We start from the raw sequence: 56,215 nt of genomic DNA, 5'->3' as shown, positions 1-56,215 counted from the left end.
TCGCGCCTGCGCGGACCGGGCCGCGTACCGAATCCGTGGCCGCCCGGCGGGGCCGGCGACTCCGCCGACGGCAGGCGGACGACGGCGTCCAGACCGCCCGTGGCCGCCTCGTGGAGCGCGACCGCGCCGCCGCTGGCGTGCGCGAGGCGCTGGACGAGGGAGAGACCGAGCCCGGTGCCGCCCTTGGGGGCGCCGGGTGCGCGCCAGAAGCGGTCGAAGGCACGGGCCCGCTGCTCGGCCGTCATCCCCGGCCCCTCGTCGGTGACATGGAGGTCGACCCAGGCGGGGCGGGCGTCGCGCAGGCCCCGCCGGGCGGGGGCGAGGAGCCGCAGCTCCATGGTGACCGTGCTGCCGGACGGCGAGGCGCGCAGCGCGTTGGAGATCAGGTTGTCGAGGATCTGCTCGACGGCTCCGGGCAGCGCCGTCACCGGGCCCACGCTGCCCGCGAAGAGGACCAGCGAGACCCCCTCGCGCGCGAACAACGGGCTCCAGGTGCGGTGGCGTTCCGCGCAGATCGCGCCCACGTCGACCTGGACCGGGATGGCCGCCTCCTCCTCCAGCCGGGCCATCGCGAGCAGTCCCTCGACCATCCGGGCCAGCCGGTCGGTCTCGGTGACGGCGGCGTCGAGGCTCGGCCGGGCGCGCCGGGCGATGTCCGGCTCCAGGTTTTCCAGGCGCAGCCGCAGCGCCGCGAGCGGTGTCTTCAGCTGGTGCGAGGCCTCGCCGGCGAAGGCGCGCTGGGAGGCCAGCAGGTGTTCCAGCCGGGCGGCCGTCGTGTTGAAGGCCGCCGCCAGGCTGAGCACCTCGGGCGGGCCCGAGGTGACCTTCACGGAGGCGGCCGCCCCGCCCTCCGCGAGACGGTGGGTGGCCTCCTCCAACTGGCGGATGGGCCGCCCCGCCCAGCGTGCGAACGCGAACGCCACCACGGCGACACCGGCGAGCACCGCGAGCCCGGCGAGTACCAGCAGCAGCCACACCGCGGACACCCGGGCGTGCACCATGGTCGTGGGCAGGGTGATGCGGACGGCGCCCTGGGTCGCCTCGGCGGAGGCCGCACCGACGACCGCGCCCGGGTCCGTGCCGGTGCGCGGGACCGGGCCCGCGTCGGTGGCCCGGCCTCCGCCCCCGGGCGCGGCGGCGTTCGTCGCGGGGCCGGAGTTCGTCGCGGGGCCGGTGTTCGGGATCGTCGAGGTTGCTGTCGTGGTGTGGCCCACGGGGGCCGCCACGGACAGGTAGTGCACCCCGCCGGCCGTCGTCGTGCGTACGTCGGTGGTGGCCCGGCCCTTGAGCGCGGCGGAGATCTCGGGCAGGGAGGCCAGGTCCCGTTCCTCGTCCTCGGACAGGCCGTGCGAGGTCGCCAGCAGGTTCCCCCGGGCATCGACGATGACCACCTGGCCGCCGATGCGCTCGGCGCAGTGCTCGGCCCGTTCGGCGAGTTCGTCCGGACGCCGGGCGGCGAGGGACAGCGCGGCGAACGCGGCGACCGACTCGGCCTCGTCGTTCGCGGAGTTGACGATCCGCTCGCGTTCGGCCCGCGAGTAGACGAAGCCCAGCGGGATCTCCAGGCCCAGCAGGACGAGGGCGGCGAGGCTGAGGTAACTCAGCAGCAGGCGGCGGGTCATGGCGCCGCCGTCTCTGCTGTGTGCTGCCTGCCCGGACCCGGCGCCGGTCCACGGCCCTGCCCCGGCCCGGGAGCGCGGACGGCGAGCCGGAAGCCCACACCCCGCAGGGTCTGGATCCACGCCGGGTCGCCCAGCTTGCGGCGCAGGGTGGCGACATGCACGTCCAGGGTCTTGGTGGGGCCCTGGTAGTGGTCGTCCCAGACGCGGTTGAGGATCTGCTGCCGGGAGTAGACCGCCCCCGGGTCCTCGGTGAGCAGCGCCAGCAGCTCGAACTCCTTCGGCGTCAGCGCGACCGGCACGTCCCCCACCCACACCTGCCGCGTCCGCCGGTCCACGACCAGCGGCCCGGGCGGCGGCACGGAACGTTCGCCCACGGCAGCCGGGCCGGAGGCGTCACGGGGCTCGGCCGGGGCCTGTTCGTACGCCGGGGGCTCGTAGACGGGGGGTTCGTGGACGGCAGGCTCGGGGACGGGGGTGCCGTGCGGGGGAGTACCGAAGGGCGGGCCAGCGAAGGGGCCGCCTCCCGGGGCCGGTGTGCCGAAGGCGGGCGTGCCGTAGCCGGGGGTGCCGTGGGGCGGGGTGCCGAAGCCGGGTGTGCCGTAGCCGGGTGTGCCGTGGGGCGGGGTGCCGAAGCCGGGTGTGCCGTAGCCGGGTGTGCCGTGGGGCGGGGTGCCGAACGCCTGGGGACGTTTCGCCGGGGCAGCCCGCGCCGACATCCCATGTGCCGACGCCTCCCGCGCCGACATCCCATGTGCCGACGCCTCCCGCGCCGACATCCCATGTGCCGACGGAACCGGTGACGGTGTCCCGTGCGCGGGTGTCTCGTACGCCGTCCCCCAGTCGTACTCGGGCGAGGTGCCGAGCCCGTGCCGGGCGTCGGCTCCCGCGCCGGGACGGCTCCCCGCCCCCGCCCCCTCCCCCGGCTCGGCCCCGGTTCCCGGTACGGTCGCGCTCCCGGACAGTACCTCTCCCCGTACGGTGAACTCCCCTGCTGCGAAACCGGGTTGGCCGAGCGGGTCGGCCGGTGCCCCCCGGCCCGGTCCCGGCCCCGGCCGCCGATGCCGCCGGGACACCGCCCGTATCCGGGCCACCAGCTCACGGATGCTGAATGGTTTCGCCAGGTAGTCGTCGGCGCCCAGCTCCAGGCCCAGGACTCGGTCGGCCTCCTCGCCCCGGGCGCTGAGGATGATGATGGGGACGTCCGAGGACCGGCGGATGCCACGGCAGACGTCGATGCCGTCCATGTCGGGCAGGCCGAGGTCCAGCAGGACTACATCGCCGTGCGGACCTCTCAGTCCGTCCGCGCCGGTGGCCACGTGGTGGACCGCCAGGCCGAAGTGGCGCAGCCCGTCGGCGAGCGGTTCGGCGATCGTCTCGTCGTCCTCGATGAGCAGCACTCGTACGCCCATGGCGTCCTGTCACTCCAAAGGGTCCGTACAACACGGTTCCCGTGCTGTGGGGGCGACCACGCTACAAGAGACCGAACAGTGATGTGCAGGGAATCCGGAGCATTGTGAAATGACCCTCAGAAACAGCTTGTATTCAGCCGGTCGACCTGCGGCGAAGGGCTGCCTGGCTGAAATCTGTGGAAACCCTGGCGGCGTTTTAGTGTTCGCTTAACCTTCCTCTGGTCATCGCCCCCCTACGGTCGTAGCACCTGGTCGGAAGCATCGAGGAGGGCAAGATGAAGGCGTTGCTGGATCGCGCCCGGTCGTTCAGGCGCCGGGTCGGCTTCGAGAGCGACGAATACCGGAAACTCGCCGTCGGGCAATTCCCCGAGGCGCTGTTCATTACCTGCTCGGACTCGCGGGTGATTCCCGCGCTGATCACCGGAGCACGCCCCGGTGAGATATTCGAGCTACGGAATGCGGGCAACATCGTGCCGCCGCACGACGCGTACGGAGCGGCCTCCGGCGAGGCCGCCACCATCGAGTACGCACTGGAGGCGCTCGGCGTTCAGGACATCGTCGTCTGCGGTCACTCCCACTGCGGGGCGATGGGCGCGCTGAAGTACCGCGCCGACCTGTCCGGCCTGCCCAGGGTGGACGCCTGGCTCGACTACGCCCGCCCCGCGCTCGAACCCGTCCTGCGCGACGGAGCCGTGGCGGGCGGCGAGTGCGGCGGACCCGCGACGCGGATCGCCGCCGCGTCCGACGACCCCACTCTGCGCGAGGTCGTTCAGCTCAACATCCGCAACCAGCTCGCCGTGCTCCGTGAGTATCCCGTCGCCCGGCAGCAACTGGACGCCGGCCGGCTCCGGTTGCACGGCTGGTACTACGAGATCGACACCGGCACGATCCACGAACTCGACGAGGACGGCGGCTTCAAGGTGCACGGCTCATGAGCGGCGCACACGGCCGCCACGCGGCGGGCGCCCGGAGGGCAGCCCCGGCCGGCCCGGGCGGTGGTCCGGGGGAAGCGGAGTGGGGGCCCGAGGCGCCCGCGCCGGAGGCTTCCGGCAGGGGGTCCGGTTCCCGCCGGCGGGCGGGTGGCTCCGGGTGGGCCGGGGTCCTGGGGCGGGCGGGTGGTTCCGGCCGGGCCCGGGGTGCCGGGCGGATCGACGTCGGCACGGAGGTCACCGCCTCCCTCGTCGTGTTCCTCGTCGCGCTGCCGCTCTGCATCGGCGTGGCCGTCGCCTCCGGGGTGCCCGCCGAGCTGGGCATCATCTCCGGGGTGATCGGCGGTCTGGTGGTCGGGGCGGCGCGCGGCAGCACCCTCCAGGTCAGCGGGCCGGCGGCGGGGCTCGCCGCGCTGGTCGCCGAGACGGTGATGGAGTTCGGCGTCGCCATGCTGGGCGTGATCGTGCTCTTCTCCGGCATCCTCCAGATCGTGCTGGGCCTGGTGAAGCTGGGCCGGATGTTCCAGGCGATCTCCCTAGCCGTCGTGCAGGGCATGCTCGCCGGCATCGGACTGCCGCTGATGTTCAGCCAGCTGTACCCGATGACCGACGCCAGGGCGCCGGGCACCCCCTTCGAGAACATGGCCGGGGTCCCCGGGCTGATCGCCGGCACCGTGACCGACCCGCAGGCGCTCATCGCCGCCGGGCTCGGGATCGTCACCGTCGTGCTGAGCTTCGTGTGGAAGGGGCTGCCGGGGCCGGCAGCCGTCAAGAAGATCCCGGCCGCGCTCGTGGCCGTCGGGATCGGTATCGCCGTCGCCTCCCTGCCGGGCGTCGAGGTGAAGACGCTTCAGGTGGGCAACCTGCTGGCCTCCGTGGACGTGCCCGGGCCCGGGCAGCTCGCCGGGCTCGCCGACGCGGGGATCATCACGGCGATCCTCACGTTCACGGTGATCGCCTCGGCGGAGAGCCTGTTCACGGCCGCCGCCGTGGACCGGATGCACAACGGGCCGCGCACCCGCTACAACACCGAGCTCCTCGCACAGGGCGCGGGCAACACCGTCGCCGGCCTCCTCGGCGCGCTGCCCATCACGGCGGTCGTCGCGCGCAGCTCCGCGAACGTGCAGGCCGGGGCGAAGACCCGGATCTCCCGTACGCTCCACGGGCTCTGGCTGCTCGCGTTCGCGCTGCTGCTGCCGCAGGTACTGGCCCTGATCCCGATCTCCGTGCTCGCGGGCGTGCTGGTGCACAGCGGGTGGAAGCTGTTCGCGCCGGAGGAGTTCCCGAAGATGTGGCGGCAGGACCGCGGGGAGTTCGCCGTCATGACACTCACGACGCTCGTCATCACGGCGACGGCGCTGCTCGAAGGGGTGCTGTTCGGGCTCGCGGCGGGCGTCGTGCTGGCCGCGCTGCGGATGTCGCAGACCGTGGTGCGCCAGCACTTGGAGGACGACACGGCGAAGGTCGTCATGGCGGGCAACGCGACGTTCCTGCGGTTGCCGCGGCTGATCGACGCGCTGGAGAACGCGGCGGCCTCCGGGAAGCCGCGGATCCGCCTCGACCTGCTGGGGGTCACCCACCTCGACCATGCGTGCCGCAGCCAGGTCGAGGAGTTCGTGACGCAGCAGCGGGGGGCCGGGGTGCGCGTCGAGCTGCTGATGCCGGAACTCACGGAGACGGGGACGAAGGCGGTTCCCGAGGGACGGGGGGCGGGGCGGCCCGTGCCGCCGCTGCCGGAGACCTCGCCGATGCCGGTGGTGCCGGCCGGGCCCGGGGCGGGCTGGGGGCAGGCGCAGGACTGGGATCTCGCGGCGGTGGGTGCGGGGGCCGTGCGTGGTTCGGAGGGCACGGGTGCGGCGGGTGCGCCGCCCTGGCCGACCGGGGCGGACTCCGGGGCCGGCTCGGGGGCGGACTCCGGGAACGGGCCCGGGCCCGACGCCGAGTGGTTCTATCTCGACACGAGGCCGATGCCGGGGCGCGAGGAGGAGTCCCGGTCGCCTTGGTAGAGCACCGTCCGACGCGGGGCGCGGGGAACCGCGCGAACCGCGCCCGCGCACCCGCAGACAACGGCTCCGCCCCCTCATACGCTGGGGGCGTCGGGAACGCTTTCGAAGGGGTGGCGGCATGGCGGGTTGGAACGTGGACGACATCCCGGACCAGCGCGGCCGCACCGCCGTCGTGACCGGTGCCAACAGCGGCATCGGCTACGTCACCGCACGTGAACTCGCCCGCCGGGGCGCCCATGTGGTGCTCGCCTGCCGGAGCGAGGAGCGGGGCGCCGCGGCCCTGGAGCGGATGAGAGCCGAGACGCCCGGCGGCCACGTCGAGCTGCTCCGGCTGGACCTCGGGGACCTCTCGTCGGTACGGCGGTTCGCCGTCGCGTACGAGAGGACGTACGAGCGGCTCGATCTGCTGATCAACAACGCGGGTGTGATGGCCGTGGCGGAGGGCCGCACCGCCGACGGCTTCGAGACGCAGTTCGGGACCAACCACCTCGGGCACTTCGCGCTCACGGGCCTGCTGGCGCCCCTGCTGCTCGGCACCGCCGGCGCGCGGGTCGTGACCCTCTCCAGCGGGATGCACCTGCGCGCGAACATCGACCTCGACGACCTCGACACCACGCGCAGATACGGGCGTTGGCTGGCCTACGGCCGTTCCAAGACGGCCAATCTGCTGTTCACCCACGAGCTGGCCCGGCGGCTTGCGGCGGCCGGCTCCGACGTCGTCGCCGCGGCCGCCCACCCCGGGTACGCGGCGACGAACCTGCAGACCGCCGGGGCCAGGGCGGAGGGCCGCAAGGCGACCGAGCGGTTGATGCGGGTCGGCAACCGCTTCTTCGCCCAGTCCGCGGAGGCGGGCGCCCTGCCCACGCTGTACGCGGCCACCGCGCCCGGCGTCGCGCCCGACTCCTTCATCGGACCCGGGTTCCTGATGTGGCGCGGCGCGCCCGCCAGGTCGCCGCGCGCCCCCTGGACCCTCGACGACCGGGCGGGCCGACTCCTCTGGGAACGCTCGGAGCGGCTGACCGGGGTGACGTACGACCAGCTGAAGTCCTGAGCCCGGGCCACGACGATCCGCACCACCTCTCGACGGACACCGCCCACCTCCCGCCGCCCGCCGCCTCGGCCGCGAACGCCGCGGCGCCGGAACGGGCGTGCCCGTTCCGGCGCCGATGACGGGAGTTACGAGGCCCGTACCTCGTACGTCCTGATCCGCACGGTCTCGTCGTCCAGGCACTGCCCGTTCTCCAGGTCGAAGCGCTGCTTCAGGAGGGGGGAGGCGACGAACGGCCGGCCCTGGTGCGAGCCGGTCAGGCCGCGGGAGAGGACCGCCGCGCCGCCGAACGGGTCGCGGTTGTCGATGGCGTACAGGGTGCCCGCGCGGTCGCGGAAGACGGCCACCTGCTCGCCGTCGGGCAGCAGGGCCGCCACACCGCGGCCCGGCAGCAGGGCGCTCAGGTCGCAGACCGTGAGCCAGCCGTCGGCGAGGCGCAGTCGGACCTTCAGGTCGGTCGTCTCGGGTGCCAGGGTCATCGCTGGGCGGTTCCTTCCAGGACGTCTTCGGCGGGGCGCAGGCCGATGGACAGAAGCGGCAGGTCGGGCTTGATCTGGTCGCGCTCGGGCACGAAGCCCACGACCGGGTCGGGGGTGTCCGGCGCGTTCACGAAGGACACGAACCGGGCGAGCTTCTCGGGGTCGTTGATGGTGTCGGCCCACTCGTCGCGGTAGTGGGAGACGTGCGCCGCCATCAGCGACTCCAGCTCCTCGCAGATACCGAGGGAGTCCTCCACCACCACGTCGCGTACGTGGTCCAGCCCGCCGGGGATGCGCTCCAGCCAGGTCGACGTGCGCTCCAGGCGGTCCGCCGTGCGGATGTAGAACATCAGGAAGCGGTCGATCAGCCGGATCAGCCCGGCGTCGGAGAGGTCCTGCGCCAGCAGGTCGGCGTGGCGCGGGGTGGCGCCGCCGTTGCCGCCGACGTACAGGTTCCAGCCGTTGGTGGTGGCGATGACGCCGAAGTCCTTCGACTGGGCCTCGGCGCACTCGCGGGCGCACCCGGAGACCGCCGACTTGAGCTTGTGCGGGGAGCGCAGGCCCCGGTAGCGCAGTTCCAGGTCGATGGCCATGCGGACGGAGTCCTGGACGCCGTAGCGGCACCAGGTCTGCCCGACACAGGACTTCACCGTGCGCAGGGACTTGCCGTACGCGTGGCCCGACTCGAAACCGGCGTCCACCAACCGGGTCCAGATCAGTGGCAGTTGCTCGACACGCGCGCCGAACATGTCGATCCGCTGACCACCGGTGATCTTGGTGTAGAGGCCGAAGTCGCGGGCGATCTCCCCGATGACGATCAGGCCCTCGGGGGTGATCTCACCGCCGGGGATGCGCGGGACGACCGAGTACGAGCCGTTCTTCTGGAGGTTGGCCAGGAAGTGGTCGTTGGTGTCCTGCAACGCGGCCTGCTCGCCGTCCAGGACGTAGACGTCGGCGCCGATCGTCGGGGCGAGGGAGGCGATGATCGAGCCGACGGTCGGCTTGCAGATCTCGCAGCCGTCGCCGCCCCGGGCCTCCTCACGGCCGTAACGGTCCAGCAGGTCCTGGTACTTGTTGATGCGCAGTGCCAGGACGATCTCGTACAGCTCCTCGCGGGTCTGCGAGAAGCAGCCGCACAGGCCCTTGTCGACGACGACGCCGCCGGCCTCCAGCTCGGCGTTGACCAGCTGGCCCAGGACCTTGACGCAGGAGCCGCAGGTCGTACCGGCCTTGGTGCACTTCTTGACCTCGGGCACGGTGGTGCACCTGTGCTCGGTGACCGCCGCGCGGATCGTGCCCTTGCGGACGTTGTTGCAGGAGCAGATGATCGCGTCGTCCGGCAGGGCGGTCGGGCCGAGCTGGGCGGAATCCCCGGCACCGGCGGGCAGCACCAGCGACTCGGGGGAGACCGGCGGGACCGATCCGGTGAACGCCTTCAGCGTGCCGTACGCCTCCGCGTCGCCGACCAGGATGCCGCCGAGGAGCGTGCCGTCCCGGCCGATGACCAGCTTCTTGTACAGGCCCGAGCGGGAGTCGGAGTAGACGACGTCCAGGCAGTCCTCGGTGGCGCCGTGCGCGTCACCGAAGGACGCCACGTCCACGCCGAGGAGCTTCAGCTTGGTGGACAGGTCGGCGCCGGTGAACGACAACTGCTCGGCCTCGTCGGCGGCGATGGCCGCGGCGGCCGTCTCGGCCTGCTCGTAACCGGGGGCCACCAGGCCGTACACCCGGCCGTCGGCGGCCAGCGCGCACTCGCCGATCGCGAAGACGTGCGGGTCGCCGACCGTACGGCACTGCTCGTCGACGGTGATGCCGCCGCGCTCGCCGACCGTCAGCCCGCAGTCGCGGGCGAGCTGGTCGCGGGGGCGGACACCGGCGGAGAACACCACCATGTCGGTGGCGAGTTCGGAGCCGTCGGACAGCTTCATACCGGTGACCGCGCCGTCCTCGCCGACGACGATCTCCTGCGTGCCCACACCGGTGTGCACGGACAGGCCCATCTCCTCGATGGTCCGCAGCAGCGCCGCGCCACCGCCCTCGTCGACCTGCACCGGCATCAGCCGCGGCGCGAACTCCACGATGTGGGACTCGATCCCGAGGCCCTTGAGCGCGCCGGCGGCCTCCAGACCGAGCAGACCGCCGCCGACCACGGCACCCACCCGGGCCCTGCTCTTCGCGTACTCCTCGATGGCGAGCAGGTCCTCGATGGTGCGGTAGACGAAGCAGCCCTCGGCGTCCTTGTTCGGGACGGGCGGCACGAACGGGTACGAGCCGGTGGCGAGGACGAGGACGTCGTAGTCGAAGACCTGCCCGGACCGCGCGGTGACCCTGCGGGCCTCGCGGTCCACGGTCTCCGCGGGGTCGCCGACGTACAGCTCGATGCCGTGGCTCTCGATGAACGCCATGTCCGTCATCGACAGGTCCTCGGGCGTCTTCCCCGAGAAGTACGAGGTCAGTGCCACACGGTCATAGGCGGGGCGCGGCTCCTCGCACAGCACGACCACGCGGTGCGTGGCGGTCAGGCCGCGCTCGGCGAGCGCTTCGAGGAAGCGCTGGCCGACCATGCCGTGGCCGACGAGCACGATCGTGGGGTTCGCCCCAGTGGCGGTCATCAGGAGCCTCCATCGTTGGTGAGCAGGTGGAGCAGAGGGCCGTTGTCGGGGAGCGGCTCTGCTCCCTCCCAGGCGCGGGCGAGCGCGCCGACGGTGCCGAGTTCGCCGACGAGGACCCCGCCGACCAGGCGGTCGTCGCGGACGACGACCTTGCGGTAGGTGCCGCGGGTGGCGTCGGCGAGCTGGATGACGTCGTCACCGGGCCGGGGGTCGGGCTCGCCGAACGCGGCGAGATCGAGGAAGTCCTGCCCGGCGAGCGTCAGCCGGGTCAGGGCGCGGGTGCCGGTGTAGCGGGAGCCCGTGTCCCCCGCCAGCAACTCGGCCAGTACGTCGGCCTGTTCGAGCGCGGGGGTGGCGAGCCCGTAGACCGTGCCCTCGAACTGGGCGCAGTCGCCGATCGCGTGGATGTGCGGGTCGGAGGTGCGCAGCTCCTCGTCGACGATGACGCCCTTGTGTACCGCGAGGCCCGCGTCCTGCGCGAGACCCACCCGGGGGTGGACTCCGCAGGCGATGACCACGAGGTCCGCGTCGAGCGCGTACCCGTCGGCCAGCGACACGGACCGCACGCTCCCGCCGACGCTGCGCACCGCGCGCACCCGGGTCTCGGTGTGCACCTCGACGCCGAGTTCGACCAGATGCCGCCGGACCAGCCTGGACGCCGACGGGTCGAGCTGGCGCTCCATCAGCCGCTCGCCCTGCTGGGCGAGGACCACCTGGGCGCCGCGCTGGGCGAGCGCCCGCGAGGCGGAGACACCGAGCAGCCCGCCGCCGATGACGACGGCCCGTACGCCCGGCCGCACCGCCTTCGACAGCCCCAGGCAGTCGTCCATGGTCCGGAAGGCGTGCACCCCCTCGGGGAACTCGTGCCGCTCGGGGTCCCACAGGCCGCGCAGCGGCGGCAGCACGGGGTTCGAACCGGTCGCGAGGACGAGGGTGTCGTAGGCGATGTCCGTACCGTCCGCGAGATGTACGGCTCTCATCTCGCGGTCGACACGGACGACCCGGCCGCGGGTCAGCCGAGGTGGCGCGGGCAGCGCGATGACCTCGGGGGCGTACCGCCCGGCCAGGACATCGGCGAGGAGCACCCGGTTGTACGGTGTGTGCTCCTCCTCGCCCACCAGGGTGGCGGGCACACCGAGCTCTCCGAGCCGCCGGGCGAGACGTACGCCCGCGAGGCCGGAGCCGATCACCACCACACGCTCGTTCGAGGTCATGTCCTTGAGCGTGCGGTGCCGGTGTTACCCGGCCGCATCACCTCTGTTTCCCGTGAGGAACGCTGCCCTCCCCCCGGCCCGCACAGGAGTGTGAGGGGTTTCCGAGAGGCCGGGGTGGGGTGTGAGAACAGCACCCGGACCGCCGCTGACCAGGAGAGACGACCGGCATACGGGCGTATACGGGAGACGGGGGCCCGGCGGCCCCCCCGTCGGCGGCGAGCCCTCGGGGAACCTCAGAAATCCCTCAGGTCGATGGACGGCACACCTATGTCCCCCCGTAGGGTCCGATCATGCCCGACATATCGCTGACCATGGTCGTCGTCCTGTGCCTCGCGGCCCTCGCGGCCGGCTGGATCGACGCCGTGGTGGGCGGGGGCGGGCTGTTGCTCCTGCCCGCCCTCCTCCTCGGCCTCCCGAACGGCTCCGCCGCTGCCCAGTACGCCCTCGGCACCAACAAGGCGGTCGCGATCGTCGGCACCACCGGCGCGGCGGTGACCTACGCCCGCCGCACCCCGGTGGACGTGCGGATCGCCGTCCGCATCGGTCTCGCGGCGCTCGCCGGCTCGACGGCCGGTGCCTTCGTCGCCGCCGGGATGAGCACCGAGATCCTGAAGCCGGTGGTCATGGTGGTCCTGCTGGGTGTGGGCGCCTTCGTGATCCTGCGCCCCTCCTTCGGCACGGCACCGGCCACCGGCCCGGTCTCGGCCCGCCGCGTCCTCGCCGCGATCGGCCTCGCGGGCGTCGGCATCGGCTTCTACGACGGTCTCATCGGACCCGGCACCGGTACGTTCCTCGTCCTCACCCTCACCGCGGTCCTCCATCTCGACCTCGTCACCGCCTCCGCCACCGCCAAGATCGTCAACTGCTGCACCAACGCGGGCGCCCTCGCCACGTTCGCCTGGAAGGGCACGGTGTACTGGCAGCTGGCCGCGCTGATGGCCGTGTTCAACCTCGTCGGGGGGACGGTCGGCGCGCACACGGCGCTGAAGAAGGGCAGCGGCTTCGTACGGGTCGTGCTGCTGACGGTGGTGTTCACGCTGGTGGCGAAGATGGCGTACGAGCAGTGGGTGGCGTGAGCGGAGGGCCCACCGGGCGCGGCGGCGGTGAGGCGGGCGACGACGCCGGCGTTCCCCCGGTAGCCGGTCGGGTCGCCCGCGCGGCCCGGTGCGGCGACGTGGCCCGCGCGGTCCTGTGTCCTGCCCTCCGGCCCTCCCCCTGTTCCTCCCCTCCGGGCCGAAGGGGCGGGGCCCGGAGGGGAGGAGGGGACGGCGGTACCGGCGGACGGACGGCGGAGGGTGTCCGTCAGGTCCCGTCGCCTCTCGCCCGGCGACGCAGGAGCCAGGTACCGCCCACGGCGGCGACGGCCAGAGCGGCCATGCCCGCCGCGGTCCGCAGGGGGTCGGGGGCGGATGCGCCGCCGGCCCCCGCCTTCACACTCCCCCTCGGCCGCGCCGGCCGCGCACTGTGGGCGCCGGTCAGCGAGACCACGAGGTCCCCGGCGACCCGGCGCCCGCCCTTCGCGCACGTCACGGCGATCTCGTACGTCGCCGGCTCGGCGCTCGGCGGCACCTCGAACCGGCCGCTGGGCCACGGTCGCCCGGCACCGGGAGCGACCGGGAAGGAGCCGGCCCCGACCGCACTGGCGTCGCCCGTACCCGTACCGTCCGCACCGCAGGCCGCCGTGGCGGCGGTCACCTCGTCACCGGGGACGACGGCGGCGGGGGACAGCTCCAGCCGTCCGCCCTCCTCGCCGCCGTGGGCCGGGGCTGCGGCGGGAGCGGCGGCAAGGGCGGCGGCGCAGGCCGCGGTGAGGACGGCGAGCGCGGTGCCGGTCAGCGTCCGGGCTATGTGTCCCATCGAGCCTGCTCCTCCCGGGAGTCGCCTTGCCCTTCCGAGCAAAGGGGCACCTGGACGGAAGCGCTCCCTGAAGGGCCGTCAGAAAGAGGGTGAACGGGTGTCGGGGGAGGGCGGACAAGGGCGGGGCGGGCGGTGTTCGGGCAGGTCATCGATGTGATGTGCGGAGGGGGTGCGACGGACGGGGCGGGGGAGGTGTGAACGGGTGACCCGGGGGTCGCGGTGTGGTGTGGGGGCGAGGGGAGGGCGCGGGAGGGGAGCCGGGCGGAGGAGGGGAGGGCGCGGCAGGGGAGCCGGGCGGAGGAGGCGGGGTGGGGGAGGGCGGACGCTGCGGCTTGACCTCAAGTTGAGTCGAGGTAGGAGGGTGGGCGCCATGACGACCTCGACAGCAGAGCAAGCCGTTCCCCACGCCGCTCCCACCCCCTCTTCCGCCCCCTCGTCCTCCGCCCCGGTCCGGGTGACGGTGGTCGTCGGGAGCAACCGCACGGGGCGGTTCGGACCGGTGGTGGCCGCATGGCTCCTGGGCCGGGTACGGGAGCACGACGACTTCGAGGCGGACGTCGTGGATGTCGCCGGGATCGACCTTCCGACGACGTTCGCGCCGACCCCCGAGGTGACGGCGCAGCTGGCGGAGGTCACGCCGAAGCTGGCGTCCGCCGAGGCGTTCGTGGTGCTGACGCCCGAGTACAACCACTCCTACCCGGCGGCCCTGAAGAACCTCATCGACTGGCACTTCCACGAGTGGCGCGCCAAACCGGTCGCCCTCGTCTCCTACGGCGGCGTCTCGGGCGGCCTCCGCGCGACCGAGCATCTCCGCCAGGTCTTCGCCGAGCTCCACGCCACCACGGTCCGCGACACCGTCTCCTTCCACAACGCCCACGGGTCCTTCGACGACACCGGCCACCTCAAGGACCCGTCCGGCCCCGACGCCGCCGCGAAGGCGATGCTCGACCAGCTGGCGTGGTGGGGGAGGGCGCTGCGGGAGGCGAAGGAGAAGCGACCGTACGGGTGACGGCGTCGGCCGGCCGTTCGCGCGGGTCCCCGTGCGCCTGAAGGGGGCCGCAGGCCCGCCCCCGCCAGGGAGTCCCCGCAACCCCCGCGACAATGAGCCACTGCGGCGACGCCCTCACCCCCCGCCCGGACCACCGAACCGCCCGCCGTACGGGGTCACGCCATGCCCGGGCCCCCATGATGCCGAAGCGCCCGCTATGTTCGATCCGATCATCCGACATTCGGAGCTGGCATGCAGAAGACAGACGGATCGGCCGAGGAGACGGCGGCGGTGAAGGCGACCCGCTCGAAGGCGGCCGACCCGGGCCCGCCCACCACGACGACCGACCCCGAGGACGCAGCCGAGAGCGGCCCGATACCCGGCCCCACCCCGGGCGCCCCCGACCTCGACGACACCGCCCCCGGGCACTCCTGGCCGCGTCACTGGCCCCTGCTGCTCCTCGGTGCGGCCGTGGTCCCCGGAGCCGTCCTGTTCCTCGTCGGCCGGGGGCTGGAGGAACCGGCCGTGCAGACGTGGCGGACGGTGTGTCTGTCCATCGCCGTGCAGGCGCTGCCGTTCCTGCTGCTCGGTACGGCCCTGTCGGGGGCCATCAACGCGTTCGTGCCGGCGAGGGTGTTCAACCGGGTGCTGCCCCGCAACCCCGCCCTGGCGGTCCCGGTGGCGGGCGCCGCCGGAGTCGTACTGCCCGGCTGTGAGTGCGCGTCCGTACCGGTCGCGAGCAGCCTGATACGGCGCGGGGTGGACCCGGCCGCCGCGTTCGCGTTCCTGCTGTCCGCCCCCGCCGTCAACCCGATCGTCCTGGTCGCCACGGCCGTCGCCTTCCCCGGCAGCCCCGAGATGGTGCTGGCCCGGCTCCTCGCCTCGCTCCTCACCGCCGCCGCGATGGGCTGGCTGTGGCTCTGGCTGGGCCGGACCGAGTGGCTGAAGCCGGCCGCACGGCACACGGGCCACCGGCCGGGGCGGAGCCGCTGGACGGAGTTCCGGCTCGGGTTCCAGCACGACTTCCTGCACGCGGGCGGCTTCCTGGTCGTCGGCGCGATGGCGGCGGCCACCTTCAACGTGCTGGTTCCGCGTTCCGTACTCGACACGTTCGCCGAGTCGCCGTGGCTCTCGGTGCTCTTCCTCGCCGGGCTCGCCATCCTGCTGTCCGTCTGCTCCGAGGCCGACGCCTTCGTCGCCGCCTCCCTCTCCGGCTTCTCGCCCCTCGCGCGACTGACGTTCATGGTGGTCGGACCGATGGTCGACCTGAAGCTGATCGCCCTCCAGACGGGCACCTTCGGCCGGGCCTTCGCGATCCGCTTCTCCGCCGCGACCGTCGTCGTGGCGATCCTCGCCAGTGCCCTGATCGGAGGCGTTCTGCTGTGAAACGACCGCTCCAGGCCCTCCTGCTCCTCCTCAGCGGCCTCGGCCTGCTCCACGCGACGGTGTTCACCGACCTCTATCTCAGGTATGTGAAGGAGGGCATGCGCCCCCTGCTCATCGCCTCAGGAGCCCTGCTGCTCCTGCTGGGCGCGGCGGAGGCGTGGTCGCTCCGGAAACCGACCGCCCCCAACCCGGGCCGACCGGAAACCGGCCCCGCGGCGAGCCCCGCGGCGAGCGGTGCGGCCGGTACAGCCGCTCCCGACGCCGGCCACGACGGTGCCCACGCCCACGGCCACGACGGCTCCCATGCCCACGGCCACGATCACTCCACTCCGCCCCGCATAGCCTGGCTCCTCCTGTTCCCCGCCCTGAGCCTGCTCTTCTACGCGCCCCCGGCGATCGGCGCGTACAGCGCGTCCCGTGAGGCGCCGAAAGCCGTGGCCGTCAAGGACCAGGACGCGTTCGACCCGCTCCCCGCCACGTCACCGCTCCCGATGACCCTCACGGACTTCACCACCCGCGTGCAGCAGGACCGCAGGAAGGCCATCGAGGGCCGAGTGGTCCGGATGACCGGCTTCGCGACGCCCGACGAGAGCGGCGACGGCTGGTACCTGACCCGTTCGATCTTCAGCTGCTGCGCGGCGGACACCCAGTTCGTGAAGGTCCGCGCCCACGGCACCCCGGCCCCGCCCGCGGACACCTGGGTCACGGTCACCGGCACCTGGCACCCCGGCGGCACCCTCGGCACGAGCTCCGCGGACGCCGCCCTCGACGTCCGCAGCATCGAGAAGGTCGCCCGCCCGACGAACGGCTACACGGACGCCCTCCCGCCCCTGGCCTCCTGACAGCCCTTCCGTAAAGGCCCGCACCACACAGTTGGAGAGGAGAACGGTGCTCCCCTTCTTCGTCTACGGCACGCTGCGCCCCGGCGAGCACAACCACGCCCGCTTCCTCCGGGGCCGTACCGGCTCCGAGGAACCGGCGACGATGCGGGGCCTGACCCTGTACGACGGCCCCGGCTACCCGTACGCCGTCGAGTCACCCGGCGGGGCGGCAGTGGTGACGGGCGACCTGATCACGGCCCGCCCCGAGGAGTACGAGGCGCTCCTGCGGTCGCTGGACCACCTGGAGGAGTACAGCCCCGGGGCCGCCGGCAACGTCTACGAACGGGTCCGGCGTGCCGCCGTGCTCGCCGACGGCACGTCCGCGCAGGCCTGGGTCTATGTCGCCGCGCCGGCTGTCGCGGCGCGGCTGCGGACGCGGGGCAGGCTGATCAGGAGCGGCGACTGGTGGCGTGCGGGCCGGTCCGCGTGAGAACTCGGGGGCGCGGGGCGGTGACACCTGCGGCTCCGCCGCGTGGGCGCGCACAACCCCCGCCCACCCGCACCCGCCGAACGAACCCGCAGCCCCGAGCCCTCGCGCGCCCCGACAACAGCCGAGGGCACCCGGCCCCCTACCGCCCCACCGCCTCCACCCGCACCGCACACGTCTTGAACTCCGGCATCCGGGACGTCGGGTCGAGCGCCGGATTCGTCAACGTGTTCGCACGTCCTTCCCCTGGCCAGTGGAACGGCATGAACACGGTGTCGGGCCGGATCGCCGTGGTGATCCGCGCGGGCGCCACCGCCCGCCCCCGCCGCGACACCACCGCCACCGGATCCCCCTCCGCCGCGCCCAGCCGCTCGGCCAGCCGCGGGTGCAGTTCCACGAACGGCCCCGGCGCCGCCGCGTTCAGCTCGTCCACCCGTCGCGTCTGCGCCCCCGACTGGTACTGGGCCACGACCCGCCCGGTGGTGAGCAGTACCGGGTACTCGTCGTCCGGCTCCTCGGCCGCCGCCCGGTGCGATACGGGCACGAACCGCGCCCGCCCGTCCTCCGTGGCGAACCGCTCCAGGAAGAGCCGCGGCGTACCGGGATGCGCACCGGCGGACGGGCCGGAGCCGGCACCGGTGCCCGCGGCGAAGCCCGCACCGCCGCCAGTCGCGGGGTCCGCGTCGCCGCCCGGCGCGGGACAGGGCCAGAACACCCCGTTCTCCTCCGCCAGCCTCCGGTAGGTGATGCCCGAGTAGTCGGCCACCCCGCCCGCGCTGGCCCGCCGCAGCTCCTCGAAGACCTCCTCGGGATCGGTCGGGAAGCCCTTCTCGACGCCCAGCCGGTCGGCCAGCTCGCGCATGACCTCCAGATCGCTGCGGACACCCTCGGGCGGAGTGATCGCCCGCCTCCGCAGCAGCACCCGCCCCTCCAGATTGGTCGTCGTCCCCGTCTCCTCGGCCCACTGCGTCACCGGCAGCACGACATCCGCCAGCGCCGCCGTCTCCGACAGCACCACGTCGCACACCGCGAGGAACTCCAGCGACCTGATCCGCTCCTCGACGTGCGCGGCCCGCGGCGCCGACACCACCGGGTTGGACCCCATCAGCAGCAGCGCCCGGATGTCGGTGCCCAGCGCGTCCAGCAGCTCGTACGCGCTCCGCCCGGGGCCGGGCAGACTGTCCGGGTCGACGCCCCACACCTCGGCGACATGCCGCCGCGCCTCGGGGTCGACCAGTTTGCGGTAGCCGGGCAACTGGTCCGCCTTCTGGCCGTGTTCACGCCCGCCCTGTCCGTTGCCCTGCCCGGTGAGGCACCCGTACCCGGACAGCGGCCGCCCGGCGCGCCCCGTCGCCAGCGTCAGGTTGATCCACGCGCCCACGGTGTCCGTGCCCTTGGACTGCTGCTCGGGGCCGCGCGCGGTGAGCACCATGGCGTGCTCCGGCTCGCAGAACAGCCGGACCGCCTCGCGGAGTTCGGGAACGGACACCCCCGTGATCCGCTCCACGTACTCCGGCCAGTGCGCCATGGCCGCGGCCCGCGCCTCCTCCCAGCCGCTCGTCCGCTCGCGGATGTACTCCTCGTCGGTGCGCCCCTCGGCGACGATCAGATGCAACAGTCCGAGCGCGAGCGCGAGATCGGTGCCGGGCCGCGGCGCGAGATGCAGGTCTGCCTGTTCGGCGGTCCGGGTGCGGCGCGGGTCGATGACGACGAGCTTGCCGCCGTTCTCCCGCAGTTCCGTGAAGTAGCGCAGTGCCGGTGGCATGGTCTCGGCGAGGTTCGACCCCACGAGGACGACGCACCCGGTCCTCGGGATGTCCTCCAGCGGGAACGGCAGCCCCCGGTCGAGCCCGAACGCCTTGATCCCGGCGGCCGCGGCCGAGGACATGCAGAACCGCCCGTTGTAGTCGATCTGCGAGGTCCCCAGCACGATCCGCGCGAACTTGCCGAGCGCGTACGCCTTCTCGTTGGTCAGTCCGCCGCCGCCGAACACACCGCACGCGTCCGGGCCATGCTCCGTACGCGTGCGGGTGAGCTCCCCGGCGATCCGGTCGAGTGCCTCGTCCCAGGAGGCGGGCTCCAGGACGCCCGCCCTTCTGACCAGAGGAGTGGTCAGCCGCACCCGGGACGAGAGCACCGCCGGCGCCGTACGGCCCTTGCCGCACAGCGCGCCCCGGTTCACCGGGAAGTCCGCGCGCTCCGAGACCACAACGACACCGTCGGTCCCGTCCGCAGCGGGCGTCAGGTTCATCCCGCACTGCAGGGCGCAGTACGGGCAGTGGGTCGGCGTCGCGGAGTTCGGCATACCACTCAGCGTGCGTCGGACGTGTTACGCGCCGGGACGCCCTCCGTTACGCGACCGGCACGGGGACCTCCCGTCGGGCTCCGGCCGGGAGTGAGGAGCGGACGGCGGGGACGGTGAACGAACGGTTCGGGCGATGTCGCAGTTCTGTCACCGTGTGCGCCCGCGCGGGCGCACACCGTCCAGACGTTCGGCCGTGCGTGCTAAGAACTACGGGCGCACCGACACGGGGGTCGTGCCCTGAGCCCCGTGCGGCGCACGTCCTGTCACGTGGCCCGTGAGGGCCGTAGGGGGAAGAAGGATCATCACCGTGAACCGCATGCGCACCACCGTCGCCGTGCTGGGCGCCGTCGGGGCCCTGACCGCCGCTCAGCTGGGCCTCGCCGGGACCGCCGCCGCGGCCGGCGCCGACGCCCGGGCCGGCGGCTGCCCGATCAAGATCTCCACCCCGAAGCGCTTCTACGTCGACGCCAACGGCTGGGTGACCAACGGCGGCCTGTACTTCGGCCTGAAGAACACCAGCAAGACCAAGAGCTTCTCCAGCGTCAGCCTCACCATCAACAAGCCGGTGAACCTGAAGTTCGGCTACGCGACGCCGACCAAGGGAAGCAAGATCACCAAGCGGACCACCAAGACCGTCACCGTCTTCACGAAGAAGCTGAAGGCCAAGGGCACGACCGGCTTCCGCGTCAAGACGCGCATGGGCAACGTCAACAGGGACTACGAGGTCAAGCTCGCCGTCCGGGGCAAGGGCTGGGACTGCGCCGTGGACCAGGGCTGGTGGGGAACGATCGACCACAAGTAGTCCCACCGTGCGCCGGGACCCTGATCGGGCGGTCCCGGTGCACCGAGTTCGTGCCTGCCCGTCGGCATGCTGCCGGGGCCCGCGAGGGCCCCGGCAGACGCATGTGACGACCTCTGGCCCGGCCGGAGTCGACGGCATGGTGGATGTCCCCGGCAGCCACCATTGGGGCGCAACACTCCCGCCGGCACCGCGTGGCGTCCTGCTCCCCGAGGCCGCGCGGGCGAGCATGTGCGGATCCGGCCCCCCTCCCGTACCGAGGCGATGCGATGCCCGACAGCCCCGGCCACATCCGCACCGAGAGCGCCGCACCGGGGCGGATCCGACGGCACCGGCCGCCGGAGCAGTCCCTGTTCAGCGGCATCTACGGGCTGGTGCTGGCCAGTGCCCTGGTGGCCGCGCTCGACGCGGCGGGCGAGAAGGCCGACCCCGGCCCGGACGCCCTGTGGGTACTGCTCACCGCGCTGGCGTCGGGCGCAGCCCACGGCTACGCGCACGTCATCGCGCAGCGTGCGTCCGTGGCCGGGGCGGTCAGGACGAGCAGACTGCGGTTGGCGCTCGCCGAGTGGCCGCTGGTGGCCGCCGTCCTGCCCACGGTGGCGCTCCTGCTCGCGGCGGTGGCCGGGTGGTGGACCGAGGCCGTCGCGGTGGACGTGGCCCTGCTGTTCAACACCGTCGCCCTGTTCGCCTGGGGCGTCGCGGCGGCCCGCACCGCCGGGTACGGATGGCCGTCCTCGTGCCGCGCGGGCGGCCTGGACATGCTGATCGGCCTGGCGATCATCATCGCGAACGCGCTGATCAAGTAGCCCGTCGACGCGTCACCGATCTGCCCGGACAGCCCCTGAGGGTTGTCCCGTAATTCCCGGCGGGCGTGCGACGCCGGCTACGGCACCTCGCCGCGTTGTCGGAACGTCCGCGTACATCCAGTATGCGGACGCTCCTCCGCCTTGCGATGCACCGCATCCGACGCCGCGCGCTGATCCACCGGAAATTACGGGACAACCCTTAGCGGGCTGACGCGAGCGCCTTCGCGACGCCCGGCTCCTGCGGCCCGAGGAACCGGGGGTCCGGCTCGAAGAGGGCGTCGAGGGAGGCCTTGCCGGCGGCGAACAGCTCGCGGGTGGCGCCGTAGTACCAGGTCTCGTCATGCCGGTCCTGCACCCCGACGCCGTACGACTCGACGCCCGCCTCCTGGCACAGCGCGACCGCCCGGCGTATGTGGAAGCCCTGGCTGATCAGCACCGCACGGTCCACGCCGAAGATCTTCCTGGCGCGGACGCAGGAGTCCCAGGTGTCGAAGCCGGCGTAGTCGCTGACGATGTGCCGGTCGGGCACCCCGTGGTCGGTGAGATAGGCGCGCATCGCGTCCGGCTCGTCGTACTCCTCACGGCTGTTGTCCCCGGTGACCAGCACGACCTCTATCCGGCCCGAGCGGTACAGCTCGGCCGCCGCGTCCAGCCGCCGCGCCAGATACGGCGACGGCTCGCCCCGCCACAGACCCGCACCGAACACCATCGCGACATCCGTGCGCGGGACGTCGGCCGTGGTCCGCAGCCGGCCGTCGGCCGCGGTGAACATCCAGGTCGAGGGCAGCAGCGCCAGCACGCACAGCCCCATCGCCACCTGCACGGCCCGCCGCCGCCCCGCACGGGTTCGCGGCAGCCGGAGCACCCGCCTCACACGCCTCACCGCAGCCCCCGTCCGTCGCACGCACCCGATGTGTCGTGCTTGTTTCCGACGGACCCGAGCGCGCCCGCCATTCCGACCAACGAAGACGTCGTCCGCGGTGATCCGGTTCACCGCCCCGCGTGACAAGTTTCACCCGATCGTGTTGAAATCCCAGGTCAATGAGGTTCACACCCCCGCACGGCGCACCGTGAACCGCCGGAAAACACCCGTCACCACGGTGCAACGGGGAGGCAACCTCCCCCCGGCACCATCGACGCATGACGGCGACGACGAGCAGGACGAGCAGGACGACGTGCAAGCCGAACGCGGACCTCGCCAGTACGGCGCACCTCATGAACCGGATCGGTGACCAGTTGGCCAGCCAGCTCAGCCTCGTCTCGCTCAACGGGACCCGGCGCCCCACCCCGCCCGCCCCCGCCCTGGTCCTGGTGGCGCACGGCAGCCGCGACCCCCGCGCGCCGGCCACCGTACGCACCCTCATGGACCGCGTACGCGAGCAGCGCCCCGGCCTGTCCGTGCACCTCGGCCACATCGAGCTGAACGAGCCCCTGCTGCCCGACACCCTCGCTGCCCTCGGCGACCGGGAGGCCGTCCTCGTCCCCCTCCTCCTCAGCCGCGGCTACCACGTCAAGCGGGACATCCCCGAGATGGCCGCCGAGACCCCGGTACGCGCCCGCGTGGCCGCCCCGCTCGGCCCGCACCCGCTCCTCGTGGAGACCCTGTACGCCCGCCTCGTCGAGGCCGGCTGGCGCACCCCGGCCGACGCCGAGACCCGCCACAGCAGTGCCGTCGTCCTCGCCGCGGCAGGCTCCCGCGACCCCGAGTCGAAGGTCGACACCGGCCGCACCGCCCACCTCCTCGCCGAACGCCTGGGCGTCCCCGTCGTCCCCGCCTACGCGACCACCGCCGCGCCCACCGTGCCCGACGCCCTGCGCGCCCTCGCCGCCCGAGGCCGCACCCGGGTGGCGATCGCCTCCTGCTTCACGGCACCCGGCCGCTTCGCCACGGAGTGCGCCGAGGCGGCCCCCTGGATCGCCTCGGCCCCGCTGGGCACCCACCCGGCGATGGCGAGCCTGGTCCTCCACCGCTACGACCAGGTCATGGCCACCCCGGACGCGACGGCCCTACGGTCGCTGGCGACCGCGTAAGGCGCCGCACCACCAGAGGGAACGTGTTCAAGGGGCGTTCAAGGGGCGTTCAAGGGGGGCGCGGGGCCGTATCGAATGTGCGGCTCCGCCGCGTGGGCGCGACAAGCCGCGACGCACCCGCACCCGTCCGACAACCCCACTCGGCAGACGAGTAGCCCCCGATCGTCACACCCTCCCCGTACTGTCGAATCATGGAAGGCACCGCACCCCCCGACCACGACGCCCCCGCGAGCCACGACACCCCGGCCGGCTATGACCCGCCCTCCGCGGAGCGCTACGCCCCGGAACACGACAAACGCCCCGGCCGCACCGCCTTCCAGCGCGATCGCGCCCGCGTACTCCACTCCGCGGCGCTCCGCAGACTCGCCGGCAAGACCCAGGTGGTCACGCCCGGCACACGCAACGACGCGTGGGACGCCAGCCCCCGCACCCGACTGACCCACTCCCTGGAGTGCGCCCAGGTCGGCCGGGAACTGGGCGCGGCCCTCGGCTGCGACCCGGACCTCGTCGAGGCCGCCTGTCTCTCCCACGACCTCGGCCACCCCCCGTTCGGCCACAACGGCGAACAGGCCCTGAACGAATTCGCCGAGGACTGCGGCGGTTTCGAGGGCAACGCCCAGTCCCTGCGCCTGCTGACCCGGCTCGAACCCAAACGCTTCGTGCGGACCCCGGAATCCGTCGACCCCGTCAGCGTCGGCCTCAACCTGACCCGCGCCACCCTGGACGCCGCCACCAAGTACCCCTGGCCCCGGGGCGCCCACCCCACCGACCCGGCGTCCCCCAAGTTCGGCGTCTACGAGGACGACCGCCCCGTCTTCGACTGGGTCAGGAAGGACGCCCCCGACGGCCGTACGACCTTCGAGGCGCAGGTCATGGACTGGTCCGACGACGTGGCGTACTCGGTGCACGACATCGAGGACGGTCTGCACGCCGGGCACATCGACCCCGGCTGCCTGCACGCCGAGGCCGAGCGGCAGACGGTGTTCGAGGTGGCGCTCGGCCGGTACGTGCCCGCCGGCACCGACCCCGCCGAGCTGGCGGAGGCCCTCGACCGGCTCCTCGCCCAGGAGTGGTGGCCCCACGGCTACGACGGCACGGCCGTCGCGCAGGCCCGGCTGAAGGACGCCACCAGCCAGCTCATCGGCCGCTTCTGCCTCGCCGCCGAGGGAGCGACCCGGCAGGCGTACGGCAGCGGGCGCCTGACCCGGTACGCCGCCGCACTGGTCGTCCCGCGCGGCACGCGCCTGGAGTGCGCGGTCCTCAAGGCCGTGGCCGACCTGTATGTGATGCAGCGCGCCGAGCAGGAGCGGCTCCGCGCCGACCAGCGCGTCGTCGTCGCGGAGTTGGCCGAGGCCCTCACCGCCCGCGCGCCGGAGGGGCTCGACCCGCAGTTCCGCGTGCTGTTCGACACCGCGCCGGACGACCGGGCCCGCAAACGGGTGATCGTCGATCAGATCGCCTCCCTCACCGACGCGTCGGCCCGCTCGCTGCACGCGAGACTCACGGGCGCGACCGGCAGCATGTGACATCGGCTGTGACCGGCGGGGCGCATGGGACATCCATGTGACCCTCCGTGGCCTGATCGGGTCACTACCTCTTCCCGCATCACGCTGTGTGCGGGAGGCTCGCATGTGGACGCACCCTCAGGAGGAGGCATCAGTGGTCGACGCGGATCAGACATTCGTCATCGTCGGAGGTGGTCTCGCCGGCGCGAAGGCGGCCGAGACACTCCGAGCGGAGGGTTTCACCGGCCGCGTGATACTGATCTGCGACGAACGCGACCACCCCTACGAGCGCCCGCCGCTCTCCAAGGGCTATCTGCTGGGCAAGGACGAGCGCGACAGCGTCTTCGTCCACGAGCCGTCCTGGTACGCGCGCAACGACATCGAGCTGCACCTCGGCCAGACCGTCGACAGGATCGACCGCGCGGCGAAGACCGTGCACTTCGGTGACGACGGCACCTTCGTCCACTACGACAAGCTGCTGCTGGCGACCGGCGCCGAGCCCCGCCGCCTGGACATCCCCGGCACGGATCTCGCGGGCGTCCACCATCTGCGCCGCCTCGCCCACGCCGAGCGCCTCAAGGGCGTCCTCGCCGCCCTCGGCCGCGACAACGGCCACCTGGTCGTCGCGGGCGCCGGCTGGATCGGCCTTGAGGTCGCGGCGGCGGCCCGCGAGTACGGCGCCGAGGTCACCGTCGTCGAGCCGGAGCCCACGCCCCTGCACGGCGTTCTCGGCCCCGAGCTGGGCAACCTCTTCGCCGAGCTGCACCGCGAGCACGGGGTGCGCTTCGCCTTCGGCGCGAGGCTCACGGAGATCGTCGGCCAGGACGGCGTGGTCCTCGCCGCCCGTACGGACACGGGGGAGGAGCACCCCGCGCACGACGTCCTCGCCGCGATCGGCGCGGCACCCCGCATCGGCCTGGCCGAGGCCGCCGGGCTGGAGATCGCCGACCGTACGCACGGCGGGGGAGTGGTGGTCGACGAGCGGCTGCGCACCTCCGACCCCTCGATCTACGCGGCCGGCGACGTGGTGTCCTTCCCGCACGCCCTGTTCGACACCCGGCTGCGGGTCGAGCACTGGGCCAACGCGCTGAACGGCGGCCCGGCGGCCGCCCGGTCCATGCTCGGCAAGGACGTCACGTACGACCGGGTGCCCTACTTCTTCTCCGACCAGTACGACATGGGCATGGAGTACTCGGGGTGGGCGCCGCCCGGCTCGTACGACCAGGTGGTGATCCGCGGGGACGCCGGGAAGCGGGAGTTCATCGCGTTCTGGGTCCGGGAGGGCCGGGTGCTCGCCGGGATGAACGTGAATGTGTGGGACGTCACGGAGCAGATCCAGAAGCTCATCAGGTCACGGGCCCGGGTCGACGTCGACGCGCTCTCCGACCCCCAGGTGCCCCTGGACGGGCTGATCGCGGCCCCCTGAGGGTGGTCCCGTGATCCCCGGTGGGACTACGGGCCGACCCTTGGCTGTCGGTCCGCCCCCGTAGAATCACCGCGTGGCAGGACGGATCAACGACGAGGACGTGAAGGCGGTACGGGACGCGGTCCCGATCGACGCCGTGGTGTCCGAGTACCTCCAGCTGCGCAACGCGGGCGGCGGGAACCTGAAGGGGCTCTGTCCCTTCCACGACGAGAAGTCGCCGTCCTTCCAGGTCAGCCCGAGCAAGGGACTCTTCCACTGCTTCGGCTGCCAGGAGGGCGGCGACACCATCACGTTCGTGATGAAGGTCGACCACCTCTCCTTCTCCGAGGCGGTCGAGCGGCTCGCCGCCCAGGCGGGCATCACCCTGCGCTACGAGGAGGGCGGGTACAACCCCTCCCACCAGCGCGGGGAGCGGATCCGCCTCGTCGAGGCCCACAAGATCGCCGCCGAGTGGTACGCGGAGCAGCTCGCGACCGGCCCCGAGGCCGACACCGGGCGGATCTTCCTCGCCGAGCGCGGCTTCGACCAGGCCGCCGCCGTCCACTTCGGCGTCGGCTACAGCCCCCAGGGCTGGGACCACCTCACCCGCTACCTCCGCGGCAAGGGCTTCACGGACAAGGAGCTGCTCCTGTCCGGGCTCGCCCAGGAGGGCCGCCGCGGCCCGATCGACCGGTTCCGGGGCCGGCTGATGTGGCCGATCCGCGACATCGGCGGCGATGTCGTCGGCTTCGGCGCCCGCAAGCTGTACGAGGCGGACAACGGCCCGAAGTACCTGAACACCCCGGACACCCCGATCTACCGCAAGTCCCAGGTGCTGTACGGCATCGACCTCGCCAAGAAGGACATCGCCAAGGCCAGCCGGGCCGTGGTCGTCGAGGGCTACACCGACGTCATGGCCTGCCATCTCGCCGGCGTCACCACCGCCATCGCCACCTGCGGCACGGCCTTCGGCGGCGAGCACATCAAGATCCTCCGCCGGCTGCTGATGGACAACGGCTCCGCCCGGGTGATCTTCACCTTCGACGGCGACGCGGCCGGCCAGAAGGCCGCCCTGCGGGCCTTCGAGGACGACCAGAAGTTCGCCGCCGAGACCTACATCGCCATCGCCCCCGACGGCATGGACCCCTGCGAGCTGCGGCTGGCCAAGGGCGACGACGCGGTGGCCGAGCTGGTCGAACCCCGCACCCCGCTCTTCGAGTTCGCCCTCCGGCACATCGTGGCGCGCTACGACCTGGAGACCGCCGCCGGGCGCGCCGCCGCCCTCGACGAGGCGGCACCCGTGGTGGCCCGCATCAAGAACAGCGGCGCCCAGCACGAGGTCGCCGTGCAGCTCGCCGGCATGCTCGGCATCCTCGACACCCAGTTCGTCGTCAAGCGGGTCGCCCAGCTGGCCCGCTGGGCCCGCGACCGCGGCGGCAAGGGCCCCGCGCCCGCCCCCCAGCACGGGCAGCAGCCGTACGAGACCGCCGCCCGCCGCCCTTCCGGCCCCGCCCTCAACCTCCGCAACCCCGTCTACGCCACCGAGCGCGAGCTGCTCAAACTCGCCCTCCAGCGGCCCGAGTTGGTCGCCCCCGCATTCGACGCGTACGGAGTCGACGAGTTCACCGCCGCCCCCTACGCGGCCGTGCGCGAGGCGATCATCGAAGCGGGCGGCGTGGAGTTCGGCGTCGAGGACCCGCAGGAGTACCTGGTCCGGGTCCGGGAGGCCGCACCGGACGACGCGGTCCGGGCCATGGTGACCGAACTCGCGGTAGAGGCGATCATGCGCAAGACGGTGGACGAGATCTACGCCGGCGCCCAGCTGGTCACCGTCCGCCGCCGCGCCGTCGAGCGCCGGGTACGCGACGTCCAGAGCAGCCTCGCCCGCCTCGGCGCCCACGGCGACCCGGCCCAGCTGGCCGCCGTGCAGAACGAGTTGTGGGTCCTCCAGCAGTACGACCAGGCACTGCGCGAGAGGGGCGCGGAGGCGCTCTAGAAGCGGTGAACATCCCCGGCGCACTTGCCAATCGCGCGCCGGTCCCCGCAGGTCGCCCAGGTTCCGTACACGCTTCAAGCTGTTTCACGGCCTGTCAGCGGCCCACTCGTCCGTCAGAGTAACCGTGGGGTCACGGACCGGACGCAAAAAGTCACCGCACGCCCCTCGTGGCGGCTGTGTGTCGTACTCCACACTGGGTTCCGGTGCCTGAGTCCTCGGAGCGCGGCCGGCCCGTCCCCCATGGGTCCGAGATCCCCGCGGTTCCGCTCGATGAGTACGGGATGGAGGGCGGAGAGGCCGCCCGCGCCATCCCCGACATACCGCTGCCGCACGCCCCAGCAGCGACATCCCTGGAGGTCGCCCCCCGTGCAGACCCAGACCCTCATACAGAACGACACCGGTACGGCCCTGAGCACCGACGGCGCGGAGCCGGGCGCGGAGACCGATGTCATCACCGCGGTGCCCGCCCAGAGCCGCGCCGTGCACCACCCCGAGGTGGCGCCGCAGCCCCCGCCCGACGCCGAGGAGCCGCCCGCGGCAGTCGTGGAGGCCGTCGAGACGGCCGAACCCCCCGAGCCCGTGGAACTGCCGCGCCGCGCGGACACCAGCACTCCGTCCTCCGACCTGTTCCGCCAGTACCTGCGGGAGATCGGCCGTATCCCGCTGCTCACGGCGGCGGAGGAGGTGGAGCTGGCCCGCCGGGTGGAGGCCGGCCTGTTCGCCGAGGAGAAGCTCGGCACCACCCCCGACCTCGACAGCCGGCTCGCCCTCGACCTCGACCGGCTGGTCGTCATGGGCCGTATGGCCAAGCGCCGCCTCATCGAGGCGAACCTGCGGCTCGTGGTGTCCGTGGCCAAGCGCTACGTGGGCCGCGGCCTGACCATGCTGGACCTGGTCCAGGAGGGCAATCTGGGCCTCATCCGGGCCGTCGAGAAGTTCGACTACGCCCGCGGCTACAAGTTCTCCACGTACGCGACCTGGTGGATCCGCCAGGCCATGTCCCGCGCGCTGGCGGACCAGGCCCGCACGATCCGTGTCCCGGTCCACGTGGTGGAGCTCATCAACCGGGTCGTCCGCGTCCAGCGCCGGCTGCTCCAGGAGCGGGGCCACGAGCCCACACCCGAGGAAGTGGCGGCCCACCTCGAACTGCCGCCCGAGCGGGTCAGCGAGGTACTCCGCCTCGCCCAGGAGCCGGTGTCCCTGCACGCCCCCGTGGGCGAGGAGGACGACGTGGCCCTCGGCGACCTCATCGAGGACGGCGACGCGGCGAGCCCCGTCGAGTCCGCCGCGTTCCTGCTTCTGCGGGAACACCTGGAAGCGGTGCTGTCCACGCTCGGCGAGCGCGAACGCAAGGTGGTGCAGCTGCGCTACGGGCTCGCCGACGGGCGGCCCCGGACGCTGGAGGAGATCGGCCGCATCTTCGGCGTGACCCGTGAGCGGATACGGCAGATCGAGTCCAAGACCCTGAACAAGCTGAGGGACCACGCGTTCGCGGACCAGCTGAGGGGTTACCTGGACTGAGGATCGCCCGGTGGCTCGGGGCCGCGGGGTGCGTTGGCGGGTGCGGGTGGAGTGTGACCAGGCGTTTCGTATGGAGGGCGGGCCGTAGGCCCGTTCCTTCAGGGGCGCCGGGCGGTGACACATGCGGCTCCGCCGCGTGGGCGCGACCAGCCCCACGCACCCGCACCCGAGAACGCGCCCCCCGGCGGGCCGGGCTCAGTCCACCTCGGCCACCGCCTCCGCGAACTGCGCCCGGTACAGCCGCGCGTACGCCCCGCCCGAGGCCAGCAGCTCCTCGTGCGCGCCCTGTTCGACGATCGCCCCGTTCTCCATGACCAGGATCGTGTCGGCGTCCCGGATCGTCGACAGCCGGTGCGCGATGACGAACGACGTCCGCCCGTGCGCCAGCTTGGCCATCGCCTTCTGGATCAGCACCTCGGTCCGGGTGTCCACGGAGCTCGTCGCCTCGTCCAGGACGAGGATCACCGGATCGGACAGGAACGCCCGGGCGATCGTGATGAGCTGCTTCTCACCCGCGCTCACCCCGGTCCCCTCGTCGTCGATCACGGTGTCGTACCCGTCCGGCAGCGTCCGGATGAACCGGTCCGCGTGCGCGGCCCGGGCCGCCTCCTCGATCTCCCCGCGGGTGACCTTGCGCGCGGTGGACGCCCCGTACGCGATGTTGTCCGCGATGGTCCCGCCGAACAGCCAGGTGTCCTGGAGGACCATCCCGATCCCGTCCCGCAGCTCGTCGCGGGACATGGACGCGATGTCCACCCCGTCCAGCGTGATCCGCCCACCGGTGACCTCGTAGAACCGCATCAGCAGATTCACCAGGGTGGTCTTCCCGGCCCCCGTCGGCCCCACGATCGCCACCGTGTGCCCGGGTTCGACCACCAGCGACAGATCCTCGATCAGCGGCTTGTCCGGCTCGTAGCGGAAGGAGACGTTCTCCAGCGCAACCCGCCCGCGCAGCTCCTCCGGACGCACCCCGGGCACGGCGTCCGCGGCCTGCTCCTCCGCGTCCAGCAGTTCGAAGATCCGCTCGGCGGAGGCGACACCCGACTGCACCAGGTTCGCCATGGACGCGACCTGCGTCAGCGGCATCGAGAACTGCCGCGAGTACTGGATGAACGCCTGCACATCACCGATGGACAGGGCACCGGTCGCCACCCGCAGCCCGCCGACCACGGCGACCAGCACATAGTTGATGTTCGACACGAAGAACATCAGCGGCTGCATGATCCCGCTGTTGAACTGGGCCTTGAACCCGGCCTCGTACAGCCGCTCGTTCTCCTCGGCGAACTGCTTCGCCGACTCCGCCTGCCGCCCGAACACCTTCACGAGGGTGTGCCCGGTGTACATCTCCTCGATGTGCGCGTTGAGCTTCCCGGTGGTCCGCCACTGCGCCACGAAGTGCGGCTGCGACCGCTTGCCGACCCGCGTGGCCACCACGAACGACAGTGGCACGGTCACCAGCGCGACCAGCGCCAGCAGCGGCGACACCCAGAACATCATCCCCAGCACACCGATGATCGTCAGCAGCGAGTTGACGAGCTGCCCCATGGACTGCTGCAACGTCTGGGCGATGTTGTCGATGTCGTTGGTGGCCCGGCTGAGCACCTCACCGCGCTGCCGCTTGTCGAAGTACGACAGCGGCAGCCGCGACAGCTTCGCCTGGAGATCCTCCCGCATGCGGTACATCGTCCGGTTGATCGCCCGGTTGGAGAGCCGCGTGGCCCCCGCCATCAGCAGCCCCGCGACGAGGAAGATGCCGAGGGCAACCAGCAGAACGCCGCCGACGGCCTCGAAGTCGATGCCCTCGCCGGGCGTGAAGTCCGTGCCGGACAGCATGTCGGCGACACCGCCGTCACCGCGTTCGCGCAGCCCTTCGAGGACCTCGGCCTTGGTCCGGCCGGCCGGCATCTCCCGTCCGACGACACCCGCGAAGATCAGGTCGGTCGCCCTGCCGAGGATCCACGGGCCCAGCACCGACAGACCGACGCTGATCACCGCGCACACGACCATCGCGTACATGGTGAACCGCTCGGGCCCGAACTGCGCGAGCAGTCGCTTCCCGGACCCCTTGAAGTCCATGGACTGCTGGTCGGGACCTCCCCGGACCCCCGCCATCCGTCCCAACGGCCCGGCCATCAGGCTGCCTCCGCTTCCGTCAGCTGGGAGAGCACGATCTCCCGGTACGTCTCGTTCTCGGCCATCAGCTCGTGGTGCCGTCCGGTACCGACGACGCGGCCCTCGTCCAGGACCACGATCCGGTCGGCCTCCCGGATGGTCGCCACCCGCTGGGCCACGATGACGACGGTCGCCTCGGAGGTCTCCCGCGAGAGCGCCGCCCGCAGCGCCGCGTCCGTCGCGTAGTCGAGCGCGGAGAACGAGTCGTCGAACAGATAGATCTCCGGGCGCTGCACCAGGGTCCGCGCGATCGCCAGCCGCTGCCGCTGACCGCCCGACACATTGGTGCCGCCCTGGGCGATCGGGGCGTTCAGCCCGCCCTCCAGCCGCTCCACGAACTCCTTGGCCTGCGCCACCTCCAGCGCGTGCCACAGCTCCTCGTCGGTGGCGTCCGGATTGCCGTACCGCAGATTCGTCGCCACGGTCCCCGAGAAGAGATACGGCTTCTGCGGCACCAGACCCACGGTCCTGGCCAGCAGCTGCGGATCGAGCGTGCGCACATCCACGCCGTCCACGAGCACCTCGCCCTCGGTGACGTCGAAGAGCCGGGGGACCAGACCGAGCAGCGTCGACTTCCCGCTGCCGGTCGACCCGATGACGGCGGTCGTCTCACCCGGCCGTGCCACGACCTCGATCGACCTGAGCACCGGCTCCTCGGCCCCCGGATAACGGAACCCGGCTCCCCGGATCTCCAGGAACCCGCGCCGCCGCAGCTCCCGTACGGGCGCGGTGGGCGGCACGACACTGGTCCCGGTGTCGAGCACCTCCTGGATGCGCTCGGCGCACACCTCGGCGCGCGGCATCATCATGAACATGAAGGTGGCCATCATCACCGCCATGACGATCTGCATCAGATAGGCGAGGAAGGCGGTGAGCGCGCCGATCTCCATCCCGCCGCCGTCGATCCGGTGGGCGCCGAACCACACCACCGCGATCGACGAGAGGTTGACGACCGTCATCACGATCGGGAACATCAGCGCCAGCATCCGGCCGGTGCCCAGGGACACGTCCGTGAGCTCGGAGTTCGCGGTGCGGAAGCGATCCTTCTCGTAGTCGTCCCGCACGAAGGCCCGGATGACCCGGTTGCCGGTGATCTGCTCGCGCAGCACCCGGTTCACGATGTCCAGCCGCTCCTGCATGGTGCGGAACAGAGGGCGCAACCGGCGCACGATGAGGCTGACGGAGATACCGAGCACCGGCACGACGGCCAGCAGCACGCCCGAGAGCGGCACGTCCAGGCCGAGCGCCAGCACGATGCCGCCCACACACATGATCGGCGCGGACACCACCAGGGTGAACGTCATCAGCACCAGCATCTGCACCTGCTGGACGTCGTTCGTCGTCCGCGTGATCAGCGACGGCGCCCCGAAGTGACCGACCTCACGCGCAGAGAACGACTGCACCCGGTCGAACACGGCCGCCCGGATGTCCCGGCCGACCGCCGCCGCCGTCCGGGCGCCGTAGTACACGGCCCCGATGTTGCAGACGACCTGGACCAGTGAGATCCCGATCATCAGCGCGCCGAAGGCCAGGATGTAGCCCGTGTCGCCCTGCACGACACCGTTGTCGATGATGTCCGCGTTCAGCGTGGGCAGGTAGAGCGTGGCGCAGGACTGCACGAACTGCAGCAGCACCAGCAGGGCGATGGGTTTCCTGTACGGACGCAGATGACTTCTGAGCAGTCGTATGAGCACGCGAGATCTTTCGGGGTCGGCGGTGGGACGGGATGCACCACCCCCCATCGTCGAACACCCCACCCGCGTTACCTCAACCGAATTAACCCAACGGTGAAGGATCGATGCCGAAGCTTTGCAGCACAGGGGCGCATTCGGCCCGGGGTGGTCACCCCCGGAACGCCCCCGGATGCGTCTGCTCGCGGACCGCCACGTACTGCTGCCGTACCGCCTGCCCCACGGCCAGCTCCTCGCCCGGCTCCAGGACCTGCGCGGCCGCCCCGGGCCACATCGGCGGTGTACGCGGGTCGAGCGTCCCCTGGGACACCCCGAGCGCCCAGGCCGCCTGCCGCGCGGCGCCGACCGCCGCGTAGTCCGCCGGCTGGGGCACGACCACCTGCACCCCGAACAGCGCCGGCGCCGCCGCCTGCACCGCGGGCAGCTCGGCCGCCGCACCCAGCATGAAGATCCGCCGGACGTCGACGCCCCGCCCCCGCAGCACGTCCAGCGCGTCCGCGAGCCCGCACAGCATGCCCTCGAACGCGGCGCGCGCGAAGTGCTCCGGCTTCATCGACTCCCGCCGCAGCCCGGCCAGCGTCCCCGCCGTGTGCGGCAGGTTCGGCGTCCGCTCGCCCTCCAGATAGGGCAGCAGCACCAGCCCGTGCGACCCCGGCGTCGACTTCAGCGCCAGGTCGGAGAGCCCTTCCAGATCCGGCACCCCCAGCATCTCCGCGGCGCCGCGCAGCGTCCGTACGGCGTTCAGTGTGGTGACGACCGGCAGATGCATCCCCGTGGCGTCCGCCAGGGAGGTGATCATCCCCGAGGAGTCGACGAGCGCCTCGGTGTGCACGGCCATCACCGACCCGCTGGCCCCCAGCGACACCACGGCGTCTCCGAGCCCGATACCGAGACCGAACGCGGCGGCCATGGTCTCGCCGGTGCCGGCGGAGATGAGGAGCCCCTCCGGCGTCGTCCCGGCGGCGTCCGAGGGGCCGAGCACCTCGGGGAGCATGACCTGGTGGCCGAGCGCCATCTCGACCAGGTCGGTCCGGTACTGGCCGGTCGCCGCGTTCCAGTACCCGGTGCCCGACGCGCCGCCCCGGTCGGTGGTCCGTCTGACGGGCCGGCCCAGCAGCTGCCAGACCAGCCAGTCGTGCGCCTGCAGCAGCACGGCCGTGCGCATGGCCGCGTCCGGCTCCGTACGGCTCATCCAGCGCAGCTTGGTCACCGGCTGTGCGGCGCTCGGCACGCTCCCCACGGCTTCCGCCCACGCCCCGCGCCCCCCGAGCGCGTCGATGAGGTCGGCCGCCGCGACCTGCGCGCGCTTGTCCCCGCCGACCATCGCCGGACGTACGGCGTTGCCCTGCGCGTCCAGCGCGATCAGCCCGTTCTGCTGCGCCGACACCCCGATCGCCTGGACGCCCTCCAGCAGCCCCCCGCCGGCCGCCTCCCCCAGGGACAGCAGCCATGCCTGCGGATCGACGTCCGAGGGGCGCCCCCCGTGCGGCGCCGGCTCCAACGGGTGCGGGGCATAACCCTGCCTGAGCACGGCCCCTGTGTCCGAGTCGCAGACCACAATGCGCGTAAATTCGGGCGAACTATCCAGCCCGGCGACTATCCCCATGGCAGAAATTCTGCCGCACGGGGAGGGGTGGGGCGTGCCGCGGAACCAGGGTTCGGGCCCGCCGGGGGCCGCGAGTGACCGCGCGACCGGCCGCGACGGGCCGGCACCCGATGTGTGAGCGAGGGGTCCATGGATCCGTGCCGGGGGCTATGTGTTGCCGGTGCCCCAGTCGTCCGGTCCCGCGCCGTTCGCGTTGCGCTCCCGCAGGGAGCGGACCCGGTCGGCGACGGACTCCGGCACGCGGTCGCCGACCTTCTCGCTGACCACGTGGTACGCCTTGCCGGCGAAGACGCGTCCCTGCTGGGCCGCAGACTCCGCGGTGTTGCGCACGGCCGGGTTCTGCGCGACCTGCCGGGCGGACTTCTTCAACTGTTCGTAGCGCTCGCGTCCGGCGCGTGTGCCCAGCACGTATCCCAGGGCCAGTCCGGCAAAGAACGTGAGCCGATAGCGCATGGCGGCCACCCTTCCCTTACGTCTGCGTCGGTCCCTTGCGTTGCCCTGCGCGTAGCCCTGCGCGGGCGTCGGGCGCGGGGGGATACCGATTGGCGGAGCACCCCCCAGCTTGCGCTAATGTATGTGTCGCAGCGAGCGCACGCCCCCTGGCGAATACCCAGGTAGGTACGTTCGATGCAACGAGGCATTCCTCCGTAGCTCAATTGGCAGAGCAGCCGGCTGTTAACCGGCAGGTTACTGGTTCGAGTCCAGTCGGGGGAGCTCGGTCCTCCGTAGCTCAATTGGCAGAGCAGCCGGCTGTTAACCGGCAGGTTACTGGTTCGAGTCCAGTCGGGGGAGCAGCCTGAACGAGGACCCCGTCGGGGTCCTTTTTCATGCCCGGTGGAACCGCGCGCGCCGCGTCGCGGTCCCCAAGGTCAAGAGGCGCATGCGTGAAGCCGACCATCCGAAGCAGGAGATCGTATGAGCGGCTATGCTGCGGCAGACGGCGCGCACAAATGTGCGCGACACGCCGTACGGGGCGGTAGCTCAGCCGGTTAGAGCAGCGGACTCATAATCCGTCGGCCGTGGGTTCGAGTCCCACCCGCCCCACCACTCGCTACGCGAGGAGAGACCTTCTGACCAGGCACTTTCCTGGTCGGGGCGAGAGCCTGTGGGTCCTGGCGACCCCGTGATGATCATGATTTCTTTGATCGTCTGGACAAGGTCTGGACGCCGATTCCGGTTAAGTCGGGCATGGCGCTTATGGGGTGTTTCATGTCGGCGTCGGACAACTTCTCCGCTGGTCCGTCCCGCAGTGAGAAGTGGGTCCATGTGGACGCCTTGACGTCGGCGTGCCTCCCCTGCGTGGTCTGTTTGCGATTGATGGTCGCACTTCGATGTTGGTGATGTATCCTGGGTGCATACATCGTGGATGTCGGAGGTGTGCGATGTCCGTCACACAGATTGATCTCGACGACGAGGCGCTGGCCGAGGCCATGCGGCTCATGGGTGCCACGACGAAGAAGGAGACCGTCAACGCGGCCCTTCGGGACTACGTAGCGCGGATCAGGAGGCTTGAGGCCGCGGAGAAGCTTGCCGCGCGAGGTGAGCGCGGCGAGTTCGAGCAGGCCGCAGCGGCGCATGAAGCCGAGAAGCTTGCGCGGCGCGAGGCCTTCGAGTGATCACGTATCTGGTCGACACCTCGGCTCTGTGGCATCTGTTCCGTACCCCAGGTGCGCTGCGCCCCTGGGAGGGACACATCGCCGCCGGGGTGTTCCACATCTGCGAGCCGACACGAGCCGAATTCCTCTACTCGGCGACAAGCCCGTCGCACCGAGATGAGCTGGCCGAGGAACTGGACGCGCTCTGTCTGCTCTCTCCGGTTCCAAAGAACGCCTGGCGGTGGGTCGACACCGCCCAGTACAAACTGACCCAGAGGGGCCAGCATCGGGCGGCGGGAACGATCGACCTGTTGGTGTGTGCGACAGCTGTCCACCATGGGCACACCGTCCTCCACGTGGACAATGACTTCGCGACGGTGGCCGGAGTCCTCAAGGAAGTTCAGCAGCGAGACGCACGAGCCTGATCCCCGGAGGCAGGAACACGTCTGTCGGCTTCTGACCTCGGTGGTCGATGTCTCCGGGTACATCACTACGACCTATCCCCGCATGCGCGGGGGCCGACCGTGAAGAGACGCTGAACCTGTACGGGTGCGCGGAGCTATCCCCGCGGGCGCGGGGCCGACCCGAACTCCGCGAAACACCAGGGCGTGGCCACAGAGCTATCCCTGCGTGCGCGGGGCCGACCGGTCACAGTTGCTCGGCCCGAAGTCGTGGTCGGAAGTACCCCCGGCAGTGCCATTCCCCCCGTGCCCGGGGCTGACGTCTACGTGATGCCGATCCCGGCCGCTACCTCTGGATCTATGCTCGTATGGGCGGGCCGACATGAGCACCACTCGGCCGACCTGCCAGGACTGGGAGCTATCCCCGCATGCGCGAGGCCGACTTGGTCAGGCCGTAGCCGCGGGCGCGGGCGTAGGAGCTATCCCCGCGGGGTACCTCACTCAGGGCGTCGTCTACGACGTGGGGCCATCCCCACCTGCGCGGGGCCGACACCTGGGCCTCGTTCCAGCCGAACCAGACCATGCAGCGCGCGGCCGTCCCGTTCATCGCCGGACCGGAGCTCGGCTGTCATCCGGGTGTCGGATGGACGAGGCGACCGTGGAAGATGAGTGAGGCGGCTTGTTTCAGGCGGCGGACGCGGATGCTGACCTCGTAGGCGTCGATGCCGTCGATGGCGGCGACGCGGGTGGTGAGGTAGCGGTAGAAGTCCTCGGCGTCGCGGCAGATGACGCTGACCATCAGGTTGTGCTGGCCGCTGATTGCGCCGGCGAAGGCGACTTCGGGGTGCCGGGCGAGTTCTTCCCCGGCTTGTTTGAGCCGGGCGGGGGCGACGCGCAGCCAGAGCGTGGCATTGAGGGTGTGGCCGAGGCGCTCGGGCAGCAGTTCCACGTCGTAGAAGAGCGTGCCTGAGGTCTCAAGGGCCTCCAGGCGGCGGGCCACTCGGGCGTTGGACCAGCCGGTGAGCTCGGCGAGGCGGGTGTGGGTGGTGCGGCCGTCCTCGGCGAGGGCGTCCAGCAGGGGGGTGTCCTCGTCTGTGGGGGGCCGCAGTGGTCCGGCGGGGGCGGGTGGCCGCTCGGCGGTGAGCTGCCGCACCTGGTCGGGGGTGAGACCGGCGCCGTACCCGGTCCATTCACTGGTGCCGGCCTCGCCGAAGGAGTGCAGGAGGAGGTCGATGCTGACGTCGAGGACGGAGGCGGAGCGGGGCAGCTGGCGCAGGAGGATGTCGTCGCGCTGGGCTTCGACGGGGGAGCGGATCGTGCAGATGATCTCCGAGCCGCCGGAGGCGAGGTTGGCGTAGGCGATGTCCGGCCGCTTGGCCAGGGAGTCCGCCAGGGGGCCGACCCGGTCGGGACGGGAGCGGATGCGGGCCACCCAATGTGCCTGGCCGTGCACCGCCGGGTTGACCAGGCCGACCACGCGCATCACCCCGCTGCGGCGCAGGGCGTGGTAGCGGCGGGCGGCCGTCTGTTCCGACACCCCGGTCACCTCGCCGATGCGCCTGAACGGGGCACGGGGCGCGCACTGCAGCGCGTGGAGGATTTTTGTGTCCACAGCGTCAGTCATGAGTGAAGTCTTACATATATGCCTCGTAGCGTAGAGATTTCTGTTCACTTCGGGCTGCTGGGTTCATGGTCGAAGACTCCGAGGCGGATGCTGGTCACGTCCTGAAGAAAGGGCGTGACTCCCATGAGTACGCGGCCGGCGCCGACAGCGGCCTGCATCGGCACGTTCGTCATGCTGATGCACCTCACCACGGCGGGCGCGGTCCCAGCCCACCGGGCGGCGCTCCCGCACGCCGGTCTCTCCCGTACCCAGCGGGTGGTCGGCGTGGTGCCCCCGGTCCCCGCGGCGGTGATCCGGGCAGTCTGCGGGCCGACTTCCCGGTGGGGTGTCGCTGCCGCTCCCTGACCGGCCCGGAGCGTCTTCCTCGCACCCCCCGCGGGCGCTCCGCGCCTCGGCCCTGCGCGGACGAGTCGGCCCACACCATCGCTCACGAGCCGAAACCAACATCCCCAGAGAGGCATCCGTCCCCGTGGACTTCACCGTCGACGCCTTCCGCTCGACACCCCCGTTCGACATCCTCGCCAAGCTCTTCGGGCAGCCGGAACACACCGACTGGCTCGACGAGAGCCTGTCGTGGAAGCAGACCTGCTACATCTGAACACCGCCGACGCCGAGATCGGCGCACAGGTCGAGGTCGTCTGGGGCAACCCGGGCGACCCGGTCAAGCGGATCCGGGCCACCGTCGCGCAGGCCCCGTACAAGCCTGTGCACTCCCGTGTCGACCTGCGCCGCCATCTGGCCGCCTTCCGGGCCGAGTTCGGACCGGACGAGTAAGCGCGGAGAACCCCACCCACCGACGCCTGAGGGACGCAACCGGAATCATCCCGCAGGTCAGGGCTGCCCGCCTCCTTCACGGCAGCCCCTGTTTACCCACCCCCGCCCCACCCAACCGACCGCGGCACCACCACGCCGCACGGGAGAAAGCGGAGAATTTCCGTGAACGCCACCACAACGGCGATCAGGCCGACCGGCCGACGGGCGGCCACCATCGTCATGGCCTGCCTCGGCGTGTTCGTCGCCTACCTGCCGATCACCACGGTCGCCGTCAGCCTGCCCGCCATCCAGCGGGCACTGCACACCTCGACCGCCCAACTGGCCTGGGTCCAGGACGCATTCGTCCTGCCCATGGCCGCCTTCATCCTGACCGCCGGCGTCTTCGGCGACGTCCACGGTCGCAAGAAGGTCTTCCAGGCGGGCCTGCTCTGCTGCGCGGCGGGCGCGGCGGTCGCCCTGTGCGCACACAACATCCAGACCCTGTGGGCCGGGCAGGCCCTCGCCGGCCTGGGCTCGGCCGCACTGCTGCCCACCACGCTGGCCCTGATCAGCCACGCGGTGCCCGACCACCGGGAACGCGGCAAGTACATCGGCATGTGGGCCGTGGCCCTGCTCGCTGCCCTGGCCGTCGGCCCGGTCATCGCCGGCGTCGTCCTCGACCACTTCGCCTGGCGCTGGATCTACCTGCTGTCCGTCCCCCTCCCGCTGGTGGCTATGGCCGTCGCCGCCCCGCTGCTGACCGACTCGCGTGCCCCGTGGGGGTCCCCCCGCTCGAGCGGAGCCGAGAGTGGGGGAGGGCGCAAGCTCGACTGGCCCGGCCAGATCACAGCGGCCATCGCCGTCACCGCCCTGGTCTACGGCGTGATCGAGGGTGGTGCCGACTCCTTCACCGACACCAAGGCGGTCGCCGCCCTCGCGCTGGGCGTCATCGCGCTGATCGCGTTCGTCGTCGCAGAGAAGTGCAGCGCCAGCCCCATGCTGGACCTGGCGGTGTTCCGCAGCGCGGCCTTCACCGCCTCCGCCCTGGTCGCCCTGATCACCTTCCTCGGGCTGATCGGCTTCTTCTTCGTCCTCAGCCTGTACTTCGGCATGGTGCAGCAACTCGGCACCCTGGAGGCCGGCGCCCGCCTGCTGCTCGTCCCCGTCGCCGCGATCGTGTCGGGAGCCCCGGCCGGACGGCTCATGCACCGCGTCCAGGCCCGCTGGATGATCACCGTCGGTCTGCTCCTGATCGCCGGGCCACTGCTGGCCATGACGAACCTCGACGCCGACACCTCCTACGGCTCGATCGCCTGGCGGCTGATCGTGCTGGGCGTGGGCCTCGGGCTCGTCACCACGCCGATGACGGCCACGGCCGTCGCCGCCGTGCCGCACCAGCTGGCGGGCATGGCCTCGGCCGCCAACAACGCCTTCCGTCAGGTCGGCGGCGCGCTCGGCCCGGCTGTCCTCGGAGCCCTGCTGTCCACCCGAGCCGTGCACACCCTGCCCGGCCACCTCGCCGACGCCGGTGTGACCGGCACCCAGGCCCACACCATCGTGTCCACCGCCAAGGAGGGCGGCCTGGGCGCGGTCGCCGGGATGAACCTCGGCTCCACAGCCGGTCAGGTCTACGGCGCCCTGGGTGAGTCCCTCCTCGACGGCCTGCGGCTGTGTCTTCTGGTGGCCGCCACGCTGGCGGTGCTCGCCGCAGTATGCGCCGTCGTCCTGCTGCGCCATCCGAAGCAGCAGGTCACAGACGGCGCGAAGACCGGGAGCGCGGCACGGCATGGTCGCCCGGACGCCGCCGCCGAGAACGCTCAGGCCGGCACGGCCCAACCCCTGGGACACCAGCGCGCCTGACCGGTCGATGAGGGGGGAGGGGCATCGTCCGCGCCGGTCAGGTACCGAGCCGCGGACGCTGCCCCTCCCCGGCAGGTGGTCGGGCAATCCGCCACGGAAGGGTTCGAAACCCACCTCCGAGCCGGCGTAATCGCCCGACAGTCCGGTGTCTCTGACCGTTCGGGCCGGTGTCGGGACGCAGTTGGGACGCAGTTGGGACGCAAGGATAGGAACAGACCGACGAGGACTGAGGGGTGGGGGCATGGCGCGCACCTCGCCTGACCAGCAAATACGTCGGCCAGATCACGCATCTCGTCGGGGAGTCGCAGCGCCTCGGCCTGATCAGCGAGGCCGACTCCGAGCTGATCACCCGCTCGCTGACGGAGCCCCGAGACCCCGATGAGCTACCTCGCGATTCCGGCCGCCGAGATCACCGCGGTCGACGCCGACGCCGACGCCGACGCCATCCTCCCGCGCCGCCGACGACCACGACCGCACCCGGCTCCTGGTCCGCGCCGACGGCGTCATCCTCGGTTCGGTCCACGCCCGCGACGCCCTGGTCGCCCGCACCCGAGGCCGTGCCGTCACGGCTCGCGCCCTCGCCCGGCCAGTACCGGAGCTGGCCGACAACGCCACGGTGGCCGACGCGATCGACGTACTCCGCCGGCAGCGCGCCTCACTCGCCGTCGTCTGCGACGACACCGGCCGACTCACCGGCCTGGTCAGCCTGGACGACCTGCTGGCCCGTCACCTGCAACCGCGAGCGGTCTGACCACGAGGGGCACAAGCTTCTACGAGGGGACGGGCAACACCCGTCCCCTCGGCGGTCCCCATCCGATCGCCACAGACGTGCCATGGCGTCGCGGCCATGGCCGACGGCCGGCCTCGTACAGGTCTCCGACAGAGCGGCGACGTGGTGCCGGTCGAGGCCGAGCGCCCGCTGCGGGGGCGAAGGCGGTGGCGGATGTGGCCTTCGTACCTGCGACGGGTGCCCTTGCCGGCCTTCTTGCCGGCAGCCACCGGGATTCACCTTTGCCGACCCCGACGGCTGCCAAGTCACTCTCCACGACCACGCCTGACAAGCCGCCACCTCTTCTACGTCCTGCGCAGCCGACCTCACTGGCCCGGCCTGGACGAACAGATCTTGCAGGCGGTCGTCGACGACTGCACCCGCCCGGTCGGCCGCCGCATGATGACCGCTGACCTGCGCATCCTGCACCCGTGCGATACCGAGCACGCCCAAGCGGTGCGGCCGCAGACCCGCGCGATGCGCGAGCTCGACCCGAAGGCGTTCCCGGAGTCGGAGGCAGGCGAGGACGAACCTCGGCCTGCTCAGCGGCACTGCCATCGTTCTACGCCGCGGTCAGCGTCGCAAAGACCACGACATTTCCCTGGTAGCCGGTCTCTTCAGCGTATGGACCCCCACAGGTGATGACGCGCAGTTCGGGCCGGTGGGAACTGCCGTAGACCTTCTCGTCCGGAAACGCCTTCTTGTCGTAGAGCTCCACAGCGTCGACCGTGAAGACGGCTGTCCGCCGGTCTGACCTGATGATCTCGATGGTGTCGCCCTTGGCTAGTTCTCCGAGGCGGTGGAAGACTCCGGGGCCTTGCGGCGTGTCCACGTGTCCCGCAGTGACTGCTGTGCCGACTGAGCCAGGAGGTGTACCGGCGCCGTACCACCCGGCAAAGCCGGGCATATTGGCCGATGGTGGGCGCAGTGCTCCTGTGTCGTCGAGGCTCAGTTCCGTCATTGGGGCATTCACGCCGATGGCGGGAATCCGCAGCCGGACTGGAGCCGACGGGGGCAGGGGCGGCACAGAGGGGTACCGGGTCGAGGCGGTGCTGATGTTCCCGGGTGGCGTGGAGGAGGAGAAGGACTGCGCGGCCGAAGGTTGCGGAGGCTGTTCGCCCCGGAGCGCCGTGATCACCAGCACCATGCCCGCCAGTAGAGCGCAGGCGAGAAATTTGGCGGACGGGGTGGACGAGGGGGAAGGGCCGCAGGGCCCGTACCTCGATTCCATCGCTGTGGAGCCTCCGCTTCGCGATGATCCCCCCAGCCCCCGGACACGGGCATGGGAGCTGGGCCCGGCAGGTCAGAGCGTCAAACGCGGGCACCGGTCGGGGAGCGGCGCATCTTGATCACGCCGCCGGCGGCGGCTCCGGCGAGCAGCACCGTGCCGAGGGCAAGTTGCGTGCCCTTGTCGTTCGCCGCCCCGAAACCGGCGTCGATCGCGCCGCTGGGGTTGGCGGCGCCGACCCGGTACGTGCCCGTGATCTTGACGCGTGGCGGGCACTTCAGGGTGACGGTGTAACTGCCGGCCTCGGTGCCGCCCGGGACCTTGAATTCGCCGGTCAGTACACCTTCCCGGTCGCCTGGCAGGAGGTGAAACTTGCCTCCTGCCTCAGACTCGCCCTTGCCATAGGTCTCCGAGCCGCAGGCTCCGGTGCTGACTGTGACGGTGGAGCCTGGGGCGGCTTGGCGCGGGCTGATGTGGATACTCGGATCACCGGTGGGGCCGTTCGCAGCTGCCGCGGCCGGGCTCGAGAGGCCGACAATACCGAGAACGAAACCGATGCCGATGCCGGCGCCTGCCCACTTGATACGCATGAAGTTCCTCCGAGAAGCAGTGGCCGGCCGGAGTGCGCGGCGTCTATTTGTGCTCCGCTCATGAGGAAACCGACGGACCGTCAGGGCTGCAACCCGCATACGGACAGATGGGCCATCCGGCCAGGCCCAGCGGCCGCACTCCTTTGATCATTTATGCAGGTGAGCGCTCCTGAGGGCGATTTCGGAAGAACGCACCGCACGGGCGACGAAGGGGCTGGTGTCCCTTCGGAGAACGCGTCGTCGCCGAGGATGTCGTCGGCTGGGTCCCGGGGCGACCGATGCCTGAGCGCATGATGATGGCCCCCATGGAGAGACCGTCGGCCAGGATTCCTCGGCGACTGCCGCGCCGCCCTTACAGACGGCTCCCCGGTGGGCAGTCCCCGCAGTGTTCCTCACCGTGGACGGAGCGGTGACGGCGAGCGTCCGCAGCTCGTTGGTGGTGGGTGCCGGCCTTGATGGTGCTCTTGCGGACCACCGAACGGCCGGGGCCGAAAAGCGGCAGTCGTGACCCCCGCAGGCGTCGAAGGGGGGCGGCCTTGCGGTCCGGCAGTCCCTCACTGCGCTCCAGCTGCTCCAATCGACCACCAGGGTGAGAAGCGTGCGGTCTACGCGCCGAGGAGCCGGTCCCCTTGCCTCGACGGCGGGATGCCCTCGAGTTGCTCGGTGGTCGGGTGCGGACAGTGACGGGACGGAGGAGAGCCAAGGCCACGGGCTATGCCGTGGCCAAGCCTCACCGTCAGGCGTCCCCGCCTCGTTGATCGGGATGAGCGAGCCATTCGTAGGAATCGGCATGCCGGCCTTTGCGGGGCAAGGGCCGGCCGCCCGTGAAGGTCGCCGGTCGCCCTTGGCGGTCGTTGCCGTGGTGGGTGAGGCGTCCACGGCGGAGCCACTGGTGGATGGTTCCGGGCTTCTGTTGGGCGCTGAGGGCCGCTGCGTAGATGTCGACGATCACGGGCTCGCTCATGCGTTCAGCGTGCCATCGCCGGATCGCAGTGTGGGCAGGTCCGCAGGCGGCGGCGTGCTGAGCAAGGACTTCCCGGATGCGGTCCTGGACTTCACGGCCCGCGAAGAACCACTCGCGCTGGCCGGGCACTCGGAAGGTGTGGAAGGTCCGATGCCTTTCGACTTCCAACTTCTGGTCGCCAGGCTTGACGGCCAGCACCTCCTCGGACAGCAAGGCAGCCATAAGGCCGCGTAGGTCAACGGTCGTGCCGATCTTCACCATGGAGCCGCGGCGGATGTAGTACACGACGGCGCGGGGGTCGGTCTCTCGGCCGGGCATGATGCCAGTGTGAGGGGGGAGGGCTTCGCCTCGCTGATGGCGTTTGTGCCGGGCTCGGCCGATACGGATCGCGGCCTTCACCATGTCGTCGTCGACAGCCTCGGGTCACCGAGTTCGAAGGCGAGGTCGATGAGGGCTTGGGTGATCTCGGGGAACGCGGGGTCGTCTCGGTTGAGAAGGTGGGCGAAGATCCACTCAGGGGTTTCTTCGTGGGCGTGTTGGGCGAGGAGGTTCTGCGCCCGTACCTTGTGCAAGTCGATCTCCTTGGTAGATCGGCCGTGCCCTCCCCGGGGCGGTGCCAGTCGTCGCCGGGGTCCTGTTGTGCCCATCGGTGGGGCTTGTCAGGCTTCGACGATCTCTTGGATGCGCTTCAGCTTCTCTTCGGCAGTAAGTGCGGACAGGTCGCCCCCTGCGAGGCCGTCAAGGACACTGCGGACGTTGGTGCGCTCTGGAGTGAGTACGGCGTCGAGAACGCGGGCTCGCGTGCTGCCGTCCCGCACATAGATCCAAACCTTGTCCCACTGGCGAGGTTCGGTGTTGCACCTGGCGTCCAATACGTCGCGAGGGAAGTAGCCGAGTCCTTCGCTCTCAAGCTTGGAGGCGACTTCTTCGAGGACCCACTTGCCCAGCCGGTTGTAACCCAACTCCTTGCGCAAGTAGCCGAGGTTGACCTTCATCAGGCCGCCTTCCTCGACGCACTCTTCAAACGTTCCGAGCAGGTCTCCGGACATGCGTTTCCCCCACCATGCGGTTTGTTCAGGCGATGAGGGCACTTTATTTTGTTTCTGAGAACAAAACAAGATGCAGCGGTGCTGGACGAGCTTGCGGACGCCGCCGAGGGTGGTGCCGAGCAGTTGGGCGGTCTGGTGGGCGGTGAGGTGACCGGGCCGGATGATCTGCGACTCCATGCCTTCAGCGTGCTATGGCCCTTCAGCAGGCCGGAGCGGCCCGTCAGTGGTCCACTGGAGGGTAGGTGCATGCTCGGAGGTGGCCATGTCCGATGTGAATCGGTGGGGGGTCGCTGGCGGCTCGGGCTCTGAGCCTGGTTCAGGGCGGCAAAGCTCTCGGGGCAGGGGGCCTTGGTGGTTATGGGGGATCGTCGGCCTCTTGCTTCTGGTGATCATTGTGATTGCCGCACAGCAGCCTGAGACTGAATCGAGCCCGGCGCCGACAGTCACGGTCACGGAGACGGAGACCTTCACGCCGCCAGCGTCCGTGGTGACCGAGACGGTCACGGAGGAGCCTGTCGAGGAAGACCTGGGGACTGCGGAAGACCTGGGAACCGAGGAGTCGGAGACGCCTGTGGAGGACGTCTACTACGACAACTGCGATGAGGCGCGAGCGGCCGGAGATGCGCCGCTCTATGCGGGCGATCCGGGGTACGGGCCTCATCTCGACAGGGACGGCGACGGGGTGGCCTGTGAACCTTATGCCAGGCCATGACGGCCGCGGGGGATGCGGTGAAGGGGACGATGAGCCCTTGTTTCCGGGCCTCCGGGCCCTGCTGTACGCAGCATCCCTTGCCTCCCTGACTGGCCTTTTCCGCAGGTCGTGTTCAGGGAGGCAGATCAGGGAGGCTGACAGGGAGAACTCCCCGGGTTCCGGGCGCCTTCCTGCTCGTCGGAGTCGTCCTCAGGGGTGTTGGGTGCGCGGTCGGCGATGGCTTCGGCGACGCGCTGTCGGCTGACGTGCATGACGCCGCTGGTCTTGTACTCGTGCCCGCAGTCGTCCAGGACGCACTTGAGGTCGCGGAACGACCAGCCGTCCTACTCGCAGGGGTTGTGCTCGCGGAGCCGGTGGAGGTCGTCATGGGTGCGGAGCTTCGGCTCGTGGCCGAGGATGGTCAGGATGTCGGCGAGGTGGTCGGCCGGCGCGTAGGCGGGCGTCTCCGGGGCTGCGGCGCCCTCGTACAGGGCCATGGCGCGCTCGACGACCGGTGTGACCTCGTCGATGCCCCTGTCGGGGTCACGGGCCACGTAGTGGGCGCGGACCACCTCGAACGGCTTGCCCGCTGAACCCGACGGTCACGGCGGTGCCGACGTCCTCGCTGGGGATGAGCGTGGTCGCGGTGATGCCGGCCTTGGGTCGGCCGGAGCCGAGGAGCCCGTCGTTGGCGACGTGTTCCCCAACCGCGAGCGCGACCCGGTGGGAGGTGTTGCGGGTGACGTCGCGCGGCAGGCTGTCGGCGGTCGGGGACACGGTGACCCACACCAGTGTGATGGCGGTCTTGCGGGCCTTCTTGATCACCTTGATGGCCGGCTCGGCAACCTCTTTGCCGTACTCCTTGTGCATGAACAGCTCGTGGCACTCGTCGAAGACGACCGCCTTCGGCCGCATCCGGGGGTCCTTCAGGTGTGGCGCGGCCGACGCGCCCGGCGACGGCGCTGGTGCCGGTGTGACGCCCGAAATCGACCCGAGCAGGTACGACCCTGTTGGCCGCACTGCACGCCGGTGGCCCTGACCTGCGCGTGAACCGGGCGGGCTGCGGGGCCGTCGCTCAGCTGTGCACAAGGGTGGTTCGCCTCGGCGTGCGGGTTCGCGGGCCGAACTCGCATCGACGGTGGGCAGCTCGAATTGCGGCGTGCGCCACGGGTGCGCGTCGTGTGTGCTTCCGTACCGGATCTTCGGGCTGTGTCAGTAGTGATAGCGGGCCTGAACGATAGTCAACTCGTCGTCGGTCGGCTTGTACACGAGTCGGTGCGTGTCGTCGATTCTCCGGGACCAGTAGCCCGACAGGTCACCCTTCAGGGGCTCCGGCTTGCCGATTCCCTTGAAGGGGTCGCGCATGGTGTCGTCGATCAGCTTGTTGATGCGCTTGACCGTCTTGCGGTCGTTCTCGGCCCAGTAGGTGTAGTCCTCCCAGGCGTGGGTCGTGAACGAGATCTTCACGCACGCTCCGCATCGGGGTCCATCAGCTTGCGACGCTGGGCCTTGCCGGCCTCCGCCTCGGCGATGGAGTCGAGTAGGCGACGGGCATTCTTGGGAGAGCGCAGGAGGTGCACTGTCTCGGTCCACGAACTGAAGTCCTCTTCGGACATGAGGACGGCGTTCCCCTTGCGGGAAGTGATGTGAACCGGAGCGTGGTCCTCGTTGACCTGCTCGATCAGCGGGAACAGGTTCTGGCGCGCCTCGCTGGCGGTGATGGACATGCTTGGTGCCTCCCTTCTCGACTTGTACAAGATATAGTACGAGTCTTGATCGTGTCCACAAGGCCAGCCCCTGTCGAGCCCGACGTGCGTCAGCTCGGGAAAGGGCACCGAGAGCATCGTTTCGGCTCCCGATAGGGGGATGGCTGAGATCTTCGGGACTCCCCGACCCGCCTTCCGCGGTTGGATACCGGTGTGGCACCGAAAGTGGTGGGGTTCGGCGAGGACACTGCGAGGGCGCTGGCCGGGACTCGGTCCTTCGAGCGAGGGCTGGGGTACCGGGTGCCTGGATGCGGTGAGCGGTGTGGAGGTGGAGGAGGGCTCGGTCACCACCGTCACCAGGCGCGTGGCCGACGAGCGGCTCGGTCCCCGTCCGTGCGAGCGGACGGGCTCTACTGCCTGAGGTCGATCGTGCGGACCGGCTGCCCTGTCGTACGGGCGATGGTCTCGAAGTCGCGGTCGCAGTGGAGCAGGGTGAGTCCCGCTTCTTCCGCGGCGGCGGCCACCAGAAGATCGACGGGGCCTGCGCTGCGGTGCTCCCCCTTGGCGGTCAGTTGCTCCTGGACGGTGCGGGAGCGGCGGTAGACGCCGTCCGGCATGGGGCACCATGTGTAGTGGGCGTCGAGTGCTGCCTTCAAGCGGGCGCGGTCTGTGGTCGAACGGGCCGAGTAGAGGACTTCCAGTTCGGTGAGGTCGCAGATCGCGACAAGGCCGGCGCCGATCCTGTCGTCCCATTCGGCCGTGTTCTGGCGGAGCAGGACGCGGGCGAGGGCGGAGGTGTCGATGAGGTAGTCGGCGACGGTCACTCGTCCGCTCCGGTGCGGCGGTCGTCGGTTGCCGAGCCCGTGCTCATGTGGCGGTACGCGCGCTTGTCCAGCAGCAGATTCATGTCGAGAGCGCCGTCGGCCGCCAGTTCACGGGCTTCTTCGAGCGCGCGCAGACGCCGGTAGCGGGCCGTGACCTCTCGCAGCGCGGTGTTGATGGTGTCGCGCTTGGTGGTGGTGCCGAGTTCCTTGGCCGCTTCCTCCAGTGCTTCGTCGTCGAGATCGATGACCGTCCGGCTCATGATGACCTCCTCCGCCGAGATGTATCAAGGAGAGTATATCGATATACAAGATCCTTTGTATATTGCTGCTGTCGTGGATGTGTCGTGGATGTGCCGGGGAGAGGGCGCGTGAGAGGCCAAGGCCCCGCGACCAGCCTGGGAAGGAGCACCGTCCGCCGACGTCTGGCCCGCGACTGTGAGCCCCCTGCCCGCCGGCTCAGCCGGACACTGTCTCCAGCGCCGGGATCAGCGGGCGAGGACGCGGTTCAGCCAGGCCAGCAGGTCGCTGACGATCTCCTGTTTGTTGGTCTCGTGGAACAGCTCGTGGCGGGCTTCGGGATAACTGAGACAGGTCACGTCGATGAGGCCGGCCTCGCCGTAGCGTTCGACAAGCAGGTCGCTGAGTGAGAGATCGGCGTTCAGCGGGTCGTGATCCCCGACCAGGACGCAGACGGGCAGATCCGCCGGGATGCCCTTGGGCCGCGCAAGTGAGGCCGAGGCGACGGTGATGTCGGCCATGCCCTGGGCGTCGAGGCTGAAGCCGCACATGGGGTCGGCGAGGTAGGCGTCGACGGCCGCCTCGTCCCGGCTGAGCCAGTCGAACGGCGTGCGGCTGGGCTGGAACGCCTCGTTGAGCGCGAGCAACGGGTCTCCTCCCTCCGCGGCCTGCTGCGCCTGTGCCGCGAGCATGACGTCGACCGCAGTGGTACCGGCGAGGGCGAGTGCGTCGATCAGATGGGCGTGGTCCAGGACGTACTGCTGCGAGGCGAAGGAACCGAGGCTGTGTCCGAGCAGCACCAGGGGCAGGCCGGGGTGCTGCTCGCGGATGGTCTCGGACAGGGTGACCATGTCACTGACGAGTCGGTTCCAGCCGTCGTCCCCGAGATGACCGGGCTCGGCGTGCCTGCTCAGCCCGTGTCCGCGGTGATCGTTGGCATAAACCGCGTAGCCCTCAGCGGTCAGTGCTGCCGCGAGTGGGGCATAACGGCCGGCGTGCTCTCCCATGCCGTGGGCGATCTGGACGACGGCTCGCGGGGGCGTCTCCGGCCTCCATTCGTGCACGTGGATCTGGACGCCGTCTTCGCTTTCGAAGGTGAACATCGGGTTCCTTGTCTTGGGTACGCGGGCAGCCCTGAGCGTCCGGCCGGGATGGACGGGCCGAGTTGGACGGGGTGGGCCGGCCGAGGGGGTCAGACTCACGGTGGTTGGCGTGTACGACGGTTGCGGCCGCCCGGCCGGGTCAGACGTGCTGCTCGCCGAGGTAGCCGGCGATGATCCGGGACTGGTCGGCCCGGAGTTCCCGGGCCGCGGCGTGCGCGGTGATCTCGCCGTGGGAGAGGACGTAGCCGCGGTCGGCTATGTCGAGGGCGAGGCCGACGTGCTGTTCGACGAGCAGCACCCCGCAGCCGGTGTCGTCGGCATAGCGCCTGACTATGGGCAGCAACTCCTCGACGATGATGGGTGCCAGGCCGAGGCTGAGCTCGTCGAGCAGGAGGAGCTTGGGGCTGCGGGCCAGGGCCCGTCCCATGGCGAGCATCTGTTGCTCACCGCCGGAGAGCAGTCCTGCCTTGCGGTCCTGGAGGCGGGACAGGGCGGGGAAGTAGCGTTGGGCGGCCGCCTGGTCGAGGCGCTCGCCCCGGTGACCGAGGCGCAGGTGTTCCGCCACCGTGAGGCCGGAGAAGATGCCTCGTCCTTCCGGAACGTGGGCGATGCCGAGGCGGGCGCGGGTCGCTGCCGGGATCCTGCCGAGGTCCGTCCCGTTGAAGGTGATCGTGCCGGCAAGGGGGCGCAGCAGCGCGGAGACGGCCTTGAGCGTGGTGGTCTTCCCCGCTCCGTTGGCCCCGAGGAGGGCGACGACCTCTCCCGCGCCCACTTCGAGGTCGATCCCGCGGATGACAGGGGCTCCGTCGTATCCGGCAGTGAGGCCGGCCACCTCCAGGACGGGGGTACTCATGATGTCTCCGGTGCGGTGAGGGCCTTGGTGGAGCCGGCGGTCGAAGTGCCGGACGCGGCGGCGGGCTGGACGGTGGATGCCCCGAGGTAGGCGGTGACGACGGCGGGGTCGGTTCGGACCTGTGCCGGTGTCCCGGAGGCGATCACCTTGCCGAACTCCAGGACGACGACGTGGTCGCAGATGCCCATCACGAGGCTCATGTCGTGGTCGATGAGGAGCAGCGCGGTGCCGGCCTCGGCGACCGCGCGCAGTCTGCGTCCGAGTTCGGCGCTCTCCGTCGTGTCCAGGCCTGCCGCGGGTTCGTCGAGACAGATGATGCGGGGGCGGGCTGCCAAGGCCCGTGCCACACCGACGAGTTTGCGTCTGCCCTGGGACAGTTCGTGTGCCGAGGCGTCGGCCAGGTCCTCCAGTCCCAGGGCCGCGAGGGCCTCCGGGACAGCGGGGTTCGGGGACGGGCGGCGGCCGAAGGTCTCGCCGAGCGTGGTCCACCACGTCGAAGGGTCCCCCGTGACCTGGAGGTTCTCCGCGACCGTGAGGTCTTCGAAGAGTTCGCTGCTCTGGAAGGTGCGGGCGAGTCCTCGGCGGGCCCGTACATGGGGCGGCCGTCCGGTCAGGTCCTTGCCGTCCAGTTCCACCGTTCCCCGGGCGGTGACGAGGCCGGTGACCGCGTCCACGAAGGTGGTCTTGCCGGCCCCGTTGGGGCCGATGAGCCCCACGAGTTGGCCCTCGCCGACCTCCAGGGAGACATCGCTGAGCGCGTGGACGCCGCCGTAGCTGACGCCCAACTGCCGGACGGAGAGAACGTTCACGGTGCGACCTCCTGGGCGTCGGCACTGGTGCGGCCGAGGTGGATCTCCGGGGAGCCGACGGCGGATGCGTTGTCGGCCGGTGGTCCGGTCGTGGCCGCCGCGCGTCTCGCCCTCTTCGCCGTCCTCCGGCGGTGGGCGGCGCCCGCGATGCCGTCGGGGTTGGCGATCAGCGTCACGATCAGGGAGACGCCGCCGAAGAGCAGGGCCCACGTCCCCTTGATCCCGAACCACTTGTCCAGCGCGTGGGGCAGCAGCGCCTCGGTGGACATCAGCCCCGCGACCACGGCTCCGGACACCATGGTGATGCCGCCGATGTAGGCGAAGCCGATCAGGCCGAGGGCGGCCAGCGCGGTGAACCGGGCGGCGCTGACCGAGCCGAAGTTGTAGCCGTAGAGGGTGCCGGCGGCGCTGGCGATGAAGGAACTGATCGTGAACGCGGCGATCTTCACGGCCCGTACGTCGACACCGGCTGCCGCGGCGGCGCGCTCGTTGGAGCGGACGGCGAGCATCCGCCGGCCGAGTCCGGTGCGCCTGAGATGGGCGACGTACAGTCCGAGGGCGACGGTGACGGCCAGGACGAGGAAGCCGAACATGGGGCTGGGCTCGTTGCCGTCCAGGCCGCGGAAGTCCGCTTTCGGGCCGAGGTCGATCCCGAACAGGCGCGGCGGGGGTACGGACACTCCGGCCGTTCCGCCGAAAGAGGTGTTGTTGAACAGTGCCTGTTCCATGGCCAGGGCCGCGGCCAGGGTGACGACGGCCAGGCTCACGCCCCGCACCCGCAGGGCGGAGACGCCCGCGGCCACTCCGAGCAGGGTGGCCACCACCATCGCGCCGAGGGCGGAGAACGGGAACGGGATCCCCCATCGGACCGAGAGGTGGGAGAGGACGAAGCCCGCCGTTCCGGAGAGCGCGAGCTGCATCACGGAGATCTGTCCGACGTAGCCGGTGATGACGACGTAGGACAGGACGATGACCATGCCGATCAACGAGTTCGTGAGTGCCTGGCGGAAGTCGAACGGGAGCACTATCAGTGCCGCGGCGGCGACCGCGGTGGCCATCAGGGCGGGACGTAGCAGCCGCTCGGGCAGCGGCACCGCGGGCAGTCGCTGTTCGACGAGTTCACCGCGGCGCGGCAGACCGGCACCCCGCACGTACAGGGCGACGACCATCAGGGCGAAGACGAGGAGCTGCTGGAGGCCGGGCATGGCGTTGCCGTTGTCGGTCGGGAACCAGCTCTGCGTGGACAGGTAGTACACGATCGACTGGAGCACTCCGATGAGGATGCCCGCGGTGCAGGCGATCCACAGCGAGGTGAACCCGGCGAAGAGGGCGGCGGCCAGGGCCGGGACCACCTGCAGGGGGAGCGTCATGGAGTCGACCTGGACGATGGGCGCGGCCAGGACACCGAGGAGCCCGGCGACCAGGGCGGCCAGGAGTGTGTTGGCCATCGAGACGCTGTTGGGTGACAGGCCTGCCAGCAGAGCGGCCTGTTCGTTCTCCGAGGCAGCGCGGGTGGCCAGGCCGAAGCGGCTCCACCGGTAGAGGGCCCCGAGGGCCAGGGCGATCACGACGACCAGTCCGGCCAGGACGAAGCGGTCGGAGGGTGTGGTGATGCCCAGCGTGGTGACGGTGCCGGCCGGAAGGATGCTCGGTGCCTGCTGCGGCTGCACCCCGAAGACCAGGAGCACGGTGGCCTGCAGGGTGAGCAGGATGCCGAGGGAGGCCGCGAGTTTGGCCAGGGGCGAGACGGTGCGCAGCGGCTTGAAGACCGCCACCTCGGTCAGGACGCCGACGGCCAGCGCGACGGCGAGCGCCCCGGCGAGAGCGGGTCCCACCGGCAGGGTGAACCCGAAGAAGCCGGTGGTCAGGGCCCAGAAGGCATAGGCCGAAGCCATGGCGACCGCGCCGGTGGACAGGTTGATGATGCCCGAGCCCCGGTAGGTGACCACCACGCCGAGCGCGATGCCGGCGATCAGTGCCCCCTGGCCGAGGCCGAGGACGGCGAAGAGCAGGATCTGTTCCAATTCATGACTCCTGTCATGAGTCCGCGGGTCCGCGGGTCCGCGCTGCCGAGGCTGCGTCCTGCGAGGGCCGCAACCTCAGCGGCGGCGGGGCGGGCGGGGCTCACTGGGGCGGGCGGATCCAGTCGGTCAGGGGCTTGAACCGGCCCTTGCCCTCGTACTGGTAGAACCTCGCCTGGTCGTTGCAGACGGCGGGGGCGTCCGGGTACTTGCCGCACTTGACCTCTGCGGCGCCCATGATGACCGGCCCGGGGAACTTCTTGAGCTGCTCGGTCACGGACGCGGGGGTGATCTTGTCCGGGCCGATGGCGTTGAGCACCTTCGCGTATGTCAGGATCGTGCTCCAGCCCAGCGGCGCGAAGACCTTGGACTGGTCGTCCTTGCCCAGCCCGGCCTGCGCCGAGGCCTTCAGGAACGCCTTGGAGTCGGCGGCCGAGGTGTCCATCGGCAGCGTCTGGGCGACGCCGTACGTCCAGGCGGGCAGGTCCCCTCCGAGTCCCTGGGCGACATCGGGGGACATGCACAGCGGCGTGGAGACCACCGGCTTGGTGACGTTGAGCTGCTTCAGTGCCTTGGCGATTCCGACGCATCCGCCACCGACGGAGATGGGGACCACGACGTCCGCGGTGTTCGCCCCGGCCGCGGTGACCGGGCCGATCAGATCGGTCGACTGCGCGTCGAATCCGACGGACTTCACCTTCAGACCGGCGGCTTTCAGGCCCTTCACCGCCGCCCCGGAGGCGATCTTGTCGCCGGGCGTGCTCGTGTGGATCACCGCCGCGGTCTTCGCCTTCAGCACGTCACGGGCGTACGTGCCCCAGGTGCCGAAGATGTGCGGCAGGTCGCCGAACGTGCTGAAGGTGTTCTTCGCCGTGGGCAGGGTCGGGCCCGTCGCCACTGCGACCAGCACGGGCTTCTTGCCCGCGATCACGGAGTTGAAGGAGGCGTCACCGAGGTAGAGATTGCCGACGCCGATGGCGGAGACCTCCTTGTCGCCCAGCAGTTGCTGGCCGCACTTCTGCCCCTCCTCCTCGGCGGACACCACCGTGCAGACGTTCAGCTTCAGCGGGTGCCCGCCGATGCCGCCCAGCCTGTCGTTGACGTACTTCACCGCGGCACGGGCACCGAGGGTGGCTTCGGGGTTGCCGCCGGGGCCGCCTTCGACGTTCACCCAGCCCAGGGTGACCGGGGCGAGGCCGGCGTCGGCCTTGCCCGCCTTTCCGCCGACGTAGCCGAGGTAGTCGGTCACGACGTCACTCGCCGAGCGGGAGTCCGAAGTCGCCGAGGAGCCACCCCCGGTGGCGCCGGACGACGAGGGTGCGTCGGTGCCCGATCCGCCGCATGCGGCGACGCCCAGCAGGGGCGCCAGGGCGGCGGAGACGAGGCCGAGTCTGAGGGGGCGTGAGGTTGCGGGCATGCGGGATCCTCCAGGATCGGAAAACGGCGGGGCGGTGCCCGGCACGGCATGCGGGGAGAGCGCGGAAGGCAGCGCAGGGGCAGGAGGGCGCACCGGGGTGACCGGTGCCTCGGTCCAGCCCGAGGAACTTCGAAAGACCAGGTGATCGGCGCTTTCGAGTTTCGTAACTTTCTTACGGATCGGGAATCTAGGTGTACGCTGGCGCCCTGTCAACGCCCCGGTTCACACCGAATTAACGATCATGCAATGGGAGGGAAGGACATGACGGAGCACGCCGTGAGACGCAGGCTCCCTCGGCGCTCACCCGAAGAGACCCGGGCCCTCATGCTGGAAGCGGCAACCCAGCTCGTCTGCGCCGGCGCCTCCGACACGAGCGAGGCGGCCGTCTCCGCAGCCCTTGCCCATATCCGCGTCAAGCGGGTCACCGAGGAAGCCACCCGCATCATGCGGGAGAGGCTGGGCGACGACACCGCACCGGCGATCACGACCGGATCCATCTACCAGATCTGGCCCGCCCAGGCCGACTTCCAGGCGGATCTTCTCTTCCACCTCACCAGCCGGCAGGCCGAACTGGTCCCGGGGCTGCCGGAGAGCATCCGCCGTTTCAAGGAGGCGGTCGACACCGGCAAGACCTGGCAGGAGGCTCTCAACGACGTCCTGACGGACAATCACGAGAACCACCGTGTGGACCCGATCTACCGCGTGCTGCTCGGCTTCTACGCCAGCGCCGCCAACCCGCGCGTCCGCGACGCCCTGGGGCACTACGGCGAGTCGTTCACCGAGGTCGCCTGCGAGGCGTACCAGGCGCTCCTGGACGCCTACGGGCTGCGCATGCGCGCGCCCTACAGGATCGAACACCTCGCCACCACCATCGCCGCCCTGCTCGACGGCTTCCACATGCGCTGGATCGCCGGACATCCCAACCTGGAGGACCCGGAAGGGAGGGACCGCTGGTCCCTCGCCACCCGGGCCGCGGTGATGGTGTTCGACCAGTTCACCGAACCGGCGTAGGTGGGTGTGTACGTC

General features: G+C 71.1%; 51 protein-coding genes, 3 tRNA genes and 3 pseudogenes (1 of these 57 only partly in view). 26 read left to right on the top strand and 31 right to left on the bottom strand.

The window, feature by feature from the left end; genetic code table 11:
• From AC067N_RS18890 to AC067N_RS18880, 3 genes and pseudogenes are all read right to left on the bottom strand, one after another.
• Positions 1-1,622, bottom strand: the 5' portion of a protein-coding gene (locus AC067N_RS18890; RefSeq protein WP_478680012.1) for a sensor histidine kinase. Its footprint begins 22 nt before the window's first position; the window shows 1,622 of its 1,644 coding nt (coding positions 1-1,622); its start codon is at positions 1,620-1,622; its stop codon lies beyond the left edge, outside the window.
• Positions 1,619-2,338: a winged helix-turn-helix domain-containing protein gene (locus AC067N_RS18885; protein ID WP_478680123.1), complete on the bottom strand. Its 720-nt coding sequence runs from the start codon at positions 2,336-2,338 to the stop codon at positions 1,619-1,621. The genes AC067N_RS18890 and AC067N_RS18885 overlap by 4 nt, the downstream gene beginning before the upstream one ends.
• A gap of 335 nt (positions 2,339-2,673) precedes the next feature.
• Positions 2,674-3,031, bottom strand: a pseudogene (locus tag AC067N_RS18880) (response regulator transcription factor); the annotation flags it as partial.
• A 275-nt stretch (positions 3,032-3,306) separates the two neighbouring features.
• Here AC067N_RS18880 and AC067N_RS18875 point away from each other — a divergent pair.
• The 3 genes from AC067N_RS18875 (at position 3,307) to AC067N_RS18865 (ending at position 7,017) form a co-directional block, all read left to right on the top strand.
• Positions 3,307-3,966, top strand: coding sequence for a carbonic anhydrase (locus AC067N_RS18875; RefSeq protein ID WP_478680011.1), 660 nt, complete (start codon positions 3,307-3,309; stop codon positions 3,964-3,966).
• On the top strand, positions 3,963-5,966 hold the full coding sequence (locus AC067N_RS18870; protein ID WP_478680010.1) for a SulP family inorganic anion transporter: 2,004 nt from the start codon (positions 3,963-3,965) through the stop codon (positions 5,964-5,966). The genes AC067N_RS18875 and AC067N_RS18870 overlap by 4 nt, the downstream gene beginning before the upstream one ends.
• Positions 5,967-6,084: 118 nt before the next feature.
• Positions 6,085-7,017, top strand: coding sequence for an oxidoreductase (locus AC067N_RS18865; protein WP_478680009.1), 933 nt, complete (start codon positions 6,085-6,087; stop codon positions 7,015-7,017).
• A gap of 125 nt (positions 7,018-7,142) precedes the next feature.
• On the opposite strand, the gene nirD is transcribed toward AC067N_RS18865, so the two are convergent.
• From nirD to AC067N_RS18850, 3 genes are read right to left on the bottom strand one after another with little or no spacing between them, the layout of a single operon-like run.
• Positions 7,143-7,493, bottom strand: coding sequence for a nitrite reductase small subunit NirD (nirD, locus tag AC067N_RS18860; RefSeq protein ID WP_478680008.1), 351 nt, complete (start codon positions 7,491-7,493; stop codon positions 7,143-7,145).
• On the bottom strand, positions 7,490-10,105 hold the full coding sequence (gene nirB, locus AC067N_RS18855) for a nitrite reductase large subunit NirB (RefSeq protein WP_478680007.1): 2,616 nt from the start codon (positions 10,103-10,105) through the stop codon (positions 7,490-7,492). Before nirB ends, nirD begins: the two co-directional genes overlap by 4 nt.
• Positions 10,105-11,319 carry an NAD(P)/FAD-dependent oxidoreductase gene (locus AC067N_RS18850; protein WP_478680006.1) on the bottom strand — a complete coding sequence of 405 codons (1,215 nt, stop codon included), beginning with the start codon at positions 11,317-11,319 and terminating at the stop codon, positions 10,105-10,107. The genes nirB and AC067N_RS18850 overlap by 1 nt, the downstream gene beginning before the upstream one ends.
• Before the next feature lie 290 nt (positions 11,320-11,609).
• On the opposite strand from AC067N_RS18850, the gene AC067N_RS18845 reads away from it, so the two are divergent.
• Positions 11,610-12,395, top strand: coding sequence for a sulfite exporter TauE/SafE family protein (locus AC067N_RS18845; protein WP_478680005.1), 786 nt, complete (start codon positions 11,610-11,612; stop codon positions 12,393-12,395).
• 226 nt (positions 12,396-12,621) lie between these two features.
• Here the strand turns inward: AC067N_RS18845 and AC067N_RS18840 are convergent, their stop codons facing one another.
• On the bottom strand, positions 12,622-13,176 hold the full coding sequence (locus AC067N_RS18840; protein ID WP_478680004.1) for a hypothetical protein: 555 nt from the start codon (positions 13,174-13,176) through the stop codon (positions 12,622-12,624).
• A gap of 370 nt (positions 13,177-13,546) precedes the next feature.
• On the opposite strand from AC067N_RS18840, the gene AC067N_RS18835 reads away from it, so the two are divergent.
• The 4 genes from AC067N_RS18835 to AC067N_RS18820 all read left to right on the top strand — a co-directional run bounded on the left by AC067N_RS18835 (position 13,547) and on the right by AC067N_RS18820 (position 16,861).
• Positions 13,547-14,185 carry an NADPH-dependent FMN reductase gene (locus tag AC067N_RS18835; protein WP_478680003.1) on the top strand — a complete coding sequence of 213 codons (639 nt, stop codon included), beginning with the start codon at positions 13,547-13,549 and terminating at the stop codon, positions 14,183-14,185.
• Positions 14,186-14,416: 231 nt separating this feature from the next.
• Positions 14,417-15,550: a permease gene (locus AC067N_RS18830; RefSeq protein ID WP_478680002.1), complete on the top strand. Its 1,134-nt coding sequence runs from the start codon at positions 14,417-14,419 to the stop codon at positions 15,548-15,550.
• Positions 15,547-16,392, top strand: a complete 846-nt coding sequence (locus AC067N_RS18825) for a TIGR03943 family putative permease subunit (RefSeq protein ID WP_478680001.1) — start codon at positions 15,547-15,549, stop codon at positions 16,390-16,392. The genes AC067N_RS18830 and AC067N_RS18825 overlap by 4 nt, the downstream gene beginning before the upstream one ends.
• Before the next feature lie 46 nt (positions 16,393-16,438).
• Positions 16,439-16,861, top strand: coding sequence for a gamma-glutamylcyclotransferase family protein (locus tag AC067N_RS18820; protein WP_478680000.1), 423 nt, complete (start codon positions 16,439-16,441; stop codon positions 16,859-16,861).
• A 139-nt stretch (positions 16,862-17,000) separates the two neighbouring features.
• Here the strand turns inward: AC067N_RS18820 and AC067N_RS18815 are convergent, their stop codons facing one another.
• A complete protein-coding gene (locus AC067N_RS18815; protein WP_478679999.1) occupies positions 17,001-19,163 on the bottom strand; it encodes a molybdopterin oxidoreductase family protein in 2,163 nt (720 codons plus the stop codon).
• Positions 19,164-19,479: 316 nt separating this feature from the next.
• Between AC067N_RS18815 and AC067N_RS18810 the strand changes: the two genes are divergently transcribed.
• Entirely contained in the window at positions 19,480-19,965 is a 486-nt protein-coding gene (locus AC067N_RS18810; protein WP_478679998.1) for a hypothetical protein, read from the top strand.
• A gap of 266 nt (positions 19,966-20,231) precedes the next feature.
• Positions 20,232-20,768 (top strand): hypothetical protein, encoded by a 537-nt coding sequence (locus AC067N_RS18805; RefSeq protein WP_478679997.1) that lies wholly within the window; start codon positions 20,232-20,234, stop codon positions 20,766-20,768.
• Positions 20,769-20,967: 199 nt separating this feature from the next.
• Here AC067N_RS18805 and AC067N_RS18800 read toward each other — a convergent pair whose 3' ends face one another.
• Positions 20,968-21,633 carry a SanA/YdcF family protein gene (locus AC067N_RS18800; RefSeq protein ID WP_478680122.1) on the bottom strand — a complete coding sequence of 222 codons (666 nt, stop codon included), beginning with the start codon at positions 21,631-21,633 and terminating at the stop codon, positions 20,968-20,970.
• 275 nt (positions 21,634-21,908) lie between these two features.
• Here AC067N_RS18800 and AC067N_RS18795 point away from each other — a divergent pair, with 275 nt between their 5' ends.
• The 5 genes and pseudogenes from AC067N_RS18795 to AC067N_RS18775 all read left to right on the top strand — a co-directional run bounded on the left by AC067N_RS18795 (position 21,909) and on the right by AC067N_RS18775 (position 29,226).
• Complete coding sequence (locus tag AC067N_RS18795; protein WP_478679996.1) at positions 21,909-22,799, top strand: sirohydrochlorin chelatase; 891 nt, start codon at positions 21,909-21,911, stop codon at positions 22,797-22,799.
• Positions 22,800-22,990: 191 nt separating this feature from the next.
• Complete coding sequence (locus AC067N_RS18790; protein WP_478679995.1) at positions 22,991-24,325, top strand: deoxyguanosinetriphosphate triphosphohydrolase; 1,335 nt, start codon at positions 22,991-22,993, stop codon at positions 24,323-24,325.
• Between the two features lie 133 nt (positions 24,326-24,458).
• Positions 24,459-25,730: an NAD(P)/FAD-dependent oxidoreductase gene (locus tag AC067N_RS18785; RefSeq protein WP_478680121.1), complete on the top strand. Its 1,272-nt coding sequence runs from the start codon at positions 24,459-24,461 to the stop codon at positions 25,728-25,730.
• Positions 25,731-25,803: 73 nt separating this feature from the next.
• On the top strand, positions 25,804-27,705 hold the full coding sequence (gene dnaG, locus AC067N_RS18780) for a DNA primase (RefSeq protein WP_478679994.1): 1,902 nt from the start codon (positions 25,804-25,806) through the stop codon (positions 27,703-27,705).
• 203 nt (positions 27,706-27,908) lie between these two features.
• Positions 27,909-29,226 (top strand): annotated as a pseudogene (locus tag AC067N_RS18775) (RNA polymerase sigma factor).
• 195 nt (positions 29,227-29,421) lie between these two features.
• Here AC067N_RS18775 and AC067N_RS18770 read toward each other — a convergent pair.
• The 4 genes from AC067N_RS18770 to AC067N_RS18755 form a co-directional block, all read right to left on the bottom strand.
• Entirely contained in the window at positions 29,422-31,359 is a 1,938-nt protein-coding gene (locus AC067N_RS18770; protein WP_478679993.1) for an ABC transporter ATP-binding protein, read from the bottom strand.
• Positions 31,359-33,092: an ABC transporter ATP-binding protein gene (locus AC067N_RS18765; protein ID WP_478679992.1), complete on the bottom strand. Its 1,734-nt coding sequence runs from the start codon at positions 33,090-33,092 to the stop codon at positions 31,359-31,361. The genes AC067N_RS18770 and AC067N_RS18765 overlap by 1 nt, the downstream gene beginning before the upstream one ends.
• Before the next feature lie 148 nt (positions 33,093-33,240).
• Positions 33,241-34,695, bottom strand: coding sequence for an FGGY family carbohydrate kinase (locus AC067N_RS18760; RefSeq protein WP_478679991.1), 1,455 nt, complete (start codon positions 34,693-34,695; stop codon positions 33,241-33,243).
• Positions 34,696-34,842: 147 nt separating this feature from the next.
• Positions 34,843-35,148, bottom strand: a complete 306-nt coding sequence (locus AC067N_RS18755; RefSeq protein ID WP_478679990.1) for a YtxH domain-containing protein — start codon at positions 35,146-35,148, stop codon at positions 34,843-34,845.
• Between the two features lie 188 nt (positions 35,149-35,336).
• On the opposite strand from AC067N_RS18755, the gene AC067N_RS18750 reads away from it, so the two are divergent.
• The 5 genes from AC067N_RS18750 to AC067N_RS18730 all read left to right on the top strand — a co-directional run bounded on the left by AC067N_RS18750 (position 35,337) and on the right by AC067N_RS18730 (position 36,715).
• Positions 35,337-35,409, top strand: a tRNA-Asn gene (locus AC067N_RS18750).
• Between the two features lie 5 nt (positions 35,410-35,414).
• A tRNA-Asn gene (locus tag AC067N_RS18745) sits at positions 35,415-35,487 on the top strand.
• A 178-nt stretch (positions 35,488-35,665) separates the two neighbouring features.
• Positions 35,666-35,742: transfer RNA gene (locus AC067N_RS18740), tRNA-Ile, on the top strand.
• Between the two features lie 335 nt (positions 35,743-36,077).
• Entirely contained in the window at positions 36,078-36,311 is a 234-nt protein-coding gene (locus AC067N_RS18735) for a type II toxin-antitoxin system VapB family antitoxin (RefSeq protein WP_478679989.1), read from the top strand.
• Positions 36,308-36,715, top strand: a complete 408-nt coding sequence (locus AC067N_RS18730; protein ID WP_478679988.1) for a PIN domain-containing protein — start codon at positions 36,308-36,310, stop codon at positions 36,713-36,715. Before AC067N_RS18735 ends, AC067N_RS18730 begins: the two co-directional genes overlap by 4 nt.
• Positions 36,716-37,319: 604 nt before the next feature.
• Here AC067N_RS18730 and AC067N_RS18725 read toward each other — a convergent pair.
• Complete coding sequence (locus AC067N_RS18725; RefSeq protein ID WP_478679987.1) at positions 37,320-38,315, bottom strand: Lrp/AsnC family transcriptional regulator; 996 nt, start codon at positions 38,313-38,315, stop codon at positions 37,320-37,322.
• Positions 38,316-38,359: 44 nt separating this feature from the next.
• Entirely contained in the window at positions 38,360-38,488 is a 129-nt protein-coding gene (locus AC067N_RS18720; RefSeq protein WP_478679986.1) for a hypothetical protein, read from the bottom strand.
• A 296-nt stretch (positions 38,489-38,784) separates the two neighbouring features.
• On the opposite strand from AC067N_RS18720, the gene AC067N_RS18715 reads away from it, so the two are divergent.
• From AC067N_RS18715 to AC067N_RS18700, 4 genes and pseudogenes are all read left to right on the top strand, one after another.
• Positions 38,785-38,913 (top strand): hypothetical protein, encoded by a 129-nt coding sequence (locus tag AC067N_RS18715; RefSeq protein ID WP_478679985.1) that lies wholly within the window; start codon positions 38,785-38,787, stop codon positions 38,911-38,913.
• On the top strand, positions 38,889-39,089 hold the full coding sequence (locus AC067N_RS18710) for a hypothetical protein (protein WP_478679984.1): 201 nt from the start codon (positions 38,889-38,891) through the stop codon (positions 39,087-39,089). The genes AC067N_RS18715 and AC067N_RS18710 overlap by 25 nt, the downstream gene beginning before the upstream one ends.
• Positions 39,090-39,251: 162 nt before the next feature.
• Complete coding sequence (locus tag AC067N_RS18705; protein ID WP_478679983.1) at positions 39,252-40,928, top strand: MFS transporter; 1,677 nt, start codon at positions 39,252-39,254, stop codon at positions 40,926-40,928.
• Between the two features lie 278 nt (positions 40,929-41,206).
• Positions 41,207-41,679: pseudogene (locus AC067N_RS18700) on the top strand (CBS domain-containing protein); the annotation flags it as partial.
• Between the two features lie 580 nt (positions 41,680-42,259).
• Here AC067N_RS18700 and AC067N_RS18695 read toward each other — a convergent pair.
• The 5 genes from AC067N_RS18695 to AC067N_RS18675 form a co-directional block, all read right to left on the bottom strand.
• Positions 42,260-42,844 carry a class F sortase gene (locus AC067N_RS18695; RefSeq protein ID WP_478679982.1) on the bottom strand — a complete coding sequence of 195 codons (585 nt, stop codon included), beginning with the start codon at positions 42,842-42,844 and terminating at the stop codon, positions 42,260-42,262.
• 164 nt (positions 42,845-43,008) lie between these two features.
• A complete protein-coding gene (locus AC067N_RS18690) occupies positions 43,009-43,515 on the bottom strand; it encodes a sortase (RefSeq protein ID WP_478679981.1) in 507 nt (168 codons plus the stop codon).
• 736 nt (positions 43,516-44,251) lie between these two features.
• Positions 44,252-44,797, bottom strand: coding sequence for a GIY-YIG nuclease family protein (locus AC067N_RS18685; RefSeq protein WP_478679980.1), 546 nt, complete (start codon positions 44,795-44,797; stop codon positions 44,252-44,254).
• A gap of 77 nt (positions 44,798-44,874) precedes the next feature.
• Positions 44,875-45,051 carry a hypothetical protein gene (locus AC067N_RS18680; protein ID WP_478679979.1) on the bottom strand — a complete coding sequence of 59 codons (177 nt, stop codon included), beginning with the start codon at positions 45,049-45,051 and terminating at the stop codon, positions 44,875-44,877.
• 87 nt (positions 45,052-45,138) lie between these two features.
• A complete protein-coding gene (locus AC067N_RS18675; protein ID WP_478679978.1) occupies positions 45,139-45,705 on the bottom strand; it encodes a hypothetical protein in 567 nt (188 codons plus the stop codon).
• A 208-nt stretch (positions 45,706-45,913) separates the two neighbouring features.
• Between AC067N_RS18675 and AC067N_RS18670 the strand changes: the two genes are divergently transcribed.
• Positions 45,914-46,240, top strand: a complete 327-nt coding sequence (locus AC067N_RS18670) for an excalibur calcium-binding domain-containing protein (protein ID WP_478680120.1) — start codon at positions 45,914-45,916, stop codon at positions 46,238-46,240.
• 323 nt (positions 46,241-46,563) lie between these two features.
• Here AC067N_RS18670 and AC067N_RS18665 read toward each other — a convergent pair whose 3' ends face one another.
• From AC067N_RS18665 to AC067N_RS18615, 11 genes are all read right to left on the bottom strand, one after another.
• Positions 46,564-46,773 (bottom strand): hypothetical protein, encoded by a 210-nt coding sequence (locus AC067N_RS18665; RefSeq protein ID WP_478679977.1) that lies wholly within the window; start codon positions 46,771-46,773, stop codon positions 46,564-46,566.
• Entirely contained in the window at positions 46,763-47,134 is a 372-nt protein-coding gene (locus AC067N_RS18660) for a hypothetical protein (protein ID WP_478679976.1), read from the bottom strand. The genes AC067N_RS18665 and AC067N_RS18660 overlap by 11 nt, the downstream gene beginning before the upstream one ends.
• A 297-nt stretch (positions 47,135-47,431) precedes the next feature.
• Positions 47,432-47,686, bottom strand: coding sequence for a Txe/YoeB family addiction module toxin (locus AC067N_RS18655; RefSeq protein WP_478679975.1), 255 nt, complete (start codon positions 47,684-47,686; stop codon positions 47,432-47,434).
• Positions 47,683-47,946: a type II toxin-antitoxin system Phd/YefM family antitoxin gene (locus AC067N_RS18650; RefSeq protein WP_478679974.1), complete on the bottom strand. Its 264-nt coding sequence runs from the start codon at positions 47,944-47,946 to the stop codon at positions 47,683-47,685. Before AC067N_RS18650 ends, AC067N_RS18655 begins: the two co-directional genes overlap by 4 nt.
• A gap of 389 nt (positions 47,947-48,335) precedes the next feature.
• The gene (locus AC067N_RS18645) at positions 48,336-48,749 is read right to left on the bottom strand and encodes a PIN domain-containing protein (protein ID WP_478679973.1); all 414 of its coding nucleotides are present in this window, start codon (positions 48,747-48,749) and stop codon (positions 48,336-48,338) included.
• A complete protein-coding gene (locus AC067N_RS18640; RefSeq protein WP_478679972.1) occupies positions 48,746-49,009 on the bottom strand; it encodes a type II toxin-antitoxin system VapB family antitoxin in 264 nt (87 codons plus the stop codon). Before AC067N_RS18640 ends, AC067N_RS18645 begins: the two co-directional genes overlap by 4 nt.
• Before the next feature lie 225 nt (positions 49,010-49,234).
• Positions 49,235-50,089 carry an alpha/beta fold hydrolase gene (locus tag AC067N_RS18635; RefSeq protein WP_478679971.1) on the bottom strand — a complete coding sequence of 285 codons (855 nt, stop codon included), beginning with the start codon at positions 50,087-50,089 and terminating at the stop codon, positions 49,235-49,237.
• Between the two features lie 139 nt (positions 50,090-50,228).
• Positions 50,229-50,942 (bottom strand): ABC transporter ATP-binding protein, encoded by a 714-nt coding sequence (locus AC067N_RS18630; protein ID WP_478679970.1) that lies wholly within the window; start codon positions 50,940-50,942, stop codon positions 50,229-50,231.
• The gene (locus tag AC067N_RS18625) at positions 50,939-51,751 is read right to left on the bottom strand and encodes an ABC transporter ATP-binding protein (RefSeq protein ID WP_478679969.1); all 813 of its coding nucleotides are present in this window, start codon (positions 51,749-51,751) and stop codon (positions 50,939-50,941) included. The genes AC067N_RS18630 and AC067N_RS18625 overlap by 4 nt, the downstream gene beginning before the upstream one ends.
• Complete coding sequence (locus AC067N_RS18620) at positions 51,748-53,775, bottom strand: branched-chain amino acid ABC transporter permease (RefSeq protein WP_478679968.1); 2,028 nt, start codon at positions 53,773-53,775, stop codon at positions 51,748-51,750. The genes AC067N_RS18625 and AC067N_RS18620 overlap by 4 nt, the downstream gene beginning before the upstream one ends.
• Positions 53,776-53,875: 100 nt before the next feature.
• Positions 53,876-55,189, bottom strand: a complete 1,314-nt coding sequence (locus tag AC067N_RS18615) for an ABC transporter substrate-binding protein (protein WP_478679967.1) — start codon at positions 55,187-55,189, stop codon at positions 53,876-53,878.
• Between the two features lie 324 nt (positions 55,190-55,513).
• On the opposite strand from AC067N_RS18615, the gene AC067N_RS18610 reads away from it, so the two are divergent.
• Entirely contained in the window at positions 55,514-56,200 is a 687-nt protein-coding gene (locus AC067N_RS18610; protein WP_478679966.1) for a hypothetical protein, read from the top strand.
• Positions 56,201-56,215: the final 15 nt, after the last annotated feature.

This window comes from Streptomyces sp. NPDC042364, assembly GCF_056437585.1.
This window is presented reverse-complemented; position numbering and strand designations above follow the sequence as displayed.

What these genes read in the sequence shown, in the direction of transcription:
- AC067N_RS18885 (WP_478680123.1), bottom strand. Translation starts at nt 2,338, where the DNA reads ATGTCGGCGCGGGCTGCCCCGGCGAAACGTCCCCAGGCGTTCGGCACC.
- AC067N_RS18875 (WP_478680011.1), top strand. Translation starts at nt 3,307, where the DNA reads ATGAAGGCGTTGCTGGATCGCGCCCGGTCGTTCAGGCGCCGGGTCGGC.
- AC067N_RS18870 (WP_478680010.1), top strand. Translation starts at nt 3,963, where the DNA reads ATGAGCGGCGCACACGGCCGCCACGCGGCGGGCGCCCGGAGGGCAGCC.
- AC067N_RS18865 (WP_478680009.1), top strand. Translation starts at nt 6,085, where the DNA reads ATGGCGGGTTGGAACGTGGACGACATCCCGGACCAGCGCGGCCGCACC.
- nirD (WP_478680008.1), bottom strand. Translation starts at nt 7,493, where the DNA reads ATGACCCTGGCACCCGAGACGACCGACCTGAAGGTCCGACTGCGCCTC.
- nirB (WP_478680007.1), bottom strand. Translation starts at nt 10,105, where the DNA reads ATGACCGCCACTGGGGCGAACCCCACGATCGTGCTCGTCGGCCACGGC.
- AC067N_RS18850 (WP_478680006.1), bottom strand. Translation starts at nt 11,319, where the DNA reads ATGACCTCGAACGAGCGTGTGGTGGTGATCGGCTCCGGCCTCGCGGGC.
- AC067N_RS18845 (WP_478680005.1), top strand. Translation starts at nt 11,610, where the DNA reads ATGCCCGACATATCGCTGACCATGGTCGTCGTCCTGTGCCTCGCGGCC.
- AC067N_RS18840 (WP_478680004.1), bottom strand. Translation starts at nt 13,176, where the DNA reads ATGGGACACATAGCCCGGACGCTGACCGGCACCGCGCTCGCCGTCCTC.
- AC067N_RS18835 (WP_478680003.1), top strand. Translation starts at nt 13,547, where the DNA reads ATGACGACCTCGACAGCAGAGCAAGCCGTTCCCCACGCCGCTCCCACC.
- AC067N_RS18830 (WP_478680002.1), top strand. Translation starts at nt 14,417, where the DNA reads ATGCAGAAGACAGACGGATCGGCCGAGGAGACGGCGGCGGTGAAGGCG.
- AC067N_RS18815 (WP_478679999.1), bottom strand. Translation starts at nt 19,163, where the DNA reads ATGCCGAACTCCGCGACGCCGACCCACTGCCCGTACTGCGCCCTGCAG.
- AC067N_RS18810 (WP_478679998.1), top strand. Translation starts at nt 19,480, where the DNA reads ATGCGCACCACCGTCGCCGTGCTGGGCGCCGTCGGGGCCCTGACCGCC.
- AC067N_RS18805 (WP_478679997.1), top strand. Translation starts at nt 20,232, where the DNA reads ATGCCCGACAGCCCCGGCCACATCCGCACCGAGAGCGCCGCACCGGGG.
- AC067N_RS18795 (WP_478679996.1), top strand. Translation starts at nt 21,909, where the DNA reads ATGACGGCGACGACGAGCAGGACGAGCAGGACGACGTGCAAGCCGAAC.
- AC067N_RS18790 (WP_478679995.1), top strand. Translation starts at nt 22,991, where the DNA reads ATGGAAGGCACCGCACCCCCCGACCACGACGCCCCCGCGAGCCACGAC.
- AC067N_RS18770 (WP_478679993.1), bottom strand. Translation starts at nt 31,359, where the DNA reads ATGGCCGGGCCGTTGGGACGGATGGCGGGGGTCCGGGGAGGTCCCGAC.
- AC067N_RS18760 (WP_478679991.1), bottom strand. Translation starts at nt 34,695, where the DNA reads ATGGGGATAGTCGCCGGGCTGGATAGTTCGCCCGAATTTACGCGCATT.
- AC067N_RS18755 (WP_478679990.1), bottom strand. Translation starts at nt 35,148, where the DNA reads ATGCGCTATCGGCTCACGTTCTTTGCCGGACTGGCCCTGGGATACGTG.
- AC067N_RS18735 (WP_478679989.1), top strand. Translation starts at nt 36,078, where the DNA reads ATGTCCGTCACACAGATTGATCTCGACGACGAGGCGCTGGCCGAGGCC.
- AC067N_RS18725 (WP_478679987.1), bottom strand. Translation starts at nt 38,315, where the DNA reads ATGACTGACGCTGTGGACACAAAAATCCTCCACGCGCTGCAGTGCGCG.
- AC067N_RS18720 (WP_478679986.1), bottom strand. Translation starts at nt 38,488, where the DNA reads ATGACGAACGTGCCGATGCAGGCCGCTGTCGGCGCCGGCCGCGTACTC.
- AC067N_RS18695 (WP_478679982.1), bottom strand. Translation starts at nt 42,844, where the DNA reads ATGGTGCTGGTGATCACGGCGCTCCGGGGCGAACAGCCTCCGCAACCT.
- AC067N_RS18690 (WP_478679981.1), bottom strand. Translation starts at nt 43,515, where the DNA reads ATGCGTATCAAGTGGGCAGGCGCCGGCATCGGCATCGGTTTCGTTCTC.
- AC067N_RS18685 (WP_478679980.1), bottom strand. Translation starts at nt 44,797, where the DNA reads ATGCCCGGCCGAGAGACCGACCCCCGCGCCGTCGTGTACTACATCCGC.
- AC067N_RS18675 (WP_478679978.1), bottom strand. Translation starts at nt 45,705, where the DNA reads ATGGAGTCGCAGATCATCCGGCCCGGTCACCTCACCGCCCACCAGACC.
- AC067N_RS18660 (WP_478679976.1), bottom strand. Translation starts at nt 47,134, where the DNA reads ATGCGGCCGAAGGCGGTCGTCTTCGACGAGTGCCACGAGCTGTTCATG.
- AC067N_RS18650 (WP_478679974.1), bottom strand. Translation starts at nt 47,946, where the DNA reads ATGTCCATCACCGCCAGCGAGGCGCGCCAGAACCTGTTCCCGCTGATC.
- AC067N_RS18640 (WP_478679972.1), bottom strand. Translation starts at nt 49,009, where the DNA reads ATGAGCCGGACGGTCATCGATCTCGACGACGAAGCACTGGAGGAAGCG.
- AC067N_RS18635 (WP_478679971.1), bottom strand. Translation starts at nt 50,089, where the DNA reads ATGTTCACCTTCGAAAGCGAAGACGGCGTCCAGATCCACGTGCACGAA.
- AC067N_RS18630 (WP_478679970.1), bottom strand. Translation starts at nt 50,942, where the DNA reads ATGAGTACCCCCGTCCTGGAGGTGGCCGGCCTCACTGCCGGATACGAC.
- AC067N_RS18615 (WP_478679967.1), bottom strand. Translation starts at nt 55,189, where the DNA reads ATGCCCGCAACCTCACGCCCCCTCAGACTCGGCCTCGTCTCCGCCGCC.
- AC067N_RS18610 (WP_478679966.1), top strand. Translation starts at nt 55,514, where the DNA reads ATGCTGGAAGCGGCAACCCAGCTCGTCTGCGCCGGCGCCTCCGACACG.